Source organism: Lujinxingia litoralis, from assembly GCF_003260125.1.
GTDB lineage: Bacteria > Myxococcota_A > Bradymonadia > Bradymonadales > Bradymonadaceae > Lujinxingia > Lujinxingia litoralis.
The window spans coordinates 1-57,671 of sequence record NZ_QHKO01000011.1; the positions used below are offsets into that span (position 1 = coordinate 1).

The window sequence follows — 57,671 nt, forward strand, 5'->3', positions numbered from 1 at the left end:
TTGGGGATACACCTGCGGGGTATATGCACGGCCGAGGGTTGAGCGTTGCGGGGTATATGCACGACCGGGGGTTGAACAAAGTCCAGTGTTTATGCGGGTGAAGTTCAACCCAGGGACGAACATGACGGGGTATATGCGCGCCCGAGGGTCGAGCATAGCGGGGTATATGAGGTCCGGGAGCGGGGGGGGGGGGCCGGTCGGTAACGACGCGTGGTTTTGGGGATACGCCTGCGGGGTATATGCACGGCCGGGGGTTGAACGTTACGGGGTATATGCACGGCCGGGGGTTGAACAAAGTCCAGTGTTTATGCGGGTGAAGTTCAACCCAGGGACGAACATGGCGGGGTATATGCGTGACCGAGGGTCGAGCGTGGCGGGGTAGAGGCAAGCCTCAACGCGGGTCGAAGAGCACCTGGAGCGTGCCCTGATGGGTGAGCTCGCCGGTGCTCAGGTAGAGTTCGCCTTCGCTGCGCAGGAGCTCCCAGCGGTTGGTGCGATCGAGGTGTCCGGCGATCTCGTCGATAAACTCCGGGGCCAGCGCAAAGAGAGCGACCTCGTCGCCGCGGAAGACCTCCCCGCTGTGGAGGGCCTCGGCGATCGGGTCGGGGTTTTTATGCGTGTAGACGGCGACCTCCGGGGCCTGTTTGGTGATTTTGTGGAGGCGCTCCGGGGAGGGTTGGCCGATCTCCACCCAGAGGGTGAGGTCGCCGCGCAGGTCGGTGGCGGCGATCGTTGGATCTTCGGGGGTGCTGACGCCCCGGCCGAAGCTCAGCCCCTCGCGCAGCTCCAGGCAGTAGGCCAGCAGGCGAGTCACCAGGTAGGCATCGGACTCCGAGGGGTGCTGGGCGACCCGGAGTTCCAGCTCCTGGTAGACGCTGCGGTCCACGTCGGAGAGGCTGATGGTGAAGCGGCGCATCGTCGCACTCAGAGCCATGGCAGATCCTTTGCGGGGTTGGAAAAGGGGCGCTTCGGCCCGGTTATCATCGGCGCCGCCGCGCTGAGCACGGGCCGCCTGTGCGTTCACGCACCAGGGGAGGCCTGGGACAACAGGGTGCGGGGGCAAAGCACCCGGCGCGTGCGTGTTCACAGCGCGCGCGATGTGCGCGTGTGTATCGCAGCTCCGGGCGATTCGTCACGCGACTTTACCCGCGGAGCGTACTCTTGCCGGGCCCCGTTGTGGTCGTGGCGTGGGCGGCGAGCCGGGGATGGGGTGGGGGGCGGAGTTGGCGCCCGGGGGGCTCGGGAATGTTAGGTCGAACTTGCTTCGCCCTTACATTGGCCCCGTAACGTTGGCCGGTCCGGCGTGGCCCCTGTGGGCGTGGGTGAGTCGGCCGACATCGAAGCGCATCGAGGAGTCTGTGATGAACCACGACGTGTTTTTTATGAGGGTGGGCCACCGCACCGGCATTGCGGATGAGGCGATGGTGGCGGAGCTGATCGAGACGGTGCTGCGGGAGCTGGGGGGCGCGCTCAGTGCGCATGCAGCCCGGGAGGTGAGCGAGCGCCTTCCGGAACCCCTGGCGGGTTGGCTTCGGGAGCGCCCCGACGAGAAGATCGGCCCGGGCGCGCCGCCGACGGCGCTCTACCGCCAGGTGGGCCGCGCGCTGGAGCTGGAGCCGGGCTTTGCCGTGGAGTTCACCGAGGTGGTCTGTCAGGTGCTGGGGGAGAGCCTCGGGCGAGAGCCCCGCGCTCGGCTTGGCGAGGCGTTGGGTGAGGGCTGGGAAGAGCTCTTCGAGCCCCGGGCCGCCGATGTGGGGCAGCGTCCCGAGCTTGCCGAGGAGCCAGGAGTGATCGACCGCACCACGCGCGATGACATGGCCTGCGGTGAGCCCGGAAGCGAACATCCCCTGGCAACATCGTCGGGAGCCCAGCAGGACTCCATCGCCGCCACCGATTCCCCTCATCAGGGCGATCGCCTGGCTACCAGTCAGGGCAAACCCGCTCGCCGCACGCTGGCCGAGGGGAAGCCCGGCAGCTCGCGCTCGCTTAACGAGCCGCATCGATGAGAGCGGTGTATGTCTGACCCCCGGACGTGCATTTAGATGCTTGAGAGCGGTCGAAAACCGGGGGTGTATGTCTGACCCTCGGACGTGCAATTCGGTGCTTGAGAGCGGTCGAAAACCGGGGGTGTATGTCTGACCCCCGGACGTGCAATGAGGCGCGATTCACCGACGAAAACCGGGGGTGTATGTCTGACCCTCGGACGCGCAATGAGGCGCGATTCACCGACGAAAACCGGGGGTGTATGTCTGACCCCCGGACGTGCAATTCGGTGCTTGAGAGCGGTCGAAAACCGGGGTGTATGTCTGACCCTCGGACGCGCAATGAGGCGCGATTCACCGACGAAAACCGGGGTGTATGTCTGACCCCCGGACGTGCATCCAAGAGTCATTCGTCGATGGCATCTGCCCCCGAGGTAAGTCGCCTACTTCGCCTGAAGCTCGCCGGCAAAGGCCTGTTGGAACCGGGCGTGGCCGCCCTCGCTCAGCGGTTCTCCGTGGGCCATGATCACCCGCTCAAAGTCCCACTCCAGCACGCCGGGGAGTGAGGCGGCAAAGGCGGCCTTGTCGGCGATGGCCGAGCGCAGCACGCGGGTGGGACCAAAGCGGCCCAGTCCGCTGTTGAGGCGCATGAACTGGCGCGTCCACCAGTGGGGATGACTGGGGAAGTGGAAGCAGAGATCGGTGAGGATCAGCGTGCGGCTGCGCGGGTCATAAAACACGTGCTCGTGGAGCCGGGGCATCCCCTCGATCCGCTGCCAGCTGAGTGTATCTTCCAGCGCTCCACCGGGGGAGAGGGGCAGCGCCTGGGTCAGCTCGGCAGGCTCGCCGAGCTTCTCGGGCAGACCGGGCGGGACCAGCACCCGGGTCCGGGGCCAGCGGGCGATGGCCGACTTTAAAAAGAGGTGGTGAAAGAGGTTCGGGGCGATCAACGTACTCAGGGTGCCCAGGGCATCGATCTCGGCCTGATCGTCATCGCTCAGGGGAACCGGGCTGATCAGGGTGAGCTGGCCCGAGGGCAGGCGCACGAGTGTGGCGCGGGTGCCCAGCTGCACGCCGGCCAGTTTCAGCGGGTGGTCGATCAACCAGATGTCAGGGGCAAAGGCGCGTAGGCGGCTCATGGAGCGCTCCGGAAGGCAGGACAGGAGAGGGTCGCAAGGGGGGGAGTGAGACAGGGCTCAGGCCCCGGTACTGGTGTGGGCTTTTTCGGCCTGGCGAGCAAGCCGGCGGCCTTCATCCACGTTGACAAAGAGCAGGAGCAGGCCACCGACGACGAAGAAGCCGATCACCGAGAGGATGGCCTGGCGGCTGGAGCCGGTGGCCACGATCATCAGCGAAAAAATGGCCGGGCCGAAGATGCCGGCGAACTTTTCGAAGACGGCAAAAAATCCGAAAAACTCGCCGCTTTTATGCCGGGGAATCAGGCTGGCAAAGAGCGAGCGGGAGAGCGCCTGGGTGCCCCCCTGGACCGTGCCCACCAGGAGCGCCAGGAGCACAAAATGCAGCGGGGTCGTCATAAAGTACGCCAGCAGGCTGATGCCCATGTACACAAAGAGCCCGAAGAAGAGGGCGCTCTTGGTGGTGAAGCGCCCGGCCAGCGAGCCGAAGATAAAGGTAAAAGGCACCCCCACAATCTGCACCAGCACGATCGAGCCGATGAGCACGCCCTGTTCAATGCCCAGTTCGGTGCCGTAGATGGTGGCCATGCGGATGATGGTGCCGATGCCGTCGTTGTAGATCAGAAATGCCAGGAGCATGACAAAGGCGTGCTTAAAACCACGCAGCTCGGCAAAGGTGTGTTTGAGGCGGCCCAGCGCCCGGCGCACCGCCTCGCCAGCGCGCAGGCTCTCCATGCCGGCGGCCAGCGGGGGCTCGGGGACTTTGCGAAAGAGGGGAATGGAGAAGGCCAGCCACCACAGCGCCACGGTGATAAAGGCCAGACGGCTCGGAAGCGTGCTCTCTGCGGGGAGCAGAAACCAGGTCGGCTGCATGATCATCGCCAGGTTCAGGGAGAGCAGCAGCGTGGCCCCGGCGTAGCCCACCGCAAAGCCGGCGGTGGAGACGCGGTCGATCTCGTGCTCGCGGGCGATATGCGGGAGCATCGCGTCGTAAAAAATCATTGAGCCGTTGGCCCCGATGTTGGCCACCAGAAAGAGTCCGGCAGCCAGCAGCCAGTCGCCCTCCTGAATAAAAAACATGCCGGCGACCGCCGCGATGCCCACGCCGGCGAAGGTGCCTAAGAAGCGTTTTTTGACGGTGGCGAAGTCGGCGATGGCGCCGACCACCGGGGCGATCGCCGCCACGATCGCCAGGGCCAGGGTGGTGGCGGTGGCAAAGTGCTGGGTAGCGAGCGTCGGGTCGAGTCCCTGAGCGGCCACGCGCTGAAAGTAGATGGGGAAGACCGCCACGATGATCACGGCGTACATGCCCGTGATCGCCCAGTCGTACATCGCCCAGGCGCGCAACTCGGGCCGGTGCAGGCCCAGCGCCTCCAGCAGGCGGTGGGCACGCGGTGAGGGACTCATGGGATCTCCTTTGGGGATGGGTTCCAGCAAGAGGGTCAGGACCCGGCGTTGTCGGGCGCGGCCTTAGAGCTCGCGGGGACGCAGGATGCGGTCGAGCTTCATGGTGGCACGCTGGCAGGCTTCGGCCCAGGAGTCGCCACCGGCCAGCAGCAACGCGGCGTTGGCCGTGGTCAGGGTGTGGTAGGTCCCGCTCAGGTAGCTCAGCGCCTGCTCAAAGCCCGGGTTGTGTCCCAGGACCATCGCCGTGGTGACCTGGTCTTCGAGCGTGGCCAGCGCGTCGAACACATCATCGGGGCGCGGCAGGTAGAGCTCGCTGCACAGCCGTAGCTCGCAGGCGTCGTCAAAGGCCGGCGCCATCAGCTCAAAGGTCTCGCGGGTGCGGGTGGCATCGGACGAGAGGGCGACCCTGGGCACCCAGCCCAGCTCGGCCAGGCGCTGGCCGATGCGCGGGGCGTCGCCGCGGCCGCGGGGGGTTAAGGGGCGGCGATGGTCGCTTAAGCCCGGGTCGGCCCAGTCGCTTTTGGCGTGTCGCATCAAGATCAGGCGGCGTTGCATGGCGTGGTTCCTTCTCGGAGCGGGCCGAAGCGCTGGCGAGCGTGCGCCTCGTCGGAGTCGGTGGCCGGCGGGTTGGCGGGCCGGGCGATCGCGTCGAAATCAAAGGCCGAACAAGCCCGGCCGGGGTGGGGAGACGGGCGAATCTTCTCCGCTTCGGAAGCTGTGGTCAACGCGGCGAGGTGTCGCGGTGTTTAGCTTCCAGCTTGAGTAGCGATGGAGACGTTCGGGCGACACCCCTGACCGGGGGCGACCCGGCCAAGCAGTCGCCGAGAAGCGGCACCGGAGGATGTCTATGCGAGTACCGGTTGAGATCGCGTTCAAACATGTCGAGGTCAGCGCCTCGCTGGAGCAGCTGGTGCGCGAGCGGGTGGAACGCCTGCCGCGTTATTTTCCGCGCATCATCGCCTGCCGGGTGGCCGTGGAGGCCGCCAGCCGAAACAACCAGCACGAGGTCACCGGCTACCGGGTGCGCGTGGAGGTCAGCGTGCCGGGCAACGAGCTGGTGGCCACCTCCAGCCCCCGGGTCGGGCAGACGCCCAGCGCCATTGTGCAGGATCCCTACCAGGCGGTGCGGGATGCCTTTGTGGCTGTGGAGCGTCGGCTCAAGACCTACGCCGGGAAGTTGCGCGCTGAGCGCAAACCCCGGGCCACGGCTCCTCATGCCGTGATCACACAGCTCAACGCCGAGGAGGGGTTCGGGTTTCTGCGGACCATCGGCGGTCGCGAGATCTATTTTCATCAAAACGCGGTGGTCAACAACGGGTTTGAACACCTGAACATCGGCGATGAAGTGCGCTTTCGGGAGGTCGAGGGCGAAGAGGGGCCGCAGGCCTCCACGGTTGAGGTGGTGGGTCGCCATGGGCGGCATGTGATGGGGCTGATCCCCAGGGTCTGAGCAGCAGGGAGCCACGGTGAGACGACGTAGAAGGACCAGGAGCGAGGAAAGCGACCCGTCGCAGCGCCCGCGCCGCGCGCGGGCCGAGTCGGGCTCAGAGCCCTCCGAACTCGACCAGCGGGTGCGGGCCATTGAGGCCGCCACTCAGCTGGAGACCGAGCGGCTGCGCCGGGTATGCGCCCCGGCAGATCTGGGGCTGAGCAGCAGCCAGGAGCTGGAGCGCGGCGGGGTGCCCGGGCAGGAGCGCGCCCGGGAGGCGCTGGGCTTCGGCCTCTCGATGCAGCGGCCGGGCTACCATATCTTTGCCATCGGGCCCCCCGGGCTGGGCAAGCATGAGCAGATTCTTCAGACCCTCAACGAGGAGGCCACGCGCCGCCCGGCGCCCCACGCCTGGTGCTACGTGTACAACTTTGAGAATCCCCGGGCACCGCGCGCACTGCAGCTGGCCCGGGGGCGCGCCACCGAGCTCCGAGAGGCCATGGAGGAGTTCGTCGAGGCGCTGCGCGACGCGCTGCCCCGGGCGCTGGAGAGCCCGGAGTACGCCCGCACCCGCCGCGATCTCGACGAGGGCTTTGAGCGGCGCCAGAAAGCCGCCCTCGACGAGGTCCGCGCAAAGGCCCAGGAGCATCAGGTCGCGGTGATTCAGACCCCCTCCGGCGTGGTGATGGCCCCGGTGGTCGACGACGAGGTGCTCGGCCCGATGGCCTTTCAGGAGCTGGAGGCCGGGGAGCGCACACGCTTTGAAGAAGCCCTGGAGACCTTGCACACCGAGCTCGAAGACAGCCTGCGCGAGCTGGCGGCGCTGGAGAGCGAGCACCGCCGCCAGGTCGAGGCGCTGGAGGAGGCCACGGTGCGCGCCGAAGTCGATGCGCGCCTTAAACCCCTGTGCGAGGCCTTCGCCGATTGCCCACAGGTGCTCGATTACCTGCAGGCGGTGGAGGATGACATCGTCGAGCATGCCGAGGCCTTCGTCGGCCAGAGCGGCGCCGACCAGGGCGGCCTGCTGCCCGGGTTGCAGGCCGGACAGGCCACCGCCGAAATTGCCCGGCGCTACGAGGTCAACGTGCTTCACGAAGATCTCAAGGTCCAGGGTGCCCCGGTGGTTCAGGAGCATCATCCCAACTTTGAGAACCTCTTCGGGCGCATCGATCATCGGGCGCAGCTGGGCGCGATCTCCACCGACTTTACGATGATCCGTCCGGGAGCCCTGCACCGCGCCAACGGCGGCTTCCTGGTGCTGGATGTGCGCCAGGTGCTCATGCAGCCGATGGTCTGGGAGCAGCTCAAACGCGCGCTGCGCGCCGGCGAGCTGCGCATTGAGAGCCCGGCCCAGGTCATGGGGCTTTTCTCCACCCAGAGTCTGGAGCCCGAACCGGTGGCGCTCGACGTCAAGGTGATCCTGGTCGGGGAGCGTCGCCTCTACTACCTGCTGGAGGCCTACGATCCGGATGTCTCCGACCTCTTTAAGGTGATGGCCGACTTTGAGGCCACGGTGGAGCGCGATGCCCAGGTGGAGGGGTTTTTGAAGATGGTCGCCTGGCGGGCCGAGCAGCTGGAGGTGGGGATGCTCTCGGTCGGCGCGCTGGCGCGGCTGGTGGAGTGGGGCGCCCGGCAGGCCGAAGACGCCCGCCGGCTCTCGGTGGCCGTGGAGCGCGTCGATGAGGTGCTGGCCGAGAGCGACTGGCAGCGCACGCAGCGCCAGGGCGATGAGGTGCAGGTCGAGGATGTGGAGGCCGCGCTGCAGGCTCGCCGCCGGCGGGCCTCCCGGCTGCGCGAGCGCATGGAAGATGCCATGGAGCGCGGCGTGCTCCATGTGGATCTGGAGGGCGAGCAGATCGCTCAGGTCAACGCCCTCTCGGTGGTCGAACTCGCTGGCGAGCGCTTCGGGCGCCCCAGCCGCATCACGGCCAGCGTGCAGGTGGGGGCCGGACAGCTGCTCGATATTGAGCGCGAGGTGGAGCTCAGCGGAGCCCTGCACGCCAAGGGCGTGCTGATTCTGGGCGGGTATCTGGGCCACGAGTTCGGGCAGCAGCGCCCGCTAGCGCTCTCCGCGCGTCTGGTCTTTGAGCAGTCCTATGGCGGGGTCGACGGCGACAGCGCCTCGCTGGCCGAAACCCTGGCGCTGCTCTCGGCCATCAGCACGCTACCGCTGAAGCAGGGGCTTGCCATCACCGGCTCGATCGACCAGCGAGGGCGCGTGCAGGCCATCGGCGGGGTCAACGCCAAGATCGAGGGCTTCTTCGATGTCTGTCAGCGCCACGGGCTCAGCGGTGAGCAGGGTGTGGTAGTCCCGGCGAGCAACGCCCAGCATTTGATGCTCTCGGATCGGGTGGTGGAGGCGGTGAGAGACGGGAAGTTCTTTATTTATGCGGTCGAGACGGTGCGACAGGCCGTGGCTCTGATGTTTGGTCTGCCCGCCGGACGCCGCACTGACGACGACGCCTTTGAGGAAGATAGCGTCTTCGGTCAGGTCGACCGCCGCCTCGAAGCGCTGGCCCGCGCGGCCCGACACTTCGACAGCCGCGGAGCCGCGCTGGGGTCCACGCACTCCCCCCAGGCCCCGGCGCCCGAGGAGCCGCCAAGCCCCGATCCGCCCACCGCTGAGGATGCCGAGGAGGAGCAGAGCGAGGCGCCCGCGCGTGGCTCAAGGACCCGAAAGTCCAGGAGGAGAGGATGACCATCGACGATAAGTACGTGTATCGCTTTGAGGAGGGCAAGGCTCAGGGTGACGCCTCGCTCTTTGAACTCCTGGGCGGCAAGGGTGCCGGGCTGGCCGAGATGGCTCGCCTGGGCATGCCGGTGCCCCCCGGGATGACTCTGACGACCGAGGCCTGTCGCAGCTATCTGGATCAGGGGTTCTTCCCCGAAGGCATGGAGATCCAGGTGCGCAAGGGCATTGCCTGGCTCGAATTGAAGACCGGCCGCGGGTTTGGCCTCCCGGAGAATCCGCTCCTGGTCAGCGTGCGCTCTGGCGGCGCCAGCAGTATGCCCGGGATGATGGACACGGTGCTCAATCTGGGCATCAGTGAGGAGGTGGTCGAGGGCCTGGCACGCCAGACCGGCGACCGGCGTTTTGCCTACGATTGCCTGCGACGCTTTGTGCAGATGTACGCCAGCGTGGTCATGGACGTGGATGACGCGTTGCTCGAAGAGGTGCTGGTCGGCCACCGCCAGGCCCGGGGTTTTGAGCACGACAGCGAGCTGAGCTGGGAAGATCTGCGGGACATCAGTGAGTCGATGCGCCTGAAGGTCGTGGAGCAGACCGGCCGCGACATCCCGCGGGGGCCCTACGGCCAGCTCTGGGGCGCGGTGGAAGCGGTCTTCCGCAGCTGGAACGCGCCGCGGGCGAAGTTCTACCGCAGCCAGCACGCGATGACCGGCGGATGGGGCACCGCGGTCAACATCATGACGATGGTCTTTGGAAACCTGGGCGAGGACAGCGCCAGCGGGGTGGCCTTTAGCCGCAACCCCTCCACCGGAGAGGCGCAACCTTATGGGGAGTTCATGGTGGGCACCCAGGGCGAAGACGTCGTCGGGGGCCGGCGCCAGCCCGGGCCGCTGAGCCTGGCTGAGGAAGAGGAGGGGGGGCCGGAGTCGATGCAACGCCTGATGCCCGGGCCCTACGAGGCGCTCTGCGAGTGCATGGAGCGTCTGGAGGTGAACTACCGCGATGTGCAGGATGTGGAGTTCTGCGTGGAGCGCGGGAAGTTCTGGATGTTGCAGACCCGGGCGGCCAAACGCACCGGCCAGGCGGCGGTGCGCATCGCGCTGGAGATGTGCGAGGAGGGGTTGATCGACGAGAAGGAGGCGATCCTGCGTGTGGACCCGAAGCTGCACATTGAGCGGGCGCTGCACCGCCAGATCGCCGGCACCCCTGGCGAGGCGCTGGCCTACGGGCAGGCCGCCTCACCCGGAGCAGCCTGCGGAGAGGTTGCGCTAAGCTCGGAGCAGGCCGCTCGCCGCAGCTCCGAGGGGGCGGACGTGATCCTGGTGCGGCCGATGACCTCGGCCGATGATGTCGAGGGGTTGCACGCGGCCGTGGGCGTGCTCACACAGCAGGGCGGGCTCACCTCGCACGCCGCGGTGGTGGCCCGGGGCATCGGCACCCCCTGCGTCTGCGGGGTGCAGGCATTGCGCATCGACGAAGAGGCCCGGGGCTTCTATCTGGCCGGCGAGTTTTTTGAAGAGGGCGAGACGATCACGATTGATGGGGGCTCCGGCCAGGTCTTTGGGGAGGCCCTGAAACTCAAGGAGCCCCAGATCACCGGGAATCTGGAGACCTTTCTCAACCTGGCCGACCGCTACCGACGTCTGGAGGTCAGGGTCAACGCCGACAGCGCCGCCGAGGCCGAGGGGGCCCGGAAGCTGGGCGCCGAGGGCGTGGGGCTCTGCCGCACCGAACATCTGATCTTGGAGAGCGCCGAGGCGGTGCGGGCAATGCGCCAGGTGCTGCTGACCAACGACTGGGACGTGCGTGAAAAGGGGCTGGAGGAGCTCGTGACCTACCAGCGCCACGAGCTTGCGCAAATTATGCGCGCGATGGACGGGCTGCCGGTCATGGTGCGTCTGCTCGATCCGCCGGCCCACGAGTTTTTGCCGCGCACCCGGGCCGGCCGAAAGAGCGTGGCCGAGGTGCTGGGGCTGAGTGAAGAAGCGGTGAAATGGCGGGTGGAGGCGCTCGAAGAGACCAACCCGATGTTGGGGTTTCGCGGGGGGCGTCTGGCCATGGTCTACCCCCAACTCTACGAGGCCCAGGTGCAGGCGATCGTGGAAGCCTCGCGCCAGGTGGAAGATGAGGGCGTTCGCACCGGGGTGGAGATCGCGATTCCGATGATCGCCGACCCGGGAGAGGCCCAGCACCTGAGCGCGGTGGTCCACGACGCGGTGGCTCGCCACCTCTACGGCATGACCCGCGACACCGATGTGAAGGTGGGGGTGATGGTGGAGGTCCCGCGCGCGGCGATGCTGGCCGGGGAGCTGGCGCTGGAGGCGGACTTCTTCAGCTTCGGGACCAACGACCTCACGCAGCTAATGTGGGGGATGTCACGCGACGACGCCTCGCGCTTCATCGATGCCTACCGCGAGCAGGGCGTGCTCACCGAAGATCCCTTTGAGATCATCGATCGCGGTGGCGTGGGGCAGTTGATGCGCAAGGCCATCCGTCAGGGGCGCCTGGTGCACCCGCAGCTCACGATTGGGGTGTGTGGCGAGCATGCCGGAGAGCCGACCTCGATTCGCTTCTTTGAGGCGTTGAACCTGGATTATCTCAGCGTGTCGATGTTTCGCATCGCCGGCGCCCGGCTGGCCGCCGCGCAGGCGTTTATCGCCGAGGGCAAGTCTGCCCGCTACGGCGAAGCGTGGCGTGGTGAGCAGACGCCGATGCGTCGGCAGGGCGGTGGCGAGAGCTAAGCGGTGATGTGAGGGGCTAAAAAAAGATCAAAACCATGGTACGACCATCGCCCGGCTCTCCAAAGAAGAGGCCGGGCGATGGTGTGTGGAGCGCGGGCTGGCCCGGGGGCAGCGGCGTCGACGTAGGAGAGGTGGATGGGTGAGGTAGCTGACGAGGCGGGGGGCCCGGGGGAGGAGGTCTGCAAAGAGCTCGCGGCCCGGGAGGTGGTGCTGGCCCCGGCCCGGGAGGCGGGCGTTCGCCTGGTGAGCGCGGCGGTCAACGCGTTTTCGCCGCGGGTTGCCGGGGAGGTCGACGCCTGGATGAGCCCCGCGGAGCGGACGCGTCATCAGCGCTACGCCCTGGAGCGCCTGCGTCGGCGCGACCTGGTGACGCGGGCGCTGGTGCGTGGCGAACTGGGTCGGGAGCTCGGTTGTGCGCCCGGAGCGCTGGCGTTTGGGGCCGGCGACCAGGGTCGCCCCCACCTCTTGAGCCCCCGGGCCCCGGAGCTGGATTTTAATCTGGGACACACCGAGGAGCGGGTGGTCCTGGCGCTTGCGCGCCATCGCCGCGTGGGCGTGGACATCGAGCATAAGACCCGGCGCGTGGATCACGCCGGGGTGGCCGAGCGGTTTTTCTCCGCCCATGAGCGGGCCGCGCTGGCCGCGTTGCCCGATGCGTCGGCGCGCCGACGCCGTTTCCTCGAGCTCTGGGTGCTCAAAGAAGCCTGGATGAAGGCCGATGGCCGCGGCATCGGGGCCGGACTCGATGAGGTGGTCTTTGAGTTCGATGCCTCACCCCTGCCTCGCATCATCGCGTTGCCCGACGATGACCCGGCGCGCTGGGAGGTCGCGCTCACCGAGCTCGCTGACGGGCACCTCGTGGCGCTGGCCTGGCGCGAGCTCACCGGGGAGCCGGAGCCTCAGCTTGCCAGGTAGGCTTCCAGCGTGGGGGCGTGGCGCGTCTCCAGATACACCCGGAACTTTTTGCGCATATCCATCTCCAGCTGGCGGATGCGCTCTTTGGAGACGCCGAACTCCTCGCCGAGTTCGTCGAGCTGCCGGGGGTGCACCGCGATCATGCGCTCGTACCAGATGGTGCGCCGGCGCGAGTCGTCGATGGTGTTGACGAACTCTTCGGCCAGCGCTTGAAGGTGCTCATGGAAGAGGTGCTCGTGGGCCTGTTCCTCGGGGCTGGACTCCTCGCTGGGAAGCATGTCTCGCCCGGTGGTGTCAGACTCGCCGCCCAGCGGGGCGTCCAGGCGGCTGAAGCCTCCGCTGGTCAGCGTGGCCACGCGCTCCACCTCGTCGACGTCCACTTCCAGGTACTGCGCCACGTTCTCGGCGGTGGGTTCCAGCCCCTGGGCGCGGAGCTGGCGGCGAGCCTTGCGCAGGTTAAAGAAGAGCTTGCGACTGTCGCGCGAGCTGCCCATGCGCACCGGGTAGGTGTGGTTGAGCAGGTAATTGAAGATCAGCGCCCGGATCCAGAAGTGCGCGTAGCCCACAAAGCTGGTGCCGCGATTCGGATCAAAGCGGGTGAGCGCCTCGGTGAGCCCCAGGTTGCCCTCCTGGATCAGGTCGAGCAGGTCGTGGCCGGGGCGGTGCAGATCGGTGGCCACTTTGACGACCAGACGCAGGTTGGCCCACACCAGGGTCTTGGCCGCTTCTTCGTCGCCTTCTTCCAGAAAGGCCCGCACCAGGCGATCCTGAATCTCATTGGGCAGCAGCTCAATGCGACGGATCTGGTTCATGTAGGTGGTCAGCGAGTCGGCGTGCAGGTCGGTGTCGCGCGAGGACCGGGCGCGCTTGCGCGCCAGCGGGTGCAGGGCGGGGACCGGGGGAGCGGCCGAAGGGGAGAGGGGCATTGAAAGAGCGGGTGCAGCCATGATCGGGACCTCGCAGGTTGGCGCAGCCGGGAAACATCCATAGCGCTTGCAATGGGACGAGGCCGACTGCGCGAGACCATCGCCCACAAGCGTCGGTCCCACAGAAGAGCAAACGCCGTGCCAGTGCGTCGATAAAGCGTCGTGAAGAGCGCGCCGGGAGGGGGGCTGAGCACCGACGCGACGCAGGCGATAGGGCGAATCGTCGCGCTGAGACGCCCGGCGAAATTTGCGTCGACGCCCTCGAAGGGGGGGCATAATCCGGGGGAGGCCGGCGAGGTGGACGGTGTTTGGGCGTGATTTCGGGCCCGGATTGTGTGCAAGATATGCGCGCTTCGGAATTGATGTGCAATATTTGCACTTTAACTCCCGATGATGCGCGCTCTTTGCGTCCTCTTTGCCTGCGATTCAGACCTCCACAGGGGGGCTTTGTGCCGATAAAGGTCTGGAATTCAAATGGTTTAGCTGCTTTGGTGATGTCGGGAGGAGGCCGTGGCACCACTCTTGCTTAATAGGGCCGGTGTCGCGACATTCTGCCGCACCTGTGATGTCTGGCTGCGCGTGGGGAGCAAGACCTCAGGTGGGCAGTCGGCTCGCGGATTGGCCAATCCACGTCTTTGAGAGTTTCCGAGATGCACTTCTTCGATGAGATCAAAAGCTACGTCGGGTTCACCGACGAAGACGCCGCTCGCCTCAAAGCGCTCGGTCCGCTGGTGGCGCCGCGTTTTCCGGAAGTGGTGATCTCCTTTTATGACGTGCTGATGGCGCATCCGCGAGCGCGCGGGGTGTTCGTGGGGCCGGAGCAGATCGACCGCCTGCGGGCCTCTCTCAAAGTCTGGCTCGGCGAGCTTTTTGAGGGCACCTACGGAGACGCTTATTTTTCGCATCGCCAGCATATCGGCCGGGTGCACGTCAACGTGGGGCTTTTGCCGCAGTTTATGTTCGGGGCGATGAACCTGATCCGTCACCGATTTGTGGAAATCCTCAGCGATCTGGAAGTCGATCTGGGCAGCCTGGCCGAGGTCGGCAGCATGCGGCAGGCGCTGGGGAGCATCGATCGCATCCTGGATATTGAGCTGACGATCATGGTGCAGTCCTACTGGGACTCGCTGATGCAACAGAAGCTCGAAATCCCGGCGGCGCTGGCCACCGGTCTGGCCCACGAGGTGCGCAACCCGCTCAACGCCATCGGCCTGCAGATGACCCTGCTGGAGCGGCGCCTGCGCAGCGCGGAGGTTGATGAGGGGGTGTACGGGCAGGTGCTGGAGGCGGTGCGCGCCGAGCTGCGCCGCATTCAGGGGCTGAACTCCGAGATCCTCGATTTTGCCAAGCCGATCGACATTCATACCGGCCTGGCCGATGTCGCCGATATTTTTGAGGAAATCAGGCGAAATCACGAACTCACCCTGGAAGCCGGGGGGGTGGAGATGAGCATTGAGGTCCAGGGCAGCGCCGTGCTGGTCTGCGACCGCGATCGCTTGATGCAGGTGTTCATCAATCTGATGACCAACGCGGTGGAGGCGATGCCCGAAGGCGGGCAGATCCGCGTGTTGATCGTCAAGAGTGAGGGGGGCCTGCGCGTGGACTTCGCCGATACCGGGCAGGGGATGTCGCCGGCGATGAAGTACCGAATCTTTGACCTGTTCTACACTTCCAAGGCCTCGGGCACCGGCATCGGGCTGGCCATTGCGCGCAAGATTGTCGAGGCGCATGGCGGCTCGGTCGATGTGCTTTCGCGGCCCGGGGAGGGGACCACCTTTACCATCTACCTACCTTTTCCGCGACGTGATGCGGAGGACGAGGATGAGCGATGAGTGCATGGAGCGAAGAGATGAGCGTCGCCAGCACGGTGAGCGCTGAAAAGGTTGCACCCAAGACCCCCGGCGCGCGCCGGCGTCGTATTCTGGTGGTCGATGACGAACCCCACGCGCGCCGCGCGCTGGTGGAGCTGCTCAGCGATGATGGCTACGAGGTTGCCTCGGCCGGAGATGGCTTTAAGGCGCTGGGAATCCTGCGCGAGTGGCCCTGTGAGGTGCTTCTGACCGACTGGCGGATGCCGGTGATGGACGGGATCACCCTGATCAAGAAGGCCCGCGAGGAGAATCCGCAGCTGGGCTGCGTGGTGATGACAGCCTTTGGCAGCGTGGAGAGCGCGGTAGAGGCGATGAAGGCCGGCGCCGACGACTACCTGACCAAGCCGCTGAACTTTGATGCGGTCTCGCTGGTGCTGGCCCGGGCGATGGATCGGATTGAGGAGCGCCGCGAGCTCACCAGCCTGCGCGCGCGCAACGCCGAGCAACGCGCGCAGACGCGCACCAAGATTCTGGGGTCGAGCCCACCGGTGCAATCGCTGGTGGCGATGATCGATCAGGTCGCCGGCGCCCGGGCCACGGTGATGATCACCGGGGAGTCGGGTACCGGTAAGGAGCTCATCGCGCGGATGCTCCACGAGAAGAGCGGCCGGGTGGATAAGCCTTTTGTGCGCCTGCACTGCGCGGCCCTGGCCGAGAGTCTGTTGGAGAGCGAACTCTTCGGCCATGAGCGCGGCGCGTTCACCGGCGCCAACGCCCGGCGAGAGGGGCGCTTTGAAGAGGCCGACGGGGGTACGCTTTTCCTCGACGAAATCGGTGAGATCTCACCGACCATTCAGGTCAAACTGCTGAGGTTTTTGCAGCAGCGGGAGTTTGAGCGGGTCGGGGGCAATAAAACGATCTCGGTCGATGTGCGGGTGGTCGCCGCCACCAACCGCGACCTGGAGGCCGAGGTGAAGGCCGGTCGTTTTCGCGAAGATCTCTACTTCCGCCTCAACGTCATTCACATCCAGGCGCCGCCCCTGCGGGCGCGCCCCGGAGATGTGCCCCTGCTGGCCCGCCATTTTGTCGCAAAATATGCGCAGGAGAACGCCCGCAACATCGAAGAGGTGGCTCCCGAGGTCATGTCGACGCTGGAGCGCTATGATTGGCCCGGCAACGTGCGCGAGCTGGAGAACGTGGTCGAGCGCGCGGTGGTCATGACCGATGGCACGCGTCTGGAACTGCGTCACCTGCCGGCCGAGCTCCTGCGTCAGAGCGAGCGGGGTTTGCTCGGGGAGCTGGGCGTGCAGATCCCGGGGTCTTCGCTGGCCGAGATCGAACGTCACGCAATTCTGCGCACTTACGAGGCCACCGGCGGCTCCAGCGCTGAGACCGCCGAGATGCTCGGGATCAGCGTGCGCAAGGTGCAATATCGGCTGCGCGAGTATCGCGAGGCCGGTGTGATGGTGGAGGATTAAGTCGCTCCGGTGGCACGTTGACCCCCCAGGACAGCGACGGGAAGTCCGGAAACACACCCCGGACTTCCCGTCGCTGCTCTGGCACCGCAGGTGCCCCGACGCCCGGGACCACCTGCCGAACGTGATGACATAAGGAGCGATGGATGGAAGAACGTAGCGTGGATGTGGTCGTGATCGGTGCTGGCACCGCGGGCCTGGGCGCGCAGAGTGCCGCGCGCAAGGCCGGAGCCAGCGTGGTGATGGTCGAGGATGGTCCCTACGGGACCACCTGTGCGCGGGTGGGGTGCATGCCCTCGAAGTTGCTGATCGCCGCGGCCGATGCGGCCCGGGCGGTGGACCAGGCCCCGATCTTTGGCGTGCATCCCGAGGGTAAACGCGTGGACGGCCGCCAGGTGCTGGAGCGGGTGCGCGCGGAGCGTGACCGCTTTGTGGGCTTTGTCCTTCAGCAGACCGAACGCATCCCCGAAGAGGTGCGGGTGCGCGGGAGGGCGCGTCTGCTCTCGCCAACGCGGGTGCGGGTGGCCCTGGAAGGCAGCGACGAAGAGCTGGAACTCAATGCCCGGGCGGTGGTGATCGCCACCGGGTCAAGCCCCTACATCCCGCCCAACCTCAAGCCCCTGGAGGCGAAGCTCTCCACCAGCGCCGACGTCTTTGAGTGGGAAGATCTTCCGGAATCGGTGGCCGTGGTCGGCCCCGGGGTGATCGGGCTGGAGCTGGGGCAGGCGCTCCACCGGCTGGGGGTGCGGGTGGCGTTTTTCTCGCCATTTGAAGCGCTCGCTCATGTGCACGATCCGAAGGTCTCCGAGGTGGTGCACCAGGTCTTTGATGAGGAGATGGAGCTGCACTTAAAGGTCGATGCGTTTGATGTGAGTGAGGCCCCTGGCGAGGAGGGCGGCTTTATCGTGCGCTGGCACGATGCGCAGGGCACCCCCGGGGAGGCCCGCTTTGAGAAGGTGCTGGTGACCGCCGGACGTCGGCCCAACCTGGAGGGGTTGGGGCTGGAGCAGGCCGGAGTCCCCTTTAATGATCGGGGCCGCCCCGACTTCGATCCGCGCACCACGCAGGTGGGCGACCTGCCGATCTTTTTGGCCGGCGACGCGGCCAACCACTACCCGCTCTTGCACGAGGCCTCGGACGAGGGGCGCATCGCCGGCGGCAACGCAGCGAACTTCCCCGATGTGCGCGCCGAGATCCGGCGCGTGCCGCTCTCGATCACCTTCACCGACCCGCAGATTGCGGTGGTGGGTAAGAGCTGGCGCGAGCTCGATCACGAGCAGTGTGGCGTGGGCGAGGTCTCCTATACCAATCAGGGCCGCGCGCGTGTGATGGCAAAAAACAAAGGCCATGTGCGCATTTACGCCGATCGCGACACCGGGCGAATCTGCGGCGCCGAGATGTTCGGCCCCTCGGTCGAGCATACCGCGCACCTGCTGGCCTGGACGATCCAGTGCGGTATGACGGTTTTTGAGGCGCTCAACATGCCCTTCTATCATCCGGTGGTCGAAGAGGGGATTCGCTCGGCGCTGCGCAGCCTCACCGGTGATCTGCGGATGACGGCGGGCAACGCCGAGAAGCTGCGTTACGGACCGGGGACCTGAGCGGTCAGGCTCTCACAGTCTGGGGGGGGACGGCGTGAAGGCGCGCTTTGGCCGGGGCCATTTCGGGAATGGGCTCCGGCCAGAGCGTGTTGGTCAGGCCGCGCGCGCGCGCGCGCGGCCACTTCGGGCCAGGCTGCGGGCGCCCTGATGAGGCCAACGATCGCCTCACTCTGTGGACTGGATGGAGACGCCGCGAGGTTCGATGCGCACCTTTGTTGATTATGTGATGTTGACCGTGGGAGCGGTCCTTGTGGCACTGGCGCTGGAGTTGATTCTGGCGCCTAACCAGCTGGTCGACGGGGGCACAACGGCGCTGGCGATCATGGGCGCGCGCCTTGGCGAGCGACCGATCTGGTTCTTTTTGCTGGCGTTCAACGCGCCGATTCTGGCGATCAGCGCCCGGGCGCTGGGGCGCCGCTTTGCCTGGCGTACCCTCTACTGCAACGGCGTTGTGCTGCTGGGGCTGGCGCTCTTGCGCGATGTGCCGGCGGTGACCTCCTCGGAGGTGCTCATCGTGCTCTACGGCGGGCTTTTGCTGGGGCTGGGCGTGGGGCTGGTGGTGCGCAACGGGGGCGCGATCGATGGCACCGAGATGCTGGCGATCTGGGCAAACCAGCGCTTCCGAATCCCGGTGAGCACGTTTTTGCTCTCGGTGAACGTGGTGATTTTGAGTGGGGCGGCGCTGCTCTTCGGGCTGGAGAGCGCGATGTTCTCGGTCGCGGTCTTTTTTCTGGTGACCAAGGTGATCGACTTCGTGCTCGAAGGATTTAACCAGGTGGTCTCGGTGATGATCATCAGCGACAACTGCGAGCCGATTCGCCGACGACTCGTCGAGGAGATGGCACTCCGGGTGACGCTTCTGCAGGGCGTCGGCGGATACAGTGGAGAGCCTCGCCAGATCATTTATTGCATCATCGACCGCTTTGCCTACGCGCGGCTGCGCGCGGCGGTGCATGAGGTGGATCCGCGGGCGATTTTGGAAGCCTCCATCGTCAATGAGTCGGCCGGGGTAAAAGCCCGGCCCCTGCGCGATCTGGTGGTCGATCGCTACCGTGAGCACGCCCATGGTCGGGCCCGGGGATAAGGACACTGGCGAGGCCGTGGTGAACTCGGGCATGGTGGTGGCTTGATGAGATGGCGAGTTCCGAAAAGAGGTCGACGATGAGAAGGAGGAGGGGCCGGACAACCCGGGGCTACGGGATGATTGGGCTGATGCTCGTGTGGAGCGCGACGTGGGGGCCGGGCTGCGACGCGGCCCGGCCCGCCGCGCCAAAAGGCGCCGGGGCGGCGTCTGCCCCGGCGGCGCCGGACGCTCCGGAGCCTGCCGTCCGGGCTTCGGAGGTTTCGCGAGCGGCGCCAACGCCGGCGCCCGCTGGCGAGCCGGCGCCGGCGTTGGCACCGATTGATGATGCCCGGGTGCGGGCCTTTGCCCGGGCGCGGGAGGCCTCGCAGGCGGTGCAGGCCGGGGTGCAGCGGCGCCTGGCCGAGGTCACCTCGGCCGCCGAGGCGCGGGCGCTTCAGGACGAGGCCGAGCGCGAGCTCCGCGCGGTGGTCGAGGCCTCGGGCCTGAGCATGGAGGATTACGCGGGGGTGGCGCAGCGGATGGGCCACGACGCCGAGCTGCGCGAGCGCGTGGAGGCGGCGAGTGGTCGCCTGCGGGATTTAGACACCGCGCCTTGACCCGGGCCGCCGGTCAAGGTCATCGTGCATCCCGAAACCCTTATTTGCAGCGCTCACCTGTCGGGGCCCGGAGCCGGGCACGTTGGGAGCGTCATCAGCTGACCCGAGATCGTTGGAGGCCCCGTGTCCAAACCCCTGTCGACCCCAGGCGCAGAGCGTACCCCCGGCATTGGCCGGGAGCGCCAGACCGAGATCTATGTGCGCGGCATCTCCGCGCAGGCGCCCCGGGTGCCGGTGGACTTTGCCGCGCTTGAAGCGCGTGCCCGGGAGGCCATGAGCCCGGAGGCCTTTGCCTATGTGGCCGGCGGCGCGGGGATGGAGCGCACGATGGTGGCCAACCGTCAGGGCTTTGAGAAGTGGGCGATCGTACCGCGGATGTTGCGCGATGTCTCGGTGCGCGACACGTCGGTGGAGATCTTCGGTACGCGCTACCCCTCGCCCTACATGCTGGCGCCTATCGGCGTGCTGGAGATGGCGCATCCGGAAGCGGATCTGGCTGTGGCGCGCGCGGCGCGGCGCGAGAGTGTCCCGATGATCTTCAGCAATCAGGCCTCGGTACCTATGGAGGAGTGTGCCCGGGAGTTGGGTGAGACGCCGCGCTTCTTTCAACTCTACTGGAGCGTCTCCAACGAGCTGGTCAAAAGTCTGGTGGCCCGGGCGGAGAAGGCCGGTTGTGAAGCGATCGTTGTCACGCTGGACACGACTTTATTGGGCTGGCGCACCCGGGATCTGGACCTGGCCTACCTGCCCTTTTTGAGGGGCAAGGGGATCGCGCAGTACACCTCCGATCCGGTCTTTCGCCGCCTGCTCAAAGAGGATGAGCTCGACCAGGAGGTGGGGCCGGAGCGCAAGGTCAATCTGGCCACGATCCGCGTGCTCATGGAGCTCGCCGGGAACTATCCCGACGGGTTTTTCAAGAGCCTGACCAGCGGGGAGGCGCTGGCAGCCGTGCGCAAATTCACCGGCATCTACTCTCGCCCTTCGCTGACCTGGGAGGATTTGAGCTTTTTGCGCGAGTGCACCGATCTGCCGATTGTGCTCAAGGGAATCACAGCTGTGGAGGACGCCCGGTTGGCCAAAGAGCACGGCATGGATGGCATTGTGGTGTCGAACCACGGGGGCCGTCAGGTCGACGGGGCGCTCAGCTCGATTGAGGCCCTTCCGGCGATCGCGGAGGCGGTGGGTGAGGATTTGACGATCTTCTTCGACAGCGGGATTCGCACGGGCGCCGACGTCTTTAAGGCGCTGGCGCTGGGCGCTGACGCGGTGCTCCTGGGCCGGCCCTATGTCTACGGGCTGGCCGCCGGCGGTGAGGAGGGAGTGGTGGAGGTGCTGCGTAACTTCAAAGCTGACTTTGATCTGACGATGGGGCTGGCCGGGTGTCGCTCGGTCGCCGAGGTCAAGGCCAGCCGGCTGCATGCGCGCTGAGTGCTCCCGGGGGGGCCGGGGCAGAGACAGGTATGTCGGTCGGGGATAGGGGGCTTGGGATGCTGCTTTTTAGACGTGCCAGCGCTCCGGACTCCGGGGATCACAGGGGGGAGGTTGCGGGCTCTAAGTGGCCGGGGATTAGGGGTTTTTAGGGGGGAGTAAGCAAATTGGGTTTGCATTGCGTTCAAATTATACTCTATCCTGACCGAAAGGTTAGTATGGTCTCGTGGATGGCGACGCTGGAGGGGCTCGATTTCCGGGTTCGAGCATCGTGTGACGCGTTGGTATCGCTAAATTCTTGAATAGAGGATGAGATGAATGTGGACGGGAAGGGGAAAAAGTGGCGCTGGGCGATTATCTGGGTGAGCTGCCTGCTCCTCACGTTGGCGGCCTGCAACGTGGAGGACAGTGCGGTCATGCTCGCCGGCGGCGACACCGGGGGAGGCGAAGAGGATATCGGTGAGGGGGATTCGGGGCTTCCAGATGCAGACAAGCCCGATGCGGAAGACCCCGAGGCGGAGCAGCCCGATAGCGAGGTGGCGCCGGGTTGTGATGATGGCGTTCAAAACGGCGATGAGAGTGATGTCGATTGCGGCGGCACCGAATGTGGGGCCTGCGAGCCTGGTGAGTCCTGCGTATTCTCAGACGACTGCGCCACCGGATACTGCACCGGCGGGGTCTGCGTCGATGAGAGCTGTGAGAATGTGAGCTGCGGAGACGAAGAAGCCTGCTACCGCGGGGTCTGCTACCTCTCGTGCGAGGAGTCAGACGCCTGCGATCCGAGCTCGCGTTGCTACCAGGGGGCCTGTATCCCCACCGATTGCTCCGAGGTGGTCTGCCGTGCTGGCGAGGCCTGCTACCGGGGCGTCTGCTACGAGGCGTCGGCCTGTAGTGATGCCTCGGACTGCGAGCCTTCCGAGGCCGGTCCCTGGGGGGAGTGTGTATTCGGCGATAACGTCTGCGCTCTGACGGGCGTGGAGTCCCGAACTGTGACGACGTTTAGCTGCGGGGAGTCGAGCACCTGTGAAATGAGCGAGGTGATCGAAGAGCGCGATTGTCGCCGCGAGCTTTCTGTAGATCAGCAGTGTGGGGAGCCGATCGATAGCGGCTGGTCGGAGTGCGTCTACGCGAGCCCCTGCGACACCACGGGTGAGCGTGTGCGCGAGATCATCACCTTCGTGTGCAGCGAGGGCAGCTGCGAGCATGTGGAAGAGCGTCTGGTCGACACCCGGGGCTGTGAGCGCGATACCACCGGTGCGACCTGCAACGCTGTGGACGTCACCGAATGGGGCCCCTGCATGGCCGACGTTCCCGGTGAGGTGTGCAACACCGCCGGGACGCGGAAGCGCGAGCGCACCGAGTTCCGTTGCGCCGACGGGGGCTGCAGCGCCTCGACGGTGACCGAATCCGAGGCCTGCGTGTTGCGTACCGCCGGGCGCGTCTGCGGCATCGGGATGCGTCGCATCACCGACTGTACGGCGACCGGAGGCACGATCAACAGTTGTACCGATGCTGGCCAGCAGACGACGACGATCACCACGCCGGTCTGCGGTACCACCGGTGCATGCGACGAGACGGAGACGACCACCGAGGACTCGGCCTGCCAGATCTATGTGGAGGAGGGAACCTACTGTTCCATGGTGATTCCGGTTGATTCCCGCGAGTGCGTGATGGGGCGGTGGCGAGTTTCGACCTGGGATCCGAAATGCGATGGTCAGGGAACCTGCGAAGCGATCCGCAGCACATACGATGATGGTCCCTGTATGGAGGAGCGCTGCCCGATGGGAAATCCCTGCGAGACGAGCAGTGGGCAGGCGGGCTGCTGTTCTTCGGAGAACGTTTGTGTCTCCAACAGCGATCCCAACCCGGTGCCCTGTCTGATGTGATGTGTATGCTCGCCAGCAGCGCGGCGCGCTGCTGATGTACAGCCCCCCTCCCTGTTCCGGGTGGGGGGCTTTTTTGATCGTCGGGCCGGCACGCGGTCGTTTAGCGTCGGGCCACCGGGCGAATGATCGCCTCCAGCGCATCAAGCCCGGCGCTCAAGCAGGCCGGGCCGGGCTGCAGGATGATGGCCGGGTCGAGCTCGACGATGCGATCGTCGCGCACGGCCGGAAGTGCCTGGTAGCCCGCCCGCTGGCGGATGCTCCCTTTGTCGACGGGTTTGCCGCACCAGGAGGCGACGATGATCTCCGGGGCGGCAGCGATGATCTCCGGATCTTCGACGAAGCGTTCCCTGGCGAGTTTTCCCGCCGAGCGATCCCCAAACACGTTGATGCCTCCGGCCAACTCCACCAGCTCGCCGACCCATTCAATGGCGGTGATGCGGGGCTCATCCCACTCCTCAAAATAGACCCGGGGGCGGTGTGCGGCTGCCAGAGTGCGCTGGCGCGCCTGTTCCAGGCGAGCGATGTAGGTGTCGACCAGTTCCTCGGCGCGTTGGCGGCGATCGACCAGGGCGCCCAGGGTCAAAAGCACGTCCAGGATCTCTTGAATGCTGCGCTGGTTGAAGATCAACACCGGGAGGTTGGCCTTGATCAGATCGTGGGCCAGCTGCGCCTGAATGTCGGAGAAACCGATGATGAGATCGGGCTTTAGCGCGGCGATTTTTTTGATGCTTCCGCCGATAAAAGCCGAGACCACTGGTTTTTCGGCTTTTGCGCGCGCGGGGCGCTCGGTGTATGCGCTGATGCCTACGATGCGATCCTCTTCGCCCAGCAGGTAGAGCAGCTCGGTGGTTTCCTCGGTCAGGCAGACGATGCGTTGGGGAGCGGGGCGGCGGCAATAAGTGGGCATGACGCTCTCGTGTGAAGGGTCCCGTGCTCCGGGTAGGAGCATGAGCGGCGGGGAACTTGAATCTGGATGGGCGCAAAGGTACTTGCGCTTTTGACAGTCAGGGCTCAAAAAGCGACGCTTTTATAAGGGTGAACGCCGCCGGGCAGGCCATCCCAATGGAAATGAATCTCGTGTCGATGAGGAGAACGAAATGTTTCAGGAGCTAACAAGCCGTGGGCGGCGAGTCTGGGGGCTGAGCGCGCTTTTTATGTTCATGATCGCCTGCAACCTCACCGACACTGGGTTCATTCAACCCGGATCCGGGGGCGACGTCGACCCGGATGTTCCGGTGCTGGAGGACAGCGGGGAGCCGGATACCCCTGGCGAGCCAGAGTGTCGAGAGGGCTCCGACTGCGACTCGGACTACTGCACCGCGGGGGTGTGCGTGGATGAGAGCTGCGCCGATGTAACCTGCGGCGACGACGAAACCTGCTACCGGGCGGTGTGCTATCTGAGCTGTGATGGGGCCGATGCCTGCGATCCCAGCTCGCGCTGTTACGAAGGGGTCTGCCTGCCGCTGGATTGCTCGGCAACCACCTGCGAGAGCGATGAAACCTGCTACCGCGGGGTGTGCTACGCGGCCTGCTCCGGCGATGCGAGTTGCTCGGAGGAAGGCGCCGAGTGCGTGGAGGGAAGTTGCGTGGTGGCCACCTGCACCGACGGCCTGCAGAACGGCGCGGAGACCGACATCGACTGCGGCGGCGCCGAGTGTGAGGCCTGTGCTCCGGGCAAGGCGTGTCAGGAGGAGGGCGACTGCCAGGTGCCGGTCGAAGGGGAGTGGAGCGTCTGTGACTTCGGGGAGAACTCCTGCGCGCAGGTGGGCACCCAGGAGCGCACGCTTGTGTCTTATGCCTGTGGGGAGTCCCAGACCTGTGAGGCGCACGAAGAGGTGGAGACCCGGGAGTGCACCCGCACGACCGACGCGGAAGCCTGCGGGGAGACGGTGGTTGGCGAGTGGGGGGCCTGTCAGGGGGCCGGGCAGCAGGGCGTGTGCTCGACCCAGGGGCAGCGTCGCCGGGTGATCACGAGCTTTGCCTGTGCCCAGGGCAGCTGTGAGACGGTGGAAGACGAGGAGTTTGAAGCCTGCGTGCTCGACACCGACGCGCAGGCTTGCGGCACCCCCGAGGCCGGGGCGTGGTCGGCGTGCGGGGGCTTCTCCGGGACCTGTGATACCACGGGCACCCGCAGCCGCACGGTGACTTATTTTGAGTGTGGGAGCGGCACCTGCGCGGAGCGCGTCGCCACCGAGACCGAGGCCTGCAGCCGGGCGACCCAGGGTGAGAGCTGCGGGGAGACGACCTACACGAGCTGGAGCGCGTGCGATGGATTCAGCAACACCTGCGACACGACGGGTGAGCAGACGCGCACGGCGACCGATCGGGTGTGCAACGGAGGTTCGTGCAGCAACGTGACGCGCACCGAAACGAAGACCTGCTCACGCACGACCAACGGGACGAGCTGCGGTTCGACCAGCTACACGAGCTGGGGGGCGTGCGGTGGATTCAGCAACACCTGCGACACGACGGGTGAGCAGACACGCACGGCGACCGATCGGGTGTGCAGCGGTGGCTCGTGCAGCAGCGTGAACCGCACAGAGGTACAGAACTGCTCGCGCACGACCAACGGGACGAGCTGCGGTTCGACGAGCTACGGAAACTGGAGCGCGTGCAGCGGATTCAATGGCACCTGTGGGGAGGCCGGGACCCGCACGCGCACGGTGACGCACCAGCGGTGCTCCGGGGGCAGCTGCTCCACCGTGACCGAAACCGAGACCGGGACCTGCAGCCGAGACACCGATGGCGGCGTCTGCGGAACCTCGAGCTGTGAGGAATGGCCGCCGATCTTTCAGTGTCTGGTCGAGCCGGACCAATGCCGGGGGGATCAGTTCCGCACCTGCACCGACCGGCGTTGCTCCGGGGGCAGCTGTGTAGGGGTGACGCGCAGCGAGAGGCGTAGTTGCAACGCGTTCGATGGCGCGAGCTGTAATAACGGACGGGGTTGCTGTCAGAGCGGTAGCTGCATTGATAACGGTGGCGGTGGCGGAGGACATCAGGTCCTTTGCGAACTCCAACCCATCTAAGGCCTCGGCTCACGCTCCACAGGCCCTCGCCGACCCCGGTCGGCGAGGGCTTTTTTGTGCCCGAAACGCGCACGAAAATTGTGGGCGGTGGGGGGCGCGGGTGGCGTTGCTCCACGCGCGGTACGCTACGTTTTTTCACGATGGGAACGCTTGCTTCACAGGGAGGACGTCCTTACTAGGGGGCGCGGGGGACTGCCATTTTTTCGATATTTGTGCAGTACAGGCCTCGCTGGCCAGACAGCTCCGAGCTGTGTGCCGTGGTCTGCTGCGCGTAGCGGCGCCTGGGTGGCGGCCCAGGTGTTGAGGAGTATGTGTCATGCACCATGGTGTGAAGGCGCTCGGCTGGCGAGCGCGAGTGCGGATGTTCTTGAGCGTGAGTGTTCTGGTCTGGTGGGTGGGCTGCAATCTGACGGACGATGCAAGTAAGGCGCCCGGTGGCGATGGGACGCTCGATGGCGGGGTTCTGGATGCGGACTCTTCGCTGCCGCCCACCTGCGAGGACGGCGTCAAAAACGCTCAGGAGAGCGGGGTGGATTGCGGGGGCTCGGAGTGTGAGCCCTGTGGGGCTGGCGAGTCCTGCCAGATGGCTGCCGACTGCGCCTCGGGCTACTGCACCGAGGGGGTATGCGTGGAGCAGAGCTGCGCTGAGGTGGAATGTGGCGAGCAAGAGGTCTGCTACCGGGCGCTGTGTTATGTGAGCTGTGACGGGGCCGATGTCTGCGACCCCGGCTCGCGTTGTTACGAAGGGGTCTGCCTGCCGTTGGATTGTTCGGCAACGACCTGCGAGAGCGATGAAACCTGCTACCGCGGGGTGTGCTACGCGGCCTGCGCCGGCGATGCGAGTTGCCCGGAGGAAGGCGCCCGGTGTGTGGAGGGAAGCTGCGTGGTGCCCACCTGCACCGACGGCCTGCAGAACGGCGCGGAGACCGACATCGACTGCGGCGGCCCCGAGTGCGAGGCCTGCACTCCCGGCAAGTCGTGTCTGGAGGTGGGCGACTGCCAGGCGCCGGTCGCAGGGGAGTGGAGCGTCTGTGATTTTGGGGAGAGCACCTGCGCCCAGGTGGGCACCCAGGAGCGCACGCTGGTGTCGTATGCCTGTGGGGAGTCGCAGACCTGTGAGGCGCACGAAGAGGTGGAAACCCGGGAGTGCACCCGCACGACCGACGCTCAGGCCTGCGGGGAGACGGTGGTTGGCGAGTGGGGGGCCTGTCAGGCCATGGAAGCGCAGGGCGTATGCTCGACCCAGGGACAGCGTCGCCGGGTGATCACGAGCTTTTCCTGTGCCCAGGGCAGCTGTGAGACGGTGGAAGATGAAGAGGTTGAGGCCTGCGTGCGCGACACCGAGGCGCAGGCTTGCGGCACCCCTCAGACCGGGGCCTGGTCAGCGTGCGGAGGCTTTTCGGGGACCTGTGACACCACGGGGACCCGCAGCCGCACGCTGACCTATTTTGAGTGTGGAAGCGGCACCTGCGCGGAGCGGGTCGCCACCGAGAGCGAGGCCTGCACTCGGGGCACCAATGGCGCAAGCTGCGGGACGACGACCTACACGAACTGGAGCACGTGCGGCGGTTTCAGCAGTATCTGCGACACGACGGGCACGCAGACGCGCACGGCGACCGATCGTAAGTGCGTCAGCGGGACGTGCTCAAGTTCGGCGCGGAGCGAGGAGCGGAACTGCACCCGGACCACCAACGGTATCAGCTGTGGCAGCACCACCTACGGGGCCTGGTCGACGTGTTCGAGCGCTCCCCTGTGCGAAGAGTCGTTCAAAACGCGCTCGGTGACCCGGAGAACCTGTTCCGGGGGGAGCTGTCAGACCACGACAGGGACGGAGCGGCAATCCTGTGGGATCAATCGGCCGCCCCCGGGCATGCATTGCCCCTGAGCTCCGGGGGGAGCCTGGTGGTGCCGGCGAGCGCTGAACGCCGTTTGCAGAAGGCTTAGACAGGGCATGGCCTGCCCCCTCGGTCTCCTTACAGGGACCCGGGGGAACGTGGCGGGGCTGGGCGCACCCAACTGATGAGAGTGCTTGGTGTTTTTGTGTAACTTTGCGTAATATGATGAGCTGAGCGCCATACTCATCATGTGTTGCCTTCCGAACGCGCGCGGTGGATCTGATCCTGTGTCGGAAGAGCCTCAAGCGGTGGGTAATCTGTGTTCCTGACGAATACCCGAGGGTTGAGGAGCGTGACATGCAGCAGCGTAAGATGATGTCTCTGTGGAGCGTGCGGCTCTGGTGTACCGCCAGCGTTCTTATCTGGTTGGTGGCCTGCAACCTGAAAGATGATGCAGGGCAGCTCTCCAACGACGGCGACGTGGCCTTCGATGGCGACTTTCTCGACGTGGACTCCTCGCCGCAGGCCACCTGCGACGATGATGTCAAAAACGCTCAGGAGAGCGGGGTGGATTGCGGGGGCTCAGAGTGTGAGGCCTGTCGCACTGGCGAGTCCTGCCGGGAGGCTTCGGACTGCGACTCGGGCTACTGCACCGCGGGAGTGTGCGTGGAGGAGAGCTGCGCCGATGTGACCTGTGGTGACGACGAAACCTGCTACCGGGCGGTGTGCTATCTGAGCTGTGATGGGGCCGATGCCTGCGACCCCAGCTCGCGCTGTTACGAAGGGGTCTGCCTGCCGCTGGACTGCTCGGCGACGACCTGCGAGAGCGATGAGACCTGCTACCGCGGAGTGTGTTACGCGGCCTGCTCCGGCGATGCGAGTTGTCCGGAGGAAGGCGCGCAGTGCCTGGAGGGAAGCTGCGTGGTGGCCACCTGTACCGACGGCCTGCAGAACGGCGCGGAGACCGACATCGACTGCGGTGGCTCTGAGTGTGAGGCCTGTGCTCCGGGCAAGGCGTGTCAGGAGGAGGGCGACTGCCGGGCTCCGGTCGCAGGGGAGTGGAGCGTCTGTGATTTTGGGGAGAGCACCTGCGCGCAGGTGGGCACCCAGGAGCGCACGGTCGTGTCTTATAGCTGTGGGGATTCGCAGATCTGTGAGGCGCACGAAGAGTTGGAGACCCGGGAGTGCACCCGCACGACTGAGGACGAGGTCTGCGGGGAGACGGTGGTTGGCGAGTGGGGCGCCTGCCAGGGAGCCGGAGAGCAGGGCGTGTGCTCGACCCAGGGTCAGCGCCGCCGGGTGATCACGAGCTTCGCCTGTGCTCAGGGTAGCTGTGAGGTGGTGGAAGACGAGGAGTTTGAGACCTGCGTGCTCGACACCAACGCGCAGGCCTGCGGCACCCCCGAGGCCGGGGCGTGGTCGGCGTGCGGGGGCTTTGAGAGCGTGTGTGACACGACGGGGGCCCGCAGTCGTACGGTGACCTATTTTGAGTGTGGGAGCGGCACCTGCGCGGAGCGGGTTGATACCGAGACCGAGGCCTGCAGCCGGGTTACCCAGGGGGAGAGTTGTGGCGAGGTGTCGTATGGGGAGTGGAGCGCGTGTGAAGGGTTTAGCGGGGTGTGTGGCCGCACGGGCACGCAAAGTCGCACGGTGACCTACCGCGAATGCAACGGCGGAGCCTGTACCACCCGCACCTCCTCGGAGACGCAGACCTGTACGCGCAACACCGACGGGGTGAGCTGCCAGGCAGATGCGATGGGAGAGTGGTCGGCGTGCAGCTACGCCACGGAGTGTTCGACCTCGGGCAGCCGCACCCGCACCGTGACGGAGTACGACTGTCTGGGCGGCAGTTGCGCCCAGAGCAGCCGCACCGAAACGGACACCGCCGGTTGTGCTCGCAATACTGTGGGAGTGAGCTGTGGGACCACGAGCTACGGAGGCTGGAGTACCTGCGGCGGGTTCAGTAACGCCTGCGATACGACGGGAGAGCAGACGCGTACGGCGACCGATCGAGTGTGCTCCAACGGTACGTGCAGCAGCGTGAACCGCACGGAGGTACAGAGCTGCACGCGTTCGACCAACGGGTCGAGCTGTGGGACCACGAGCTACGGAGGCTGGAGCACCTGCGGCGGGTTCAGTAACGCCTGCGATACGACGGGAGAGCAGACGCGTACGGCGACCGATCGAGTGTGCTCCAACGGTACGTGCAGCAGCGTGAACCGCACGGAGGTACAGAGTTGCACGCGTTCGACCAACGGGTCGAGCTGTGGGACCACGAGCTACGGAGGCTGGAGCACCTGCGGCGGGTTCAGTAACGCCTGCGATACGACGGGAGAGCAGACGCGTACGGCGACCGATCGAGTGTGCTCCAACGGTACGTGCAGCAGCGTGAACCGCACGGAGGTACAGAGTTGCACGCGTTCGACCAACGGCGCGGTCTGTGGTGAGGGGGATACGTATGGCTCCTGGAGCGCGTGCAACTACTCGAGCACGTGTGATACCAGCGCCACGCGTACCCGTACCAAATACACACGGCGGTGCTCCGCAGGCAGCTGCTCCACCACCACGTCGACGGTGAGCGAGAGCTGCTCGCGAAATACCAACGGCACCACCTGCGGTGCCACCACCTACGGCAACTGGTCGTCGTGCTCGATCGTGCCGATTTGCGAGTTTTCCACCAAAAGCCGGTCGGTCACCACGCGCACCTGCTCGGGAGGAAGTTGCCAGACGAACACAAGCACCGAGTGGGCAAATTGCTATTATAACGCACCGAATCCCGGCCAGGAGTGTCCGTGAGATCGTGCTCCGCACCATGACATCGGCTGCCCCGGGTGGCCGGTCGCCCTGACTTAAAACCCCCCGGCGGTGCATCGCACCGCCGGGGGTTTTGTTCAGGGCAACCTTCTGCACCTCGTCTGTGAGGCACGCTCTTTGAACCTCATCGATGCCTGCGTGTTGCGGTGCAGCAGGTCTGCCTGATCAGAAATCCTTGGCGTTGGGGCCGGTGTAGGCCAGGCGAAGTTCGTAGACGCCATCGGCAAACGAGACGACGCGGACTTTGGCGTAGCCGCCATCTTGAAGCGCCACCACAAAGGTCTTGTCGGCCGGGCTCACCGTGTGGGTGGCGAAGTCGTAGTCGTACCAGTCGGCCAGCACGGGGTTGCCAGAATACTCAGCGCCGGAGGGCTGAATGGTCAGGGTTTCGTCGAGCTGATAACCCTCGGCCGGCGCTTCGAGTACGGCCTCAAAGGCTTCTTCCACGGCCAGCGCGCCCACCGAACCTTCCGGAGCGGTGGTGCCGCCGAAGGCGCGGGCCTGGTAGTTCTTAAGGCCGATATCCCAGCGCTCGCCATCTTCCACCACCTGACCCCGGGTCAGCGAGATGTTGGCCCAGCTCTCGGCGTTGGAAGCGTCGACCTCCAGGGTTAGCGCTTCGACCAGGGCCTCCATGGCCTCAAAGCGCAGCTGGTAGATGCCGCCCTCGTAGCTGAGGATCTGGAGCTTGCCGTAGGAGCCGTCGGCCAGGCGCACCACAAACACGCCTGCGGCCGGGCTCAGGGTGTGGGTGCTCATATCGTAGTCAAACCAGCTGGAGAGCGCGGCGTTCTGGGCCACGGGCTCGGCGCCGGGAGGGCCGGCGGGGACCTCCATCGTGTCCACCACAAAGCCGAGGGTGTTGGTGGTGGTCAGCGTCTCAAAGTCGGCGTCGGTGTTGAGGGGAAGCGCGCCGGCAAGGCCCGCGCCGCTCACGCCACTGTTGGTCTGAAAGACGGTGCGCTTGATGGCCACGTCCCAGGTCAACTCGGTGGTCGCGTCGCTGAGGGTGACGGCCTCTTTGTCGACGAGCGAGACGTAGGTCCAGGCCTCGCTCGACGAGGCGTCGATGGTGAAGGCGCCTTCGATCGGATCTTCGGGATCTTCCGGATCTTCCGGATCTTCGGGATCTTCAGGAGCGTCGCCCTCGGGGAAAGTGATCTCGCCATTCGGGGCGGCGATGCTGTCAAAGCGCAGCGTTACAAAGCCCGAGGTACCGGCCTCATCGTAGTAGTCCAGGAGTTGCACCTTCACGTAGTCTTCGGCGCTCAGGCGCAGCACGTACACGCGATCACGGGCGCTGAGGGTGTGGGTGCTCTGATCGTACTCATACCAGGCACCCTCCTGCTGGAAGACCAGCCCCGGGTTCTGTCCCCGCTCATCCGGCTCGCCCTGCACATCGGTGATGTACTCGCCATCGGGAGCCCGGGTGAGCGTCTCAAAGTCTTCGCCCTCTAGAATCTGCACGCTGACCGAGCCGGCGCCGCTGACCCCGCCGTTGACCAGGATCTGGAAGCGCTGAAACGCCAGGTGCCAGGTGTCCTGCTCGAAGTCGGCGTCGGGGACGAGCTCGCCACCAGGCAGGTTCAAGAACTGAAAACTCTCGGCATCGCGGGCATCCAGGGTGATCTGCTGCCAGTCATACGCCTCACCGTCGGTATCCGGGTCGGTGTCGGTGTCGGGTGTCTCGGTGTCCACGTCGTCACGAAGATCGTTGGCGCAGGCGCTGGCCGTGCCGGCGATGAAGAGCGCCACAACGAGGCGCAAGAACAGGTTTTTTGAGAGGTGGTTCATGCTGAAACTCCATCCTATTCAATGGGTTAGGGGTGGTGTGTGCGAAGGGGGAAGCGTTCAGTAGCGCGCGTTCAACGCCAGAAAGAGCGCGCGGGGGGCGATGGGCAAGAAGCGCGCGTCGCCCTGATTTAAGAGGTTGGTGCCGCGCAGCGAGACCGAGAGGTGATCGCCAACATCACGCCACAGGTGCGCGTCGATCAGCGCGGAGGCCGGGGCGGTGTCGGGGGCGTCGAGCTCGGTGGTGCCCGCGAAGTAGTAGGGGCGCTCAGAGGTGAGTTGCGCGCGCAGGTTGGCCTTGAGCCCCAGGGGCAGGCGATCGGCCCCCACCGCCAGGCTCACACGGTGCGGGGCGCGTCCTTCCAGGGGGCGGTTCAGATCGCGATCGAGGGTGTCGGTCAGCGTGTAGCCCAGCTCCAGGCGCACCCCTTTACCGGGGCGCACGCGCAGCATCGATTCGACCCCGCGGGTGCGGGCGCGGGCGATGTTCGTGTAGCTGAACACCAACGCCTGGTCGGCGCCGGCGCTCTCGGAGGTGGTGGAGCCGATGAGGTTGTCGAGCTCGTTCCAGAAGAGGTTCACCTCGACATCGACCTGCTCAAGCGGGCGCCAGAGTGCGCCGAGCTGGAAGGAACGCGAGGTCTCCGGCTTCAGCTCGGGGTTGCCCCGGACCACGTAGCCCACCGCCGGGTTCTCAAAGTCGAGCAAAAGCTCCTGGAAGCTCGGCGCGCGGTAGGCCATCGCCGCGCTCCCCAGCACGTTGAGTTTTTCGAAGACCTGATAGCGCACCGAGAGGGCCGGGCTGGGGTGAAAGCCGTACTGGGAGTCCAGATCGAGGCGAATGCCGGGCATCAAAACCAGCTGCTGCGCATCGCCCAGAAACCACTCATTCTGGGCAAAAAGCGCCAGACGATCGCGTTCCCCGACGCCGTCGCGAAGTCGCTCGGAGTCAAAACGGTGCAATGCCCCCTCGACGCCCACCGTCAGGATGTTGGTGTCGCTTAAGGGGCGCTCGTAGACGCTCTCGACGATGGCCTGGGTCTCGCGGCTGTCTTCGTAGCGATCGAGGGCGTCGGAGTGGCGCTGGTCGTAAAAAAACTGGTTGCGGAAGACCTGAAACGTGGCTGTGGTGCGCAGTCGCCCCTCGCCCTGGCGCTCGGCGTAGATCGAGCCCAGCGCGTCTTCATAGGCGTTGAGGCGGTCAAAGACCGCGCGTGAGGCACCGGCGTCGACCCGCTCCTGACGGCGCACCAGATAGGAGGCGCGCCCGCCCAACTCCCAGCGTTCGCCCAGCTCCCGGGCGCCCCCGAGGCCGGCCTGCGTCTCGTTATAAGAGCTGCCGGTGGAGAAGATGTCTTCGGGCGAAAGATCGTAGCCAGCAGCCTGGCGGTGGTTGGCCTCCAGGTGGGCGCGCCAGCCCTCGCGGCGCATCCCGGCACGGCCGCCGACCTCCAGTTGGTGGCGCTGCCCGTAGCCCAGCGAGGCTTCGGCCTCATAGGGCTCATCGCTAGTACGGGTGATGATGTTGATGACTCCGGCCATGGCGTCGGCGCCGTAGAGAGCGGAGCCGGGCCCGCGCAGCACCTCGACCCGCTCGATGTTGCGGGAGGTGAAGCGAGTCAGGTCGATCACCCCGTCGATGCGCCCGGCCACGCGTTGGCCATCGACCAGGACGAGCACGTAGTCGGCGTCCATGCCCTGCAGGCGCACCCCGGTGCCGCCGATGGTGGGTACGAGCTCCACGCCGGCCTGGGCGGCCAGGAGCTCACTGACATCGCGGGCTCCCGAGGCATCAATGGCTTCCCGGTCGATGACGGTGACCGGCACCGGGCTGTCTTCGCGCGCCTGGGCGCGGCGAGTACCGGTGACCACCACCTGGCCGCGGGCCTGGCGAGTTTCTCGGGTGGGGGATGGCTGGGCGGTCGCGTCGGCCCCGCGGGGAGGAGAGGGCGGAGCGCTGTCCTGGGGCGGCTCCGGCGCCTGCTGCGCCGCCGCCGGGGGAGCCAGCAATAGGCTCAGCCCCAGCGCCAGGGTGATCAGGACCCGGGCTCGACCGTCTCCGGGGAGGGGGGCATTGTGTCGGGGGTTCGGAGGCATCTGTCGATCTCTTCTTTGCGCGATATTGAAAACCAATTTCAATTAGCGAGGGTTAATGGTTCCCCCGGGAGCTGTCAAAGGTAATTTGAAAATGAAAACGATTTTCAATATCTGCTTGAAAATGAAAATGCGTTTCAATATCCATGGTGTCGCGTTGAGTCAGTAACCCCGGCGGATGGGGTTTGGAACTTTTTGAGAAAGGATGAAGATCATGAACCAGGACAGGGCCGGGGCCGCACTTACCTCTTCGAAGTCGCGTGTGATGGACCGCGCGCTGGCCGCGCTGGCGATGGCGCTGGTGGCCCTGTGTGCGGCAACCCAGATCGCCTGCGACTCCGGCGCGAAGACCTCCACCGACGAGGGAGGCGCCCAGGCCAGCACCGCCACGCAACCCGAAGAGCGCGCCGATGGCGCGGAGGCCGCCGCGGCAGACGACCCCGTCGAAGCCGAGCGCCTGGTCGTGCTGGGCGGCCCCATCGCCGAGATCGCCTTTGCGCTGGGCGCAGGCGATCAGGTCGTCGCCGCCGACAAGTCCGCTGAATACCCGCCCGAGGCCGCCGCGGTCGCCACGCTCGACTACTACCGAAAGACGTCTGTGGAGGCCGTGCTCTCCAGGCGTCCCGGGCGCGTGCTGGCCTCGGAGGGCGTGGGCCCGGCCGAGGTCGTCGACCAGCTCAAAGCGGCCGGCGTCGAGGTCACGGTGTTCGAGGAGCCCCATAACATCGCCCAGGCTCGCGAACGCATCCTCAAGGTCGGCGAGGCGCTCGGACGCAGCGAAGAGGCCCGGGGGCTGGTGGCCGAGTTCGACGCGACGCTGGAGAACGCGGAAGCCTCCGCCGCCCGGGTCGACGGGGAGCCGCGCGCGATTTTTGTCTACGCCCGCGGCCCGGGCACCCTGCTCATCGGCGGCCGTGGCACAAGCGCCGCCACCGCCATTGAGCTGGCCGGCGCGAACCTTGTCTCCGGGGTGGAGGACTTTCGCCCGATGAGCGCCGAGGGGCTGATCGCCACTCGCCCCGACGTGATCGTCATGACCGAGAAGGGGCTCAAGAGCCTGGGGGGCGTCGACAAGGTCTGGGAGCTGCCGGGCATGAGCCAGACTCCGGCGGCGGGCTTCCGGCAGGTGGTCGTGGTCGACGATCTCAAACTGCTGGGCTTCGGCCCTCGCTTCGGGGAGGCGGTCAGCGAACTCAGCGCGGGATTCGCAAACCTTGAGCGGGCGGAGTCACCGCAATGAGCGCAGCGATGCCCCATAACGCCGAGTTTGGAAGTTCGCCGAGCGGACGGGCCGCCGAGCGGGCGCGGCGCCGGGGGCTGACGTTGGTCAGCCTGGGCGGGGCGCTGGTGGTCGTGGCGCTGGTCAGCCTGGGCGCCGGGGCGGTGGCCATCGCCCCGGGGGAGGTGCGCTCGGCGCTTATCTCGCTCGTTTTCGGCGGCGCCGAGGCCGACGCGATGCACCTGGCGGTGGTGGGCACGATCCGCGCCCCGCGCGTGCTTTTTGGCGCGCTGGTCGGTGCGACCCTGGGAGTGAGCGGCGCTGCGTTGCAGGGGATCTTTCGCAATCCCCTGGCCGACCCGGGGCTTATCGGCGTCTCCAGCGGCGCGTCGCTGGGGGTGGCGTGCGCGATGATGCTGGGCGGCTCCCTCTCGGGGATGAAGGCCGGCTGGCTGGCCGGCGCAATGATCCCGGCTGCCGGGTTTGTGGGCGGTCTCATCGCCACCTCCATCGTGTATCGCCTGGCCACCCGCGGCGGCCGCACCGACGTGGCGACGATGCTGCTGGCGGGCATCGCCATCAACGCGTTTTGCGGCGCCGGGCTGGGGCTGCTGATCTACGCCGCCAGCGACACCGAGCTGCGCGACTTTACGCTCTGGACGCTCGGCAGCCTGACCACCGCCAGCTGGTCGGTGCTGGCGCTGGCCACCCCGGTGGCCGTCCTGGCGATGGCGGGGCTGATCGCCCAGCAGCGTCAGCTCAACGCCATGCTCCTGGGGGAGTCGGAGGCCTATCACCTGGGCATCGACGCCGATGCCGTCAAGAAGCGCGTGGTGGCGCTGAGCGCGCTGGCCGTCGGCGCCAGCGTGGGTTTTGCGGGCATGGTGGGCTTTGTCGGGCTGGTGGTGCCCCACCTTTTGAGGCTGGCCGGCGGCGCCGACCATCGCCTGGTGCTCCCGGGCTCGGCGCTGCTGGGGGCGGCCCTGCTGGTGGGGGCCGATGCCCTGGCACGCACGGTAGCCGCGCCGGCGGAGCTGCCTATTGGCGTGATCACCTCGTTGATCGGAGCCCCCTTCTTCCTGTGGCTTCTGGCCCGGCAGCTAAAAGGAGTGGGTTGATGGTTTTTGTTCATAAAATCAAAGTGTTGCGAGCGTTGTGTGAGGCCGGTGATGCCTGAGCTTCGAGCCATCGATATGAGCCTTTGCCTGGGCGGCGAAGCCATCGTCAGCGATGTGAGTCTGGGCGTGAAGCCCGGCGAATTCCTGGCGGTGGTGGGCCCCAGCGGCGCGGGGAAGTCCACCCTGCTCGGAGCGCTCTCCGGGGAGCTGCGGCCCTCGGGCGGCGAGGTCACGCTGGGGGCGAAGCCGCTGGCCCGCTGGCGCCTGGATGCGCTGGCCGGGGTGCGTGCGTTTTTGCCGCAATCGCCCTCGTTGAGCTTCCCCTTCCCGGTCATCGACGTGGTGCTGATGGGGCGCCAACCCCTTCATGACGGGGGTATCCGTTGGGTCGACGAGGTGCTCGCCAGGGATTGTTTGCGCCTTGTGGGCATCGAGCACCTGGCCGAGCGGGCCTATACCACGCTCTCCGGTGGCGAGCGCCAGCGGGTGCATTTTGCCCGGGTGCTGGCCCAGGTGGGGCCGGAGCGCCGGGACCCGCGCTACCTGCTCTTAGATGAGCCCACTTCCCAGCTCGATGTCGCCCACGCCTTCTCCGCGCTGCGGGTCGCCCGGGAGTTCTGTGCGCTGGGCGTGGGGGTGATCTGCGTGTTGCACGACCTCAACCTGGCCGCGCGCTTTGCCGACACCGTGGCGCTTCTGGCCCAGGGGCGTCTGCAGGCCCTCGGGCCGCCGGAGCACGTGTTCACCACCGAACTTCTCGCAACTCACTTCGGGGTCGACGCCGACATCGTCGACCACCCGGCCACGGGCGCCCTGCAGGTGGTCGTGCTCGGGGACCGACTCTCTCACTCTCAGGAGACCACACCATGTTGAGCACCCACACCCACGATCCTTCGCCCCTTCTCAACCAGCTCCACGCCCTCAAAGAGGCCGAGCCCAAGATCCGTGCTCGCCGCGCCGCCGAACGCCTGGGGGTGAGTGAGGGCGAGCTGCTGGCCAGCCAGATAGGCCAGGGCGTGCAGCGCCTGGAGGGGGATTTTAAGGAGATGATCCGGGCCTTTGAGGCCTTTGGCGAAGTCATGGCGCTGACCCGCAACGAGTCGGCGGTTCATGAGGTGCACGGCCGCTACGAAGACATCTCGTTTGATGGCATGACCGGCCTGGTGCTCCATCCGCTTATCGATCTGCGTCTGTTTATGTGGTCCTGGCATCATGGTTTTGCCGTGGAGACGCCCTTTCGGGGGGGCGTGCGCAAGAGCCTGCAATTCTTCGACATCGACGGGACGGCCGTGCACAAGGTCTTTCGGACCGAGCACACCGACGAGGCGGCCTGGGAGGGGTTTGTCGAGCAGTATCGCAGCGAAGATCAGTCGCCCTTGATGGAGACGCAGGCCCGCAAGGCGAAAGCGCCGGAGACGCCCGACGCCGAGATCGATGTGGCGGGCTTCCAGGCCCGCTGGCAAGCGCTGGAGGATACCCACGAGTTTTTTGGGATGCTGAGCGAGTTTGGCGTGACGCGCACCCAGGCCATGCGCCTGGCGCCCAAGGGATATGCCCGTCAGGTCGATCCCGGCGCGGTCGTCACCATGCTGGAGGCGGCGCGGGACCAGGAGCTGGCCATCATGTGCTTTGTCGGCAGCAAAGGGTGTATTCAGATCTTCAGCGGCCAGGTTCACCGCCTGGTGCGCACCGGGGAGTGGTTCAATGTGCTCGATCCGACCTTTAATCTGCACCTGAAAGACGGTGATATCGCCCAGGCCTGGGTTGTGACCAAGCCCACCGTCGACGGTGATGTCACGGCTCTGGAAGTATTTGATGATCAGGGAGAGGTGATTGCACTCTTCTTCGGCGCCCGCAAACCGGGGGTTCCCGAAATTGATGCCTGGCGAACGCTTGCCCACGCGCTCTAAGTGCACATATTAAAACTAAGTCACGAAGAGAGCAGGATGCTTCGTGCTGGCGCAGACAACAGATGAGTTCTTCGGAAGGCATCTGAAGTCATAAAGGTCAAATCACGGATTCGACGTCTTTCGAGACGCAAACGTGACACGACGGCGCCGAAGGTCGGGTGATGCTCTCGACGTCTTTCAGCAGGCGCAGGCATCACTTGATCGAGCAGCTTCAAAGCAAGGTGTCGCGATCAAGGAGCAATGCGACACCGGATGAAGCAGCCACATGAGTCGCGTGACGCCGTCGACGTTTTGAAAAAAACGCAGGTGCCAGGCGACACAGAAAAACCCGGGCCCTTGAGGCCCGGGTTTTTTGTTGTGGAGCGTGCGGTGGGCGGTCGGGTCCAGGTGACATGTCTGCCCCGAAATGTCTGACCCAGGGACGAACAAAGTCGAGTGTTTATGCGGCTAAACGGGGTGACATGTCTGACCGAGGGTCAGACAAGGTCGTGCAAGGTGTCTGACCGAGGGACAGACAAGAACGCGTCACATGTCTGACCCAGGGACGAACAAAGTCGAGTGTTTATGCGGGTGAACGGGGTGACATGTCTGACCGAGGGTCAGACACCGTCGCGTCACATGTCCGAGTGAGGGACAGACAAGAACGCGTCACATGTTCGACCGAGGGTCAGACACCGTCGCGTCACATGTCCGACCCCCGGTCAGCCAATCTCAAAGAGACGCGGCGGATAGGGGGGAGGGGGGCGCCCGTCCCTATCAGGGGGCGCTCGGTGCTTCGGAGTGGGTCTGCTTGGTGGCGATCTGGTCGATAAATTCGTCGCCAAAGGCGTCGACCGAGGCCCAGTCGGTGTACTCGTAGTCTTTACTCGTATCGAGTTTCTCGCCGCCTTCGGCCCGGCGCCCGGCCGAGCGCATGATCATGCGTTTCATAAAGCCGTAGCGCGAGAAGGGCATCGCGCCGGCGAAGGCCGCCAGAAGCATCGGCTGCCAGCCGGTCGCTTCCAAAAAGACGTCGAAGTAGTGATGCACCTCCTGGCGGCTCTCTTCGTCATCTCCGGCCGCCGAGAGACTCACCGAAAAGAACGCGTTTGCCACCTGGTTCAACGCGTGATGATTCGCTTTGGCAAAGCGTATCAGCGCTTTTGAGAAGCGCCCGATATGAATGGAGCCGCCGAGAATCACCCCGGCGTAGTGCTCCGGGGAGAAGTCGTCGGGGAGATCGTCCACATCCAGGAGCTCGATGGGATAAGATTTGCTTTTAAAGTAGTCGGCCAGATGCCCGGCGATCTTCTCGGTCTGGCCTTCCTGGCTGCTGTAGATCAGGGCGATGGTATCCTGGTGTGCCATGGGAGTACCTCGGGTAAGAGGGAAGCGCGTAAAGGCGTCGGGGCCCGCACGCCGGCTCGCAAAAGGGGCCGTGACCGAAATCTAGACACGCGTGGGGGGAGCCCTGAGCCAACCCGCGACCGGGGGCTCGGTGGTCCGCAGGCAAGGCCTGGGTCTACTCCCTCCGTAGAAGAACTCAGCCGGTGCTGTTGCATCTGCCGAATGCCCGCCGGGCGCTCCCCCAATCGTCTTCGCCCTCTCACTGCGGCCGCCCGCGTGTGGAGTGGTCGCAGAGCGCCGGGACTCGGGGGGCTTTCGAGGTTTTTGGTTGGTGAGCGGCTGAAAGTGCACACATTAAACTTAAGTCACGAAGAGAGAACGAGGCTTCGTGGCAGCGCCGATGTCAGTGCTCTTGTCGGTGGGTTCGCAAGAGTACTGATGTTTTAAGAAGTTCTATCGTGTTAAAGGCGTCTTAAGTGATGCGGGCATGATGGAATGGCGCAAGGGTCGAGTGATGCTCTCGACGTCTTTCAGCAGGCGCAGGCATCACTTGATCGAGCGGCTTCATGATATCTGTCCACGTCTTACGAGACGTGGGCAGGGGTGAAGCAGCCACATGAGTCGTGTGAGATGCCGGGCGTTTTGTAGAAAACGCCGGCGGTCACATGACACAGAAAAACCCGGGCCTCTAAGGCCCGGGTTTTTTGTGTTCGGCTCCGAAGCCCGGGACCCACTCGCCGACATCTGCATCCCCCGGTTGCCCGTGCCGATGTCTGACCCCCGGTTGAACTATCATGAGGGTTTACAAGGGTTTGAGTTCTCTCGGTATCCCGCTCAAAAGGAGCACAGTCAGCGGTGCCTGAACCGGGTTTGTGACGAGGGAAGGAGCGAGGGAGCATGAGCCCGGCGGTGTCGCGTCTTCGGGGGGCCACATGCTGGCCGGGGGCCGCGCCATTCCGGGCCCTGGCAAGCTGCCCGAGCCTTGACATGAGGGGGGGCCGTAGTAGGTTACGGGCGGTCTATCCTCGGAATTTTTGATCCCTTAATAAGGCGCAGGAGTCGGGCATGAGTCAATACGATGTCGTGGTGATTGGATCGGGACCTGGCGGCTATGTCGCGGCCATTCATTCGGCGCAGTCGGGGCTGAAGACGGCCATCGTCGAGCGCGAACCTACCGAGCGCCTGGGCGGCACCTGCCTGCTGCGCGGTTGCATCCCGACCAAGGCGATGTTGCACACCGCCGACATGCTCGAAACGCTGAAGAAAGGCGACCAGATCGGCGTGATGGCCAACGATGTGGCCCTGGATATGGCAAAAATGCAGGCCTACAAGGGGCGCGTGGTCCAGAAGAACGCCGGTGGCGTCAGCTACCTGATGAAGAAGAACAAGATCGACGTGCACCTGGGCCACGGTCGTCTGGCCGGCAAGGGCAAGGTCAGCGTGGAGAAGGCCGATGGCAAGAAGGAGACGCTGTCGACCAAAAACGTCATCCTGGCCACCGGCTCGACCTGTTTTCATCTGCCCTTCATCGACATGAGCCCGGAGCGGGTGCTCGACTCCGATGCCATCCTGGAGATGGAGGAAGTGCCTGAGCACCTGGTGGTCATCGGCGCCGGCGCGGTGGGCACCGAGTTTGCCAGCGTCTTTCTGCGCTACGGCTCAAAGGTCACGCTCATTGAGATGGCGCCCGCCGTGCTCCCCAGCGAAGATCATGAGGTGAGCGCCGAGGCCGAGAAGTCCTTTAAGAAGCAGGGCATGACGGTGTTGACCTCCTCCAGGGTCACCGATGTCAAAGCCGACGCGGCCGGCGTCAAGATGGTCGTGGAGACGAAGAAGGGAGATAAGACCTCCTCGCAGACCATTGAGGCTTCGCACCTGCTGGTGGCTGCTGGGCGTGCTCCGCGCACGCAGGACATCGGCGCGAAGGGAACCCGGCTCAAAATCAACGAGCGCGGCGTGGTCGAGGTCGACGAGTTCATGCGCACCGGGGAGCCCGGCGTCTACGCGATCGGCGACATTGTCGACACCCCCTGGCTGGCGCATGTGGCCTCCAAAGAGGGGATTCTGGCCGTGGATCATATCGCGGGTAAAAATCCCCGACCCATCAACTACCGCCTGGTGCCCATGTGCACCTATTGCAGCCCCGAGGTTGCCTCGGTGGGGCTGAGCGAGCGCGCGGCCAAGGAAGCCGGCTACGATGTGAAGACCGGCGTGTTCCCCTTCAGCGCGATCGGCAAGGCCGCGATCCTCAACAAGACCGAAGGGTTTGTGAAGATCGTGGCCGACAAGAAGTACGACGAACTTCTGGGGCTGCATATCATCGGGCCCAAGGCCACTGAGCTGATCACCGAGGGGACCCTGGCCATGGAGCTGGAGTCGACCATCGAGGAGCTCCTGATGACGATTCACCCGCACCCGACCCTGGCCGAGGCCGTGGCCGAGGCGGCGCACGCCGCGATGGGGCACGCGATCCATATCTGAGTCGTCGGAGCAGGCGCGCGCGGTGTGCGCGTCTGTCGGGGGGATCGTCCAACGTTTTCAAACTGATTGAGAGGATGGCGAGATGCGAAGCGAAGTGGTCATGCCGCAGATGGGAGAGTCGGTTACCGAGGGTACGGTGACCGCATGGCTCAAAGAGATCGGCGATGTTGTCGAGCGTGATGAGCCGCTCTTCGAGATCACCACCGATAAGGTCGACGCCGAGGTACCCAGCCCCATCGCCGGGGTGCTGGTGGAACGTCTGGCGAAGGTGGGCGATACGGTGGAGATCAATACGGTGGTCGCCGTGCTCGACACCGAGGCGAAGGCCGGCGAGGTCCCGGCCGCCGCGCCCGAGAGCGCGGCGAAGGCCGCCGCGTCGACGGTCGCTTCGACCGGGGCGGCGTCCGGCGCGCGCACCTCGGGAGCCACGGCCACCGCGCTGGCGGAGGCCCCCACCCCCAGCCGCGGGGGCGTGCCTTCGCGCGAGGAGCTTCGCCGCACCCGCTCCACCCCGCTGGTGCGCCGGATCGCGCAGGAGCACGGCATCGCCGACCTCTCGCAGATCGATGGCAGCGGTCTGAGCGGCCGGGTGACCAAGGCCGATATCATGGCCTTTATCGAGTCGGGCGCTCATGAGCGCGCGCAGGGCACCAATGGCTCGACCGGCCGCATCGCTCAGCCCTCGCGTCCGGCGCCGGCTTCTCCGGGACTTGCCCCCGGGGAGCGTGATCACTTTGAGCCGATGGGCCCGCAACGCGCGGCGATCGCTGAGCATATGATCCGCTCGCGTGCCACCAGTGCCCATGCGCATACCATCCATGAGATCGATTTCTCGGCGGTGTTTGCCGCCCGCAAGCGCATGAAGGCCGAGTTTGAGGAGCGGGGCGTCAAGCTCACCTTCACCGCCTTCATGGTCAAAGCGGTGGCCGACGCGCTGCGCGCTTTCCCGGTGGTCAATGCCTCGCTGGATGGCGACCAGCTGCTCTACCGCGGCGACATCAACGTGGGGGTGGCTGTGGCGCTGGAGGCTTCGCTGATCGTGCCGGTGGTGCGTAACGTCGATGAGCTCAGCCTGCTGGGCATTGCCCGCTCCATCAACGATCTGGCCGAGCGCGCCCGCACCAAGCGGCTGAAGCCCGATGAGGTCCGCGGCGGCACCTTTACCCTCTCTAACCACGGCATCTTCGGGCCTGAGTTCGGCGTGCCGATCATCAATCAGCCTCAGACCGCGATCATCAGCACCGGGGCCATCAAAAAGCGTGTGGTTGTCGATCAGAAGACCGACGCCATCATGGTGCGGCCCACGGCGATCTTCTGCATGTCCTTTGACCACCGCACGATCGACGGGGCGACCGCCGATAAGTTTCTGGCGCATATCCGCCAGACCCTTGAGGGGTGGGAGTGATTCAGGAGGGCGCCGGTGCCTGGCACCGGCGGCCGCCCCTGGGGCTCGAATCAGGAGAATTGAAACCTCCCCGGGTCCGGCTGCATCCTTTAAGGTAGATGGCCCTCTCGACTGGCGAGCGGGTCAAACTTCCAGTGAACGACTTACGTGCTTGACGCACGGTATCTCAGAAGGAGTCCATCGTGACGACGCATACCTTCAACAAGAACAACTTCAATGACGAAGTGGTCAACGCCGATGTTCCCGTGATCGTCGACCTGTGGGCCCCCTGGTGTGGTCCCTGTCGGGCACTGAGCCCGGTCATCGACAAGCTCGCTGGCGAGTTTGACGGTCAGGTCAAGGTTGGCAAGATCAACATCGATGAGGAGCCCGAGCTGGCCCAGGCGTTCAACGCTCGCTCCATCCCCATGGTCGTGGCCATGCGCGGTAACGACGTGGTGGACGTGATGCTGGGCTTCCAGGGCGAGCAGCCCCTGCGCAAGCTCTTTGAAAAGGCCAGCGCGGCGAAGTAAGCAGCCGCTGCTGCACTTTGCACACCGGCGCCCCGGGCGCCGCACAACCTTGAAGCTCGCCAGAGGACGCCCGCTTTCGTGTTGAGAGCGGGCGTCCGTCGATAGGGTGTCGACGCCCTGGCCAGCCCCTGGACGGACGTGGTGAAGATGAGTGACGTGAAGCAAGCCCCCGAGCAGCTCTCCGAGGCGCATCAGGCGATGTGGTCGCAGCTTGAGGCCGAGCTCAATCCGTTGATTGAGGCCGGAGCGCCGCATCAGGCGGTGAGCCGGTTGAGCGCGATGATCGACATGATGGGGCCGGGCGCCGAGAGCCCCTCGGAGCGCAGCGATGATGACCTGCTGCGCGGGCGGCTCTTGAGCCGGCGTGCCGAGCTGCACCTGGACCTCGACGAGCTCGATGACGCCCTGGCCGATGCCCAGGCGGCCTGGAAGGCTGGCTGGCGCGACGGAGCCACCATGGCCGTAGCCGGCTGGGCCAGCTACCAGCTCGATCAGCCCGAGGCGGCTCAGGCCTACTTCAACGAGGCGATCAGCCGAGAGGGTGATGACCCGGCCATTCTTATGGGCCGCGCGCTGGTGGCCGTGGAGCTGGAGGAGTACGAGGAGGCCCGCGCCGACCTTACGCACGCGCTGACCTTTGATGGCGAAAACGCCGAGATTCTGGCGCTGCGTGGTGAGGTGCACCTGCGTCTGAGCGAGATCCAGGCCGCCGAGCGCGATCTGCGCGCCGCCCGCGAGCTGGAGCCTGAGGACCCGGACTACGCTCTGGCGATGGCTCGCCTGCATATGCTGCGCGCGCAGATCGATGACGCGCTCAGCCTGCTCGATATTGCGGTTGGCGAGGGCAGTGACTTTGCGCTGGAAGCCATCCTGATGCGCAGTCATCTGCGCCTGGTGCGTGGGGAGCATCGCCTGGCCCGGGAAGACGCGCTGCGCGCGTCCAATTCCTATCCCGACGAGGCCTTTGCCTTTGTGCAACTCGCCAGCGTGCAGCTGGCCGCGGACAAGCTTCAGGCGGCGAAGAAGGCCGCGGAGCGTGCGGTGCTCCTCGATCCCAGCCTCCCCGACGCCTACAGCGTGCGCGCTGTCGTCTATCAGCGGGAAGGCGATGAGGAGGCCGCCGGCGCCGACCTGGAGCGCGCCCAGATCGCGGCGCCGGAGCTCCCGATGTTTTTGCTCGGTCCGGCCTACGATTCGGTGGAGATGCCCGCGCTGGATACCTCGCTTCTGGAGGCGCTGGGCAAAGACTTCGATCCCTCGGCCTTTGGTCGCGCTTTTGGGGCCGGCGGCGATGGTACCGGCGCCGGCGCGAAGCTGCCCGGTGGCGATCCCTTTGGCATGCTCGACCAGCTCTTTGATGACTCGGGCAACATCCGCGGCGCGTTTAAACCCCTGGTCGAGATGGCGCTCAAGCAGGCGCCCAACATCATGAAAAACCTGCCCCGAGGCATGATGCCCGACGTTGACGAGGAGACACTCAAAAAGATGGATCTCTCCAACCTCACGACCGAGCAGCTCGAAGCGCAGATGCGGGACTTTTATAAGATGATGAAGTCGGGCGGTGCTCCCGCAGAGGAGGCGCCGGCCGAACAGGAGGATGACGCCGACGACGAGCGCTGAGCGCGCCGTCGCCGGGCTCATGTTGCCCTTTGCAGCCCCCGAGCGCCGCGGCGCTCGGGGGCTCTTTTTGTGGTCGGAGACCGCGGTCGCCCCGTGCGGCGGGACCGGGGTCAATCTCTTGGCTCTCCAACTGCGGCGCTGGACAAACCCCGGGGCTCTTCTCTATGAAGACCACCGCAGGGTCAGCGCACGACGGGTCTGATGCCTCGATCCGGTGGCAAGGATAGAGCTTGCCAGCCCGGGTTGAGCGCGTAGATCTGGACCTTGTGAGCCGCGGAGTCTGGACATGGATGAACAGCGAATCTCGGGACGCCCCTTATGTCGAAACTTGTGATCGTGGAATCGCCCTCGAAGGCGAAGACCATTCAAAAATACCTGCCCAAGGAGTTTGTGGTGAAGGCCTCGCTGGGCCATATCCGCGATCTCCCGGACAACGCCAGCCAGATGCCGGCGAAGTATAAAAAAGAGTCCTGGGCGAGCCTCGGGGTCAATACCGAGGAGGGCTTTGACGCGGTCTACGTGGTCAAGGATCCGCGGTCCAAGAAGGCGATCAAGGAGCTGAAGGCCGAGCTCAAGAAAGCCGACGCCCTCTACCTCGCAACGGATGAAGACCGTGAGGGAGAGGCGATCAGCTGGCACCTGTTGGCCGAGCTCAAGCCCAAGGTTCCGACCCACCGCATGGTCTTTCACGAGATCACCAAGACGGCCATCGAGCGCGCCCTGGAGAACACCCGGGAGGTCGATGATCATCTGGTGGCCGCTCAGGAAACTCGCCGCATTCTGGACCGCCTGGTGGGGTATCCGCTCTCGCTGCTGGTGGGCAAGAAGATCAAGTACGGTCTCTCGGCCGGCCGCGTGCAGTCGGTGGCGGTGCGCCTGCTGGTGGAGCGGGAGCGGGAGCGCCGTCGCTTTAAGATGGGGTCGTACTGGGATCTGAAGGCCCAGATGAGCGAGAAGGGTGCTGCTTTTGAGGCGGTGCTTCAGCAGGTCGACGGCACCCGGGTGGCAACCGGCAAAGATTTTGATGAGAACACCGGCCAGATCGCCAAAGGCAAGAAGGTCCTGCTTTTGGATGAGAAGCAGGCCAAGAAGATGGTCGACCAGCTGGCCAGCCGCCCCTGGACGGTGGAGGAGATCAGCGAGCGTCAGTACACCACCCGTCCCAAGCCTCCTTTCATCACCTCGACCCTGCAGCAGGAGGCCAGCCGCAAGCTGGGGCTGTCGGCCAAGGACACCATGCGCGTGGCGCAGTCGCTCTACGAGAACGGTTTCATCACCTACATGCGTACCGACTCGGTGAACCTCTCGCAGCAGGCGCTGGGTGCGGCCCGCAAGGCCGCCAGCGAGCTCTACGGGGCGGAGTACGTGGCCGATAAGCCGCGAGTGTATGCCTCGAAGTCCAAGGGGGCTCAGGAGGCTCACGAGGCGATTCGTCCCACCGGCGACGCCTTCGTGCATCCGCAGAAGTCGGGGCTGAAGGGCCGCGATCGCAAGCTCTACGACCTGATCTGGAAGCGTACCGTGGCCAGTCAGATGGCCGACGCCAAAAAGACCAGCGTGCGCGTGGATCTGAAGGTCAGTGACGAGGAGCACACCTACGTGTTCCGCGCCAACGGCAACCGCATTGACTTCGCCGGCTTCATGCGGGCGTACGTCGAAGGCGCCGACGACCCGGAAGCGGCCCTCGAAGATCGCGAGGTCCTGCTGCCCGCGCTCCAGGAAGGCGCCAGCGTGGACTGCAATGAGCTTGAGGCCATCGGTCACGAGACCAAGCCGCCGGCGCGCTACACCGAGGCTTCGCTGGTCAAGGTGCTCGAGGAAGAAGGGGTGGGGCGTCCGAGTACCTACGCCACGATCATGAGCAAGATCACCGCTGGCGAGAAGTACGGGCGCAAGGTCGGGCGCACGCTGGTGCCCACCTACATGGCCTTTGCGGTCACCGAGTTTCTGGAGAAGCATTTCGGCGAGCTGGTCGACACGCAGTTCACCGCGCGGATGGAAGACGATCTCGATGAGATCGCCGCGGGCAAGGGCTCCAAGGTCGAGTACCTGCACGAGTTCTACCGTCGCAAGGGCGCGTTTGCCGATAAGGTCACCGAGGGCGAGGAGAAGATCGAGCCCGACCTGGCCCGAGAGGTCATGCTGGAGGACTTCCCGGCCACGCTCAAGGTGGGACGCTACGGGCCTTACGTGCAGATCGAGGTCGAGGGCGAGACCAAGACCGTGGACGTGCCCGATGACATTCCGCCGGCCGACCTGGATTACGACAAAATCCTCAAGCTGCTGGAGAAGCGCGAGCAGGGACCGGAGTCCTTGGGGATCCACCCGGAGAAGGGCGAGCCGATTTTCTTGATGAACGGTCGCTACGGCGCGTATTTCCAGCTGGGCGAGCGCACCGAAGACAACAAGAAGCCGCCGACCGCCTCGGTGCCCCGGGGCATGAAGCCCGAGGATGTGACGCTGGAGCAGGCCGCGCAGCTTCTGGATCTGCCGCGCACCCTGGGCGATCACCCCGAGGATGGGGAGCCGGTGGAGGCGGGTATCGGGCGCTACGGGCCCTTTGTGAAGCACGGCAAGGAGTACCGAAACCTGCCGGAGCAGGAGATGGTCTTCACCGTGACGCTGGAGCAGGCGCTGGAGCTGCTGGCGCAGCCCAAGGGGCGTCGTGCGAGCACGCGCAAGGTGCTCAAGGAGCTGGGTAAGGATCCGGATAGTGGCAAGCCCATCAACGTGCTCGACGGGCGCTACGGGCCTTACGTGAAGCTGGGCAAGGTCAACGCGTCGCTTCCCAAGGGAACCAACCCCGACGACATGACCCTGGAGAAGGCCCTGGAGCTGATCGAGCAGAAGAGCGCTGGCTGAGCCAGGTTTGAGTTAAGCGCACCGAGATACACAAAGCCGCCCCGGAACCCGGGGCGGCTTTGTTGTGTGTGTCGCAGACCGGCGGGGCCCCTCCTCGGGCATCAGCGCGGGGGGCCGGCGTTCTCGTCGGTGGCGAGCACCGGCAGGCCGGTGAAGATGTCGAGAAGGGAGACGCCCGGGACCAGGGGAAGGTTCAGCGTGGTGTGGGCCTCTTTGAGGGTGCGAAATTGCCGGATGCCCATGGTGTCGAGCTCGGGCAGGGGCTCGGGGGTGATGAGTGCCACGGGGTTACGATCCAGGGCCAGCGCCAGCACGTAGGCGCGTTGCTGGCCGCCGGCGTGGGGCTCTGGCGAGGTGGCCTGACCGCGCAGTTCGGCCAGCAGGCGTTCTTTGCCCCGCTGCATCGCCCGGGCAAAGGCGCGCTCGCCATCGCCGCGGCCGACGCCCTCGTGGCATTCGGCCTCCAGCACGATCCAGCCACCGGGGGCCAGCGCCGTGTGCTCCAGGAGCGCGGCGTAGGTGGCCGCGCGCGAGGCCTGGTAGAAGTTGTCGGCTTTGCTCGGGGGCAGCCGGATGTGCAGCCAGGGCAGGGGCTCGTCACAGCGGTAGAAGAAGGCCTCCCCGGCCAGCTGGCAGGCCCGCTCAAAGGTGGGGCGAACCGGGCCGTAGAGGAGGGCGCGGGGCTCGGGGGTGCCGGGCACGATCTGCAGAGCGTCGATCGGGCAGGGCAGGTCGGCCACCCGCCAGAGGGCCTCCTGGAAGGGGTTGTTGTCGATGCGACCCAGGCGAGTGCCGGGGTGACGCAGGAGCTCCAGGCCGTGCATGGTGGCGATCGTTTCGGCGCCGGCGCAGCCGATGGCCAGGGCTTTGACCCCGCCGGAGAACCCGGCGTACTGGTGGGGTTCCACCGTGCCCACCACCAGGATGCGATCGTGCTGGAAGAGCATCGGATGCAGGAGCGCCGGGAGCGGGCGTTCGGAGCGCGTTTGCGGGTAGCCCACCAGTGCGTCGGCCTCGGGGGCGCTGAGCAGGCCCACGTCGGCACCGGGCATCGAGAGCCGGGGATGGTGGGGGGTATGCTGGGTGAGGGTGGCGCCGAGCTGCCGGCAGATGGTGAGCAGCGGGCGGAGCTCGGAGAGGGCCAGCGCGCGGTGGAGTCCCAGGGCTACCAGCACCGAGATGCTGGCGGGCTCCCCGGCTCTGAGGTGGCTCAGCACCGCGTAGAGCGCGCCGGCCAGGTCGAGGGGGCGTGTGGTGTCGGGGATGACCACCAGCAGGCGCTTCCCTTCGAGCTCGGGGGTGTGATCCGAGGTGGCGAGGGTCCAGTCGATGGCGCGGGTCAGCGCGCTCTCAGGAGGCGTCCAGGGGTTGGAGGTGTTCAAAGCGCTCCTGAAGGACGATGGCCAGGTTGAGCTTCAGGGTATCGTAGTCGCAGGGGGTGGAGAGGCGTTCTTTGAGGTCGGCAAGCTTATCATGAGACGACCAGTCGCTGGCAACTTCCCGAAGCTCCGGCAAAAGGCGGCCGTCGGCGTGGTCCTGAAGGGGGAGCGGATAGCCGTGCTCGGCCAGCTTGAGAAAGTGGCGCAGGACGCTGGAGGGGGTCAGGCCGCGTTGTTCGGCGATGCTCTGATAATCATGCCCCTCCCGGGCCAGCGCAAAGGTGCGCAGGTAGGTTTCGCCGAGCTCGGAGTCGGCCAGGTGGGCGGCCAGGTGGGCGGGGAGCGGGGGTTCGTTCTGGCGAGCGGCGGCCTGGTGAGAGGAAGGGGCGCCGCTGCGCCGGGGGCTGGCAGACACCGAGGTCAGGTGGCGCGCCAGCACCTCGGCCACCGGCGCGGGCAGGGGCTCGCTGGCGATCATCAGCGCGGTGCCCTCTTCGGTGAGCGAGACGCAGCCGTGGGTGTTCTGAGTGGTCAGCCCGAGCTGGGCGCAGACATCGATCAGGCGCACCAGGTCGTCCTGGCGCAGCGCGCTCAAGATGCCGTGGGTGGAGAGCTGGTCGAGACCGGCGCCCACCACTTTTTTGGCGCGCGAGCCGCGCAGCATCGCCGCGACCACGTGCGTGCCCCAGCGTCCCCGGGTGCGGGCGATGCCGCTTAACACCTTGCGCAGCACCGTCTGGGCCGCTTCGCTGACGACGATCGGGGCCCGCACCTGGCCGGCGTCCCGGGCGTAGCTCGGCGGTCCGCAGCAGCGGTCGCAGCGCCCGCAGCGGGGGATGTCTTCGGCCGTATCGCTGAAGTAGCGCACCAGATAGAGCTGGCGGCAGGTGTGCCCGGTGGCGTAGCGAACCATGTCCTCTTGATGGTCCTCATCGACCCGGCGGCGCGCGTCGAGCGCGTGCCAGTCCACGCGCAGCTCGCGGGTGCGCGCCCGGTCCATCACCTGGAGCCAGGGGGTGGGGCCCCGCTGCCCGAAGGCCACATGCCCCCCGCGCTCCAGCAGGCGCAGCGCCGAGCCCACCGCCCAGGGATGGACCCGATCGTCGCCGGCCCGCGAGAGGTGGTCGGCCAGCATGTCGGCATCCAGCGCGTGGGTGCCCTCGCCATGCTTTTGCAGCAGGCTCCACAGGCGCTCGATCTGCTTGCGGTCGGGGAAGGAGTTCTCGGTGAAGAACTCGTGGATGCGCAGATCGGCCCGGTTGAAGAGGAGCAGGCAGTGGGCCGACTCGCCGTCGCGGCCGGCGCGGCCGGCCTCCTGGTAGTAGGCCTCCACGCTGCCCGGGATGTTGAAGTGGATGATGGCGCGCACGTCGCTCTTGTCGACCCCCATGCCAAAGGCGTTGGTGGCGATGAGCAGCGGGGCGTCGCCGGCCATAAAGGCGTCCTGCACCTCGTCGCGCTCCTGATCGCTGAGCCCGGCGTGGTAGAGGGCCGGATAGTAGCCCGACTCGCGCAGGTTACGCCCGACCTCTTCGACCTGCTTGCGGGTGGCGCAGTAGATGACCTTGCTTCCCTCGGGAGTCTGGTCGAGGAGGGCTTCGATGCGCTCGTATTTGGCGCGGCGGCTGCGTGCGGGGTAGACCTCAAAGAAGAGGTTGGGGCGCTCAAACCCGGAGACGACCACCCGCGGGGATTCAAAGCCGAGCTGGGCGGCAATGTCGCGCTGGACCTCCGGGGTGGCCGTGGCGGTCAGCGCCAGGGTGGTTGGCGAGCCCAGCTGCTTGCGCACCTCTCCCAGGGTCAGGTAGTCGGGGCGGAAGTCGTGTCCCCACTGGCTGATGCAGTGGGCCTCGTCGATGGCAAAGAGCCCGATCGGCAGGCCGGCGAGCGCGTCGAGGAAGACCTGACTTTTGAAGCGCTCCGGGGCGACCAGCACGATTTTGTAGGCCCCGGCCCGCATCCCGGCCAGGCGCTGGCGCTGCTCATCCCAGCTCAACGAGGAGTTGATGTAGGTGGCCGGAATGTTGAAGGACTCCAGGGCGTCGGCCTGGTCCTTCATCAGCGCGATCAGTGGCGAGACGGCCAGGGTGAGTCCGGGCATCACGCAGGCCGGGAGCATGTAGCAGAGGCTCTTGCCGCTGCCGGTGGGCATCACGATCAGCGTGTTGTTGTTCTGGACCACCGCCTCGATGCCGCGGCGTTGTCCGGCGCGAAAGGCCTCAAAGCCAAAGACGTCTTGCAGCGCCCGATCGATCGAGGGGGCGATGGGAGCAAAGGGGTCGGGGAGGTTCATAGCGCGGTGCTCAGGAGGAGGGCCGGCCTTCAGGGACCGGGCGTGGCGAGGGGGCAAGGGCGGGACTTACCCTGTTGTCGTGCTCGCCAGGCGAATGTTGCCTCTTTTCTCAGGTTCCGCGATCTCGGGCAAGGGGTTCTCCCGAGCGGGCCGGGCTTCTTGGGTGGGGGATCTGCACGTGCAGAACGCCGGGGCGAGGGCTTGAGTGGGGGATCTGCACGCGCAGAACGCCGGGTCGAGGGCTTGAGTGGGGGATCTGCGTTCGACAGAAGGGGAGGTTGGGGCTCGGAGTGGGGGAGCTGAGGGCCCGGGTCGAACCCCTTAAAAACGCAGCGTCAGCCCGGCGCTCGGGGCGAAGATCCACCCGTCGTAATTGCGGGGGGAGCCAAGGACGGTGGGGCGAAAAAGCAGGCGCATCATTGTCACATCCAGGTGCGCAAAGACGTAGCGGTAGCCGAGCATCGCCCCCCAGTTCAGCCCGAGGTAGTGCATCTGGGAGTCGCCGAAGTAGGACGAGGGGTTGTAGTCCTGGTACTCCGGGGGCAGGCGTCCTTCCAGCCAGGCGGGCAGCTTCGGAGAGACGCTGATCCGGGAGTAGAGGTAGCGTGGCGAGGCGTAGAGCTTGATCATGTCGCGATACTCCCAGCCCACCGAGAGCCCGGCCTCCAGGTCGCGGCGTTCAAACTCGGTCATCACCAGCCACTCCACCGCCGAGCTGGCCACCGAGAGGTGGTGGCCGTAGGCCACGTGGGCGGTCAGGGCCAGGGAGCCTTCGGGGCTTTCGAAGAGTTGGAGGCGGAGATCGGGTTTGAGCACCGCGCCGTTGTAGCGCAGCCCCACGTCAAGCCCGTGGAGCACCCGGTCGCTGACCCCCACGCGGGCGGCGAACTCCGGGGTAAAGCCCGGGCGCAGGAGCGTCCAGACCAGCAGCGCGTCGAGGAGGGTGCGCAGTTCGTCCTCCGAGACGGGGTCCTCGGTGTTCTGGACCGCCTCGTAGACCGCTCGCCCGGCGTTGATCGTGCCATCGAACACGCCGGTGTTCAGGTCGGCGGCGGCCACGCCCGTGATCTGCACCTGGCCGGGGTCCAGGGTGTGGGCCGGGGCCAGGTTGGTCAGCGAGGTGGCGCAGCCGCTGGTGACGAGGAGGGTGGCCAGCACAAGGGCGTAGCGAGACCAGAAGGAGCGGGCGAAGGGCATCGTCGAACTCATCGCGTCGGGGGAATCAACCGGGGCGCCATCTTGACAGAGGTAGGGGCATTTGCCCTACTCCCCACGGGTTTGTCGAGCGAGGCGCACATTTTTGTGCGTCGCGGCATTTTCCCCGTTGGTCCGTCGACGCCCGCGAGCCCCCTGGCCCACCCATGAACTCCTTTCCCGTCTGAGAGCCCCGATGAGCGCATATCATCTGAAGACCGATCCGGAGCTGACGCGCTGGCGCCGTCATCTCCACGCCCACCCTGAACTCAGCTTTGAGGAGCATCAGACCGCGGCCTTTATCGAGGAGCGCCTGCGGGAGCTGGGTGTGGCGCAGATGGAGCGGGTCGCCGACACCGGGGTGGTCGCGCTGATCACCGGGGAGCTGCCCGGGCCAACCCGGGCCTTTCGCGCGGACATCGACGCGCTGCCGATCGAGGAGCTCAGCGAGCATGACTACTGCAGCACGCGTCCCGGGGTGATGCATGCCTGTGGGCACGATGTGCACACCACGGTGGGGCTGGGCGTGGCGCGGGAGCTGATGGCCCGGCGAGCCGAGCTGCGCGGGAGCGTCAAGATGATCTTTCAGCCGGCCGAGGAGGCCTCCCCGCAGGAGGTGCCGATCGGCGCGGAGCGCATGGCTTGTGAGGGTGTGCTGGAGAACCCGGCGGTGGAGGCGATCCTGGCGCTGCACTGCATGCCCACGCTGGAGGTGGGCAAGATCGGGTACACCGGCGGGGCAGTGTGGGCGCAGTCGGAGCTGGTGGAGATCGTTATCGAGGGGCAGAAGAGCCACGGGGCCTACCCGCATGAGGGGGTCGACGCGGTGGCGATTGCCGCCCAGGTGATCGTGGCCCTGCAGCAGGTGGTCAGCCGGCGGACCGACGCCCGGGAGGCCGTGGTGCTCTCGATCGGAAAGATCGAGGCGGGCAACTCCTACAACATCATCGCCGATCGGGCCAAACTCACCGGGATTCTGCGCGGGCTCTCCATCGAGGCCATGGAGCGGGCCAAGGAGGGGGCGCGCGCCATCGTCGAGGGGATCGCCGGGGCGATGGGGGCGCGCGCGACGCTGCGCTTTGTGCCCGGGGCCCGGCTCACCGCCAACGATCCGGGGCTGGAGGCGCAGGTGGTGCGCCTGATCGAGGCCCGGGTCGACGGGGGCGTGATGGTCAAGCACCTGCCCCAGCTCGGCGCTGAGGATTTTGCGGCCTTCTCACGCCGGGTGCCCGCGGCGTATCTCTTTCTGGGGGTTAAAGATCCCGCCAGCGCGCAGGTACATCCGCTTCACACCCCGCGTTTTGATGTGGATGAGCGCTGTCTGGAGCTGGGCGTGCGGGCGATCACCGAGGCGCTGCTGGGTCTGGGCGAAGATGGCTGAATCGCGTCAAGGCGCGTTGCGCACTTCGGGGTGTGTGCGTATAACTCACCCCTCGTGTTGCCCCGTTGGCAGCGCGATCTATCCCAAGTGAATTGACTTTGCGCCCACCCAGGAGCGATGGCGATGAAAGGCGGCATGAATAGCCTGGTCCGTCAGGCCCAGAAGATGCAATCGCGCATCACCAAGGTTCAAGAAGAGATCGGTAATAAGACCATTGAGGCCTCCACCGGTGGCGGCATGGTCACGGCCGTGGTCAACGGCAAGCAGGAGCTCCTGCAGATCAAGATCAACCCCGACGTCGTCGATCCGGCCGACGTGGAGGTGCTCGAAGAGATGGTGCTTGGCGCCGTCAACCAGGCCATGGAGATGGCCGGCGAGATGATGAACTCCGAGATCGAAAAGATCACCGGCGGTCTCAACATCCCGGGCCTCTTCTAAGAAGCTCGATCCCGTACCCGGGTCCACCCGATGAAGCCCCGCGATCCCATCACTCGCCTGGTCAATGCGTTTCGTAAGCTGCCGGGCATTGGCGAGCGTACCGCCACCCGCCTGGCCTTCTTTGTGCTCAATGAGAGCGAGGAGATGGCCCGGGAGTTGGCCGATGCGCTGGTAGAGGTCAAGGAGCGGGTGGGCCTGTGTACGGTCTGTTGTAATCTCACCGAGGCTCAGGTCTGCGAGATCTGTCGGGATCCCCGACGCGATGCGACCACCATCTGCGTGGTGGAACGCACCCAGGATCTGCGCGCGATTGAGCGTACCGGTGATTTTCGGGGGCTCTACCATGTGTTGCACGGGCTGATCAGTCCGCTCGATGGTGTGGGACCCGATGATATTCGGCTGCGCGAGCTGCTGACCCGGTTGCAGACACCGCCCGGGGGAATGGAGGCGCCACAGGAGGTGATTGTGGCCTGCAGCCCCTCGGTCGATGGCGAGGCCACCGCACTCTACTTGCAGCGACTTCTCAAACCTCTGGGGCTCACCGTAAGCCGGATCGCCAGTGGTGTACCCATTGGCGGTGAGCTTGAATACACCGACCGAGTGACCCTCTCTCGCGCCCTCTCCCAGAGGCGGGAAATGTAGAGCTCGTGCGGGTTTTTCCCCCCTTGCCCCGGCCTAACCCCGGCGTTGCGTGGGGTGGGTCACTGTGCTAGCTTGGCCTTGAAGTCATTCTGACGCCGACTCGACCCTCCGGTGTGGAGGCAACCGAGGAGTAACTCCATGCTCAGTTCCCAGATGGTGATTTACGAAGAGGAGCACCAGCAGCTCACAGAGATCTGTGAGCGCCTGGTGCGCGATGCCCTCGCGAAAGCCATCTTTATCGTGGACAAGGACGGGCAGCTGGTCACCGCGACTGGCGAGACCTCCGGCATCGACACCACCGGCCTGGCCTCCCTGGTGGCGGGTTCCACCGCTGCGACCGGTAGCCTCGCTCTGATGCTCGGCGAGGAGGAGTTTCCGGTTCACTTCCACGAAGGAAAGAACAAGCATCTGCATGTCTCGGTGATCGGAGACACGCTGATCCTTGTAGTGATCTTCGATGAGCGCTCCAGCCTTGGTCTGGTGCGCCTGCGGGTGAAGCGCGCCTATGCGGAGATGGCCGATGTCATCGCCGCCGTCGCCGAGAAAGCCAAAGATGGCAACAAGGATATGGACATTTTCGGCGAGATCACCGACGACGATATCGATAGCCTGTTCAACGACGCCTTTTGAGGGTTGAGGCGCCGTGCTCCAGACGCAGTATTTGAGGTGGTTTTGGGGAGTTTTTGAGAGGATGCATCGGGCTTTAGCGGCATGCTCCAGAGACTCCAGGGTTGACCGGGTGGTCGGCCCGCGGATGTTCAAAATTTAATTCGACACGATTTCGCCTCGTGGTATAACGCTTCGCGGCATGCCGGCGAGTTTATTCGACGATGTCGATTTCGAGACTTCGAACCAGCTAATGCGAGCGTCCCGGCCCCAGGGCGTTTTGCGGAGGCCACGCGCGGTGACGAGAAGGTCCCTATGTCGTTCATCAATTACGCCCAGCGGGAAATCATCCTCAAAATCGTTTACTACGGGCCGGGGCTCTGTGGAAAAACGACGAACATTAAGTTCATCTACTCAGGGACTAACCCTGACGCCCGCGGTAAGCTGGTAAGCCTGGAAACCAAGCAGGAACGTACGCTCTTCTTCGACTTCCTGCCGCTGAGCTTGCCGGCCATTCGTGGCTTTAAGACGCGCCTGCACCTCTACTCGGTGCCCGGGCAGCTCTTTTACAGCGCCAGTCGTAAGCTGATCATGAAGGGTGCCGACGGCGTGGTGTTCG

Annotated in this window: 42 protein-coding genes (1 of these 42 running past the window's edge); 29 read left to right on the top strand and 13 right to left on the bottom strand. The window is 65.7% G+C overall.

Annotated features, from left to right (window positions below; all coding sequences use genetic code 11):
- Positions 1-391 precede the first annotated feature (391 nt).
- Entirely contained in the window at positions 392-934 is a 543-nt protein-coding gene (locus DL240_RS17135) for a YaeQ family protein (RefSeq protein WP_111731124.1), read from the bottom strand.
- Positions 935-1,361: 427 nt separating this feature from the next.
- Here DL240_RS17135 and DL240_RS17140 point away from each other — a divergent pair, with 427 nt between their 5' ends.
- Entirely contained in the window at positions 1,362-2,006 is a 645-nt protein-coding gene (locus DL240_RS17140) for a DUF2267 domain-containing protein (protein WP_158542699.1), read from the top strand.
- A gap of 419 nt (positions 2,007-2,425) precedes the next feature.
- On the opposite strand, the gene DL240_RS17145 is transcribed toward DL240_RS17140, so the two are convergent.
- From DL240_RS17145 to DL240_RS20105, 4 genes are all read right to left on the bottom strand, one after another.
- The gene (locus DL240_RS17145) at positions 2,426-3,121 is read right to left on the bottom strand and encodes a DUF4336 domain-containing protein (RefSeq protein ID WP_111731126.1); all 696 of its coding nucleotides are present in this window, start codon (positions 3,119-3,121) and stop codon (positions 2,426-2,428) included.
- A gap of 57 nt (positions 3,122-3,178) precedes the next feature.
- On the bottom strand, positions 3,179-4,525 hold the full coding sequence (locus DL240_RS17150) for an MFS transporter (protein ID WP_111731127.1): 1,347 nt from the start codon (positions 4,523-4,525) through the stop codon (positions 3,179-3,181).
- A 63-nt stretch (positions 4,526-4,588) separates the two neighbouring features.
- Entirely contained in the window at positions 4,589-5,080 is a 492-nt protein-coding gene (locus DL240_RS17155; RefSeq protein ID WP_111731128.1) for a SixA phosphatase family protein, read from the bottom strand.
- Positions 5,065-5,250, bottom strand: coding sequence for a hypothetical protein (locus DL240_RS20105; RefSeq protein ID WP_158542701.1), 186 nt, complete (start codon positions 5,248-5,250; stop codon positions 5,065-5,067). Before DL240_RS20105 ends, DL240_RS17155 begins: the two co-directional genes overlap by 16 nt.
- A gap of 122 nt (positions 5,251-5,372) precedes the next feature.
- Between DL240_RS20105 and DL240_RS17160 the strand changes: the two genes are divergently transcribed.
- From DL240_RS17160 to DL240_RS17175, 4 genes are all read left to right on the top strand, one after another.
- A complete protein-coding gene (locus DL240_RS17160) occupies positions 5,373-5,975 on the top strand; it encodes an HPF/RaiA family ribosome-associated protein (protein ID WP_158542703.1) in 603 nt (200 codons plus the stop codon).
- A gap of 16 nt (positions 5,976-5,991) precedes the next feature.
- Complete coding sequence (locus tag DL240_RS17165; RefSeq protein WP_111731130.1) at positions 5,992-8,652, top strand: Lon protease family protein; 2,661 nt, start codon at positions 5,992-5,994, stop codon at positions 8,650-8,652.
- Positions 8,649-11,384: a pyruvate, phosphate dikinase gene (gene ppdK, locus DL240_RS17170; RefSeq protein WP_111731131.1), complete on the top strand. Its 2,736-nt coding sequence runs from the start codon at positions 8,649-8,651 to the stop codon at positions 11,382-11,384. Before DL240_RS17165 ends, ppdK begins: the two co-directional genes overlap by 4 nt.
- Positions 11,385-11,519: 135 nt before the next feature.
- On the top strand, positions 11,520-12,299 hold the full coding sequence (locus DL240_RS17175; RefSeq protein WP_111731132.1) for a 4'-phosphopantetheinyl transferase family protein: 780 nt from the start codon (positions 11,520-11,522) through the stop codon (positions 12,297-12,299).
- Here the strand turns inward: DL240_RS17175 and DL240_RS17180 are convergent.
- Positions 12,284-13,246: a sigma-70 family RNA polymerase sigma factor gene (locus tag DL240_RS17180; protein ID WP_158542705.1), complete on the bottom strand. Its 963-nt coding sequence runs from the start codon at positions 13,244-13,246 to the stop codon at positions 12,284-12,286. The genes DL240_RS17175 and DL240_RS17180 overlap by 16 nt on opposite strands.
- A gap of 629 nt (positions 13,247-13,875) precedes the next feature.
- Here DL240_RS17180 and DL240_RS17185 point away from each other — a divergent pair.
- From DL240_RS17185 to DL240_RS17215, 7 genes are all read left to right on the top strand, one after another.
- Positions 13,876-15,057, top strand: a complete 1,182-nt coding sequence (locus DL240_RS17185) for a protoglobin domain-containing protein (protein ID WP_111731134.1) — start codon at positions 13,876-13,878, stop codon at positions 15,055-15,057.
- Entirely contained in the window at positions 15,054-16,514 is a 1,461-nt protein-coding gene (locus DL240_RS17190; protein ID WP_199589851.1) for a sigma-54-dependent transcriptional regulator, read from the top strand. Before DL240_RS17185 ends, DL240_RS17190 begins: the two co-directional genes overlap by 4 nt.
- 143 nt (positions 16,515-16,657) lie before the next feature.
- On the top strand, positions 16,658-18,112 hold the full coding sequence (locus DL240_RS17195; protein ID WP_111731136.1) for a dihydrolipoyl dehydrogenase: 1,455 nt from the start codon (positions 16,658-16,660) through the stop codon (positions 18,110-18,112).
- 202 nt (positions 18,113-18,314) lie between these two features.
- Complete coding sequence (locus DL240_RS17200) at positions 18,315-19,196, top strand: YitT family protein (RefSeq protein WP_111731137.1); 882 nt, start codon at positions 18,315-18,317, stop codon at positions 19,194-19,196.
- Positions 19,197-19,324: 128 nt separating this feature from the next.
- Positions 19,325-19,792, top strand: coding sequence for a DUF4168 domain-containing protein (locus DL240_RS19770; protein ID WP_146618379.1), 468 nt, complete (start codon positions 19,325-19,327; stop codon positions 19,790-19,792).
- Positions 19,793-19,915: 123 nt separating this feature from the next.
- The gene (locus tag DL240_RS17210; RefSeq protein ID WP_199589852.1) at positions 19,916-21,220 is read left to right on the top strand and encodes a lactate 2-monooxygenase; all 1,305 of its coding nucleotides are present in this window, start codon (positions 19,916-19,918) and stop codon (positions 21,218-21,220) included.
- A gap of 314 nt (positions 21,221-21,534) precedes the next feature.
- Positions 21,535-23,106, top strand: coding sequence for a hypothetical protein (locus DL240_RS17215; protein ID WP_111731139.1), 1,572 nt, complete (start codon positions 21,535-21,537; stop codon positions 23,104-23,106).
- A gap of 100 nt (positions 23,107-23,206) precedes the next feature.
- On the opposite strand, the gene DL240_RS17220 is transcribed toward DL240_RS17215, so the two are convergent.
- Complete coding sequence (locus DL240_RS17220; RefSeq protein ID WP_111731140.1) at positions 23,207-24,013, bottom strand: cobalamin-binding protein; 807 nt, start codon at positions 24,011-24,013, stop codon at positions 23,207-23,209.
- A gap of 190 nt (positions 24,014-24,203) precedes the next feature.
- Between DL240_RS17220 and DL240_RS17225 the strand changes: the two genes are divergently transcribed.
- The 3 genes from DL240_RS17225 (at position 24,204) to DL240_RS17235 (ending at position 30,763) form a co-directional block, all read left to right on the top strand.
- Entirely contained in the window at positions 24,204-26,132 is a 1,929-nt protein-coding gene (locus DL240_RS17225; RefSeq protein ID WP_111731141.1) for a hypothetical protein, read from the top strand.
- Positions 26,133-26,448: 316 nt separating this feature from the next.
- Positions 26,449-28,017 carry a hypothetical protein gene (locus DL240_RS17230; RefSeq protein ID WP_111731142.1) on the top strand — a complete coding sequence of 523 codons (1,569 nt, stop codon included), beginning with the start codon at positions 26,449-26,451 and terminating at the stop codon, positions 28,015-28,017.
- A gap of 307 nt (positions 28,018-28,324) precedes the next feature.
- Complete coding sequence (locus DL240_RS17235; RefSeq protein ID WP_111731143.1) at positions 28,325-30,763, top strand: hypothetical protein; 2,439 nt, start codon at positions 28,325-28,327, stop codon at positions 30,761-30,763.
- A gap of 183 nt (positions 30,764-30,946) precedes the next feature.
- Here DL240_RS17235 and DL240_RS17240 read toward each other — a convergent pair whose 3' ends face one another.
- Positions 30,947-32,575 (bottom strand): HmuY family protein, encoded by a 1,629-nt coding sequence (locus tag DL240_RS17240; RefSeq protein WP_111731144.1) that lies wholly within the window; start codon positions 32,573-32,575, stop codon positions 30,947-30,949.
- A 57-nt stretch (positions 32,576-32,632) separates the two neighbouring features.
- The gene (locus DL240_RS17245) at positions 32,633-34,669 is read right to left on the bottom strand and encodes a TonB-dependent receptor plug domain-containing protein (RefSeq protein ID WP_111731145.1); all 2,037 of its coding nucleotides are present in this window, start codon (positions 34,667-34,669) and stop codon (positions 32,633-32,635) included.
- 211 nt (positions 34,670-34,880) lie between these two features.
- Here DL240_RS17245 and DL240_RS17250 point away from each other — a divergent pair, with 211 nt between their 5' ends.
- From DL240_RS17250 to DL240_RS17265, 4 genes are read left to right on the top strand one after another with little or no spacing between them, the layout of a single operon-like run.
- Positions 34,881-35,906, top strand: a complete 1,026-nt coding sequence (locus tag DL240_RS17250; RefSeq protein WP_146618380.1) for a heme/hemin ABC transporter substrate-binding protein — start codon at positions 34,881-34,883, stop codon at positions 35,904-35,906.
- Positions 35,903-37,003 (top strand): FecCD family ABC transporter permease, encoded by a 1,101-nt coding sequence (locus DL240_RS17255; protein WP_199589853.1) that lies wholly within the window; start codon positions 35,903-35,905, stop codon positions 37,001-37,003. Before DL240_RS17250 ends, DL240_RS17255 begins: the two co-directional genes overlap by 4 nt.
- 51 nt (positions 37,004-37,054) lie before the next feature.
- Positions 37,055-37,876, top strand: coding sequence for a heme ABC transporter ATP-binding protein (locus DL240_RS17260; protein ID WP_111731148.1), 822 nt, complete (start codon positions 37,055-37,057; stop codon positions 37,874-37,876).
- A complete protein-coding gene (locus DL240_RS17265) occupies positions 37,870-38,913 on the top strand; it encodes a hemin-degrading factor (RefSeq protein ID WP_111731149.1) in 1,044 nt (347 codons plus the stop codon). The genes DL240_RS17260 and DL240_RS17265 overlap by 7 nt, the downstream gene beginning before the upstream one ends.
- 756 nt (positions 38,914-39,669) lie before the next feature.
- On the opposite strand, the gene DL240_RS17270 is transcribed toward DL240_RS17265, so the two are convergent.
- A complete protein-coding gene (locus DL240_RS17270; protein ID WP_111731150.1) occupies positions 39,670-40,260 on the bottom strand; it encodes a flavodoxin domain-containing protein in 591 nt (196 codons plus the stop codon).
- Positions 40,261-41,304: 1,044 nt separating this feature from the next.
- On the opposite strand from DL240_RS17270, the gene lpdA reads away from it, so the two are divergent.
- From lpdA to topA, 5 genes are all read left to right on the top strand, one after another.
- Positions 41,305-42,720, top strand: a complete 1,416-nt coding sequence (gene lpdA / locus DL240_RS17275; RefSeq protein WP_111731151.1) for a dihydrolipoyl dehydrogenase — start codon at positions 41,305-41,307, stop codon at positions 42,718-42,720.
- An 82-nt stretch (positions 42,721-42,802) separates the two neighbouring features.
- On the top strand, positions 42,803-44,125 hold the full coding sequence (locus tag DL240_RS17280) for a dihydrolipoamide acetyltransferase family protein (protein WP_111731152.1): 1,323 nt from the start codon (positions 42,803-42,805) through the stop codon (positions 44,123-44,125).
- A 182-nt stretch (positions 44,126-44,307) separates the two neighbouring features.
- Entirely contained in the window at positions 44,308-44,637 is a 330-nt protein-coding gene (trxA, locus tag DL240_RS17285; RefSeq protein WP_111731153.1) for a thioredoxin, read from the top strand.
- 147 nt (positions 44,638-44,784) lie between these two features.
- On the top strand, positions 44,785-46,257 hold the full coding sequence (locus DL240_RS17290; RefSeq protein WP_146618381.1) for a tetratricopeptide repeat protein: 1,473 nt from the start codon (positions 44,785-44,787) through the stop codon (positions 46,255-46,257).
- 318 nt (positions 46,258-46,575) lie between these two features.
- Positions 46,576-49,119 carry a type I DNA topoisomerase gene (topA, locus tag DL240_RS17300; protein WP_111731156.1) on the top strand — a complete coding sequence of 848 codons (2,544 nt, stop codon included), beginning with the start codon at positions 46,576-46,578 and terminating at the stop codon, positions 49,117-49,119.
- 101 nt (positions 49,120-49,220) lie between these two features.
- Here the strand turns inward: topA and DL240_RS17305 are convergent, their stop codons facing one another.
- The 3 genes from DL240_RS17305 to DL240_RS17315 form a co-directional block, all read right to left on the bottom strand.
- Positions 49,221-50,501: a lactate racemase domain-containing protein gene (locus DL240_RS17305; RefSeq protein ID WP_111731157.1), complete on the bottom strand. Its 1,281-nt coding sequence runs from the start codon at positions 50,499-50,501 to the stop codon at positions 49,221-49,223.
- On the bottom strand, positions 50,470-52,791 hold the full coding sequence (locus DL240_RS17310; RefSeq protein WP_111731158.1) for a RecQ family ATP-dependent DNA helicase: 2,322 nt from the start codon (positions 52,789-52,791) through the stop codon (positions 50,470-50,472). Before DL240_RS17310 ends, DL240_RS17305 begins: the two co-directional genes overlap by 32 nt.
- A 321-nt stretch (positions 52,792-53,112) precedes the next feature.
- On the bottom strand, positions 53,113-53,988 hold the full coding sequence (locus DL240_RS17315; protein WP_111731159.1) for a hypothetical protein: 876 nt from the start codon (positions 53,986-53,988) through the stop codon (positions 53,113-53,115).
- Between the two features lie 193 nt (positions 53,989-54,181).
- Here DL240_RS17315 and DL240_RS17320 point away from each other — a divergent pair, with 193 nt between their 5' ends.
- The 5 genes from DL240_RS17320 to DL240_RS17340 all read left to right on the top strand — a co-directional run.
- Positions 54,182-55,366, top strand: a complete 1,185-nt coding sequence (locus DL240_RS17320) for a M20 metallopeptidase family protein (protein ID WP_111731160.1) — start codon at positions 54,182-54,184, stop codon at positions 55,364-55,366.
- Positions 55,367-55,501: 135 nt separating this feature from the next.
- On the top strand, positions 55,502-55,804 hold the full coding sequence (locus DL240_RS17325) for a YbaB/EbfC family nucleoid-associated protein (RefSeq protein ID WP_199589854.1): 303 nt from the start codon (positions 55,502-55,504) through the stop codon (positions 55,802-55,804).
- Positions 55,805-55,834: 30 nt separating this feature from the next.
- A complete protein-coding gene (gene recR, locus DL240_RS17330; RefSeq protein WP_111731162.1) occupies positions 55,835-56,446 on the top strand; it encodes a recombination mediator RecR in 612 nt (203 codons plus the stop codon).
- 138 nt (positions 56,447-56,584) lie between these two features.
- Entirely contained in the window at positions 56,585-57,076 is a 492-nt protein-coding gene (locus DL240_RS17335) for a roadblock/LC7 domain-containing protein (protein ID WP_111731163.1), read from the top strand.
- Positions 57,077-57,367: 291 nt separating this feature from the next.
- Positions 57,368-57,671, top strand: the 5' portion of a protein-coding gene (locus DL240_RS17340; protein ID WP_111731164.1) for a GTP-binding protein. Its footprint extends 293 nt past the window's final position; 304 of the gene's 597 nt are visible here — the first part of the coding sequence; it begins with the start codon at positions 57,368-57,370; its stop codon lies beyond the right edge, outside the window.

Coding starts and splice junctions, on each gene's coding strand:
- DL240_RS17135 (WP_111731124.1), bottom strand. CDS start 934: ATGGCTCTGAGTGCGACGATGCGCCGCTTCACCATCAGCCTCTCCGAC.
- DL240_RS17140 (WP_158542699.1), top strand. CDS start 1,362: ATGAACCACGACGTGTTTTTTATGAGGGTGGGCCACCGCACCGGCATT.
- DL240_RS17145 (WP_111731126.1), bottom strand. CDS start 3,121: ATGAGCCGCCTACGCGCCTTTGCCCCTGACATCTGGTTGATCGACCAC.
- DL240_RS17150 (WP_111731127.1), bottom strand. CDS start 4,525: ATGAGTCCCTCACCGCGTGCCCACCGCCTGCTGGAGGCGCTGGGCCTG.
- DL240_RS17155 (WP_111731128.1), bottom strand. CDS start 5,080: ATGCAACGCCGCCTGATCTTGATGCGACACGCCAAAAGCGACTGGGCC.
- DL240_RS17160 (WP_158542703.1), top strand. CDS start 5,373: ATGCGAGTACCGGTTGAGATCGCGTTCAAACATGTCGAGGTCAGCGCC.
- ppdK (WP_111731131.1), top strand. CDS start 8,649: ATGACCATCGACGATAAGTACGTGTATCGCTTTGAGGAGGGCAAGGCT.
- DL240_RS17175 (WP_111731132.1), top strand. CDS start 11,520: ATGGGTGAGGTAGCTGACGAGGCGGGGGGCCCGGGGGAGGAGGTCTGC.
- DL240_RS17180 (WP_158542705.1), bottom strand. CDS start 13,246: ATGGCTGCACCCGCTCTTTCAATGCCCCTCTCCCCTTCGGCCGCTCCC.
- DL240_RS17185 (WP_111731134.1), top strand. CDS start 13,876: ATGCACTTCTTCGATGAGATCAAAAGCTACGTCGGGTTCACCGACGAA.
- DL240_RS17190 (WP_199589851.1), top strand. CDS start 15,054: ATGAGTGCATGGAGCGAAGAGATGAGCGTCGCCAGCACGGTGAGCGCT.
- DL240_RS17195 (WP_111731136.1), top strand. CDS start 16,658: ATGGAAGAACGTAGCGTGGATGTGGTCGTGATCGGTGCTGGCACCGCG.
- DL240_RS17200 (WP_111731137.1), top strand. CDS start 18,315: ATGCGCACCTTTGTTGATTATGTGATGTTGACCGTGGGAGCGGTCCTT.
- DL240_RS19770 (WP_146618379.1), top strand. CDS start 19,325: ATGCTCGTGTGGAGCGCGACGTGGGGGCCGGGCTGCGACGCGGCCCGG.
- DL240_RS17215 (WP_111731139.1), top strand. CDS start 21,535: ATGAATGTGGACGGGAAGGGGAAAAAGTGGCGCTGGGCGATTATCTGG.
- DL240_RS17220 (WP_111731140.1), bottom strand. CDS start 24,013: ATGCCCACTTATTGCCGCCGCCCCGCTCCCCAACGCATCGTCTGCCTG.
- DL240_RS17225 (WP_111731141.1), top strand. CDS start 24,204: ATGTTTCAGGAGCTAACAAGCCGTGGGCGGCGAGTCTGGGGGCTGAGC.
- DL240_RS17230 (WP_111731142.1), top strand. CDS start 26,449: ATGCACCATGGTGTGAAGGCGCTCGGCTGGCGAGCGCGAGTGCGGATG.
- DL240_RS17235 (WP_111731143.1), top strand. CDS start 28,325: ATGCAGCAGCGTAAGATGATGTCTCTGTGGAGCGTGCGGCTCTGGTGT.
- DL240_RS17240 (WP_111731144.1), bottom strand. CDS start 32,575: ATGAACCACCTCTCAAAAAACCTGTTCTTGCGCCTCGTTGTGGCGCTC.
- DL240_RS17245 (WP_111731145.1), bottom strand. CDS start 34,669: ATGCCTCCGAACCCCCGACACAATGCCCCCCTCCCCGGAGACGGTCGA.
- DL240_RS17250 (WP_146618380.1), top strand. CDS start 34,881: ATGAACCAGGACAGGGCCGGGGCCGCACTTACCTCTTCGAAGTCGCGT.
- DL240_RS17255 (WP_199589853.1), top strand. CDS start 35,903: ATGAGCGCAGCGATGCCCCATAACGCCGAGTTTGGAAGTTCGCCGAGC.
- DL240_RS17260 (WP_111731148.1), top strand. CDS start 37,055: ATGCCTGAGCTTCGAGCCATCGATATGAGCCTTTGCCTGGGCGGCGAA.
- DL240_RS17265 (WP_111731149.1), top strand. CDS start 37,870: ATGTTGAGCACCCACACCCACGATCCTTCGCCCCTTCTCAACCAGCTC.
- DL240_RS17270 (WP_111731150.1), bottom strand. CDS start 40,260: ATGGCACACCAGGATACCATCGCCCTGATCTACAGCAGCCAGGAAGGC.
- lpdA (WP_111731151.1), top strand. CDS start 41,305: ATGAGTCAATACGATGTCGTGGTGATTGGATCGGGACCTGGCGGCTAT.
- DL240_RS17280 (WP_111731152.1), top strand. CDS start 42,803: ATGCGAAGCGAAGTGGTCATGCCGCAGATGGGAGAGTCGGTTACCGAG.
- DL240_RS17290 (WP_146618381.1), top strand. CDS start 44,785: ATGAGTGACGTGAAGCAAGCCCCCGAGCAGCTCTCCGAGGCGCATCAG.
- topA (WP_111731156.1), top strand. CDS start 46,576: ATGTCGAAACTTGTGATCGTGGAATCGCCCTCGAAGGCGAAGACCATT.
- DL240_RS17310 (WP_111731158.1), bottom strand. CDS start 52,791: ATGAACCTCCCCGACCCCTTTGCTCCCATCGCCCCCTCGATCGATCGG.
- DL240_RS17315 (WP_111731159.1), bottom strand. CDS start 53,988: ATGCCCTTCGCCCGCTCCTTCTGGTCTCGCTACGCCCTTGTGCTGGCC.
- DL240_RS17320 (WP_111731160.1), top strand. CDS start 54,182: ATGAGCGCATATCATCTGAAGACCGATCCGGAGCTGACGCGCTGGCGC.
- DL240_RS17325 (WP_199589854.1), top strand. CDS start 55,502: ATGAATAGCCTGGTCCGTCAGGCCCAGAAGATGCAATCGCGCATCACC.
- recR (WP_111731162.1), top strand. CDS start 55,835: ATGAAGCCCCGCGATCCCATCACTCGCCTGGTCAATGCGTTTCGTAAG.
- DL240_RS17335 (WP_111731163.1), top strand. CDS start 56,585: ATGCTCAGTTCCCAGATGGTGATTTACGAAGAGGAGCACCAGCAGCTC.